The organism is Blastococcus sp. DSM 46786 (assembly GCF_900109665.1).
In the GTDB taxonomy this organism is placed as follows: Bacteria; Actinomycetota; Actinomycetes; order Mycobacteriales; family Geodermatophilaceae; genus Blastococcus; species Blastococcus carthaginiensis.
This window is the reverse complement of record NZ_FOAO01000004.1, coordinates 111,560-169,230: the sequence shown is the minus strand read 5'-3', so window position 1 is coordinate 169,230 and position 57,671 is coordinate 111,560. Positions and strand designations below refer to the sequence as shown.

General features: G+C 72.7%; 50 protein-coding genes and 1 pseudogene (2 of these 51 running past the window's edge). 27 read left to right on the top strand and 24 right to left on the bottom strand.

All coding sequences use genetic code 11. The annotated features are described in order from the left end of the window. Positions 1–615 carry the 3' portion of an SDR family NAD(P)-dependent oxidoreductase gene (locus BMW62_RS05475; RefSeq protein WP_091929828.1) on the top strand. Its footprint begins 186 nt before the window's first position, so only the last 615 of its 801 coding nucleotides appear in the window; its start codon lies off the left edge, out of view; its stop codon occupies positions 613–615. A gap of 43 nt (positions 616–658) precedes the next feature. Here the strand turns inward: BMW62_RS05475 and BMW62_RS05470 are convergent, their stop codons facing one another. Both BMW62_RS05470 and BMW62_RS05465 read right to left on the bottom strand, forming a co-directional pair. Further along, positions 659–1,645 (bottom strand): phosphotriesterase family protein, encoded by a 987-nt coding sequence (locus BMW62_RS05470; protein WP_091929827.1) that lies wholly within the window; start codon positions 1,643–1,645, stop codon positions 659–661. A gap of 85 nt (positions 1,646–1,730) precedes the next feature. Further along, positions 1,731–3,374: a steroid-24-oyl-CoA synthetase gene (locus tag BMW62_RS05465; RefSeq protein WP_091929826.1), complete on the bottom strand. Its 1,644-nt coding sequence runs from the start codon at positions 3,372–3,374 to the stop codon at positions 1,731–1,733. 391 nt (positions 3,375–3,765) lie between these two features. Here BMW62_RS05465 and BMW62_RS05460 point away from each other — a divergent pair, with 391 nt between their 5' ends. Beyond that, positions 3,766–5,343, top strand: coding sequence for an ABC transporter substrate-binding protein (locus tag BMW62_RS05460; RefSeq protein WP_211434991.1), 1,578 nt, complete (start codon positions 3,766–3,768; stop codon positions 5,341–5,343). A gap of 402 nt (positions 5,344–5,745) precedes the next feature. On the opposite strand, the gene surE is transcribed toward BMW62_RS05460, so the two are convergent. After that, positions 5,746–6,678 carry a 5'/3'-nucleotidase SurE gene (surE, locus tag BMW62_RS05455; protein ID WP_170852222.1) on the bottom strand — a complete coding sequence of 311 codons (933 nt, stop codon included), beginning with the start codon at positions 6,676–6,678 and terminating at the stop codon, positions 5,746–5,748. A 374-nt stretch (positions 6,679–7,052) separates the two neighbouring features. On the opposite strand from surE, the gene BMW62_RS05450 reads away from it, so the two are divergent. The 5 genes from BMW62_RS05450 (at position 7,053) to BMW62_RS05430 (ending at position 13,292) form a co-directional block, all read left to right on the top strand. Next, positions 7,053–8,330 (top strand): NADH:flavin oxidoreductase, encoded by a 1,278-nt coding sequence (locus BMW62_RS05450; protein ID WP_091929823.1) that lies wholly within the window; start codon positions 7,053–7,055, stop codon positions 8,328–8,330. Then, a complete protein-coding gene (locus tag BMW62_RS05445; RefSeq protein ID WP_091929822.1) occupies positions 8,327–9,982 on the top strand; it encodes a steroid-22-oyl-CoA synthetase in 1,656 nt (551 codons plus the stop codon). The genes BMW62_RS05450 and BMW62_RS05445 overlap by 4 nt, the downstream gene beginning before the upstream one ends. 44 nt (positions 9,983–10,026) lie before the next feature. After that, a complete protein-coding gene (locus tag BMW62_RS05440; protein WP_091929821.1) occupies positions 10,027–11,193 on the top strand; it encodes an acyl-CoA dehydrogenase family protein in 1,167 nt (388 codons plus the stop codon). A gap of 103 nt (positions 11,194–11,296) precedes the next feature. Continuing rightward, on the top strand, positions 11,297–12,409 hold the full coding sequence (locus tag BMW62_RS05435; RefSeq protein WP_091929820.1) for an acyl-CoA dehydrogenase family protein: 1,113 nt from the start codon (positions 11,297–11,299) through the stop codon (positions 12,407–12,409). Positions 12,410–12,479: 70 nt separating this feature from the next. After that, the gene (locus BMW62_RS05430) at positions 12,480–13,292 is read left to right on the top strand and encodes a MaoC/PaaZ C-terminal domain-containing protein (protein ID WP_091929819.1); all 813 of its coding nucleotides are present in this window, start codon (positions 12,480–12,482) and stop codon (positions 13,290–13,292) included. A gap of 57 nt (positions 13,293–13,349) precedes the next feature. On the opposite strand, the gene BMW62_RS05425 is transcribed toward BMW62_RS05430, so the two are convergent. Next, positions 13,350–14,117 carry an SDR family oxidoreductase gene (locus BMW62_RS05425; protein WP_091929818.1) on the bottom strand — a complete coding sequence of 256 codons (768 nt, stop codon included), beginning with the start codon at positions 14,115–14,117 and terminating at the stop codon, positions 13,350–13,352. A 337-nt stretch (positions 14,118–14,454) separates the two neighbouring features. Between BMW62_RS05425 and BMW62_RS05420 the strand changes: the two genes are divergently transcribed. The 5 genes from BMW62_RS05420 (at position 14,455) to BMW62_RS05400 (ending at position 20,428) form a co-directional block, all read left to right on the top strand. Further along, a complete protein-coding gene (locus BMW62_RS05420) occupies positions 14,455–15,408 on the top strand; it encodes an ABC transporter permease (protein WP_091929817.1) in 954 nt (317 codons plus the stop codon). Next, positions 15,401–16,495 carry an ABC transporter permease gene (locus tag BMW62_RS05415; protein WP_091929816.1) on the top strand — a complete coding sequence of 365 codons (1,095 nt, stop codon included), beginning with the start codon at positions 15,401–15,403 and terminating at the stop codon, positions 16,493–16,495. Before BMW62_RS05420 ends, BMW62_RS05415 begins: the two co-directional genes overlap by 8 nt. An 8-nt stretch (positions 16,496–16,503) precedes the next feature. Then, a complete protein-coding gene (locus tag BMW62_RS05410) occupies positions 16,504–17,553 on the top strand; it encodes an ABC transporter ATP-binding protein (protein ID WP_091929815.1) in 1,050 nt (349 codons plus the stop codon). Beyond that, positions 17,553–18,560, top strand: a complete 1,008-nt coding sequence (locus BMW62_RS05405) for an ABC transporter ATP-binding protein (protein WP_091929814.1) — start codon at positions 17,553–17,555, stop codon at positions 18,558–18,560. The genes BMW62_RS05410 and BMW62_RS05405 overlap by 1 nt, the downstream gene beginning before the upstream one ends. 254 nt (positions 18,561–18,814) lie before the next feature. Then, positions 18,815–20,428, top strand: coding sequence for an ABC transporter substrate-binding protein (locus BMW62_RS05400; RefSeq protein WP_091929813.1), 1,614 nt, complete (start codon positions 18,815–18,817; stop codon positions 20,426–20,428). Positions 20,429–20,954: 526 nt separating this feature from the next. Here the strand turns inward: BMW62_RS05400 and BMW62_RS05395 are convergent. Next, positions 20,955–21,635 (bottom strand): TetR/AcrR family transcriptional regulator, encoded by a 681-nt coding sequence (locus tag BMW62_RS05395; protein WP_091929812.1) that lies wholly within the window; start codon positions 21,633–21,635, stop codon positions 20,955–20,957. Between the two features lie 160 nt (positions 21,636–21,795). On the opposite strand from BMW62_RS05395, the gene BMW62_RS05390 reads away from it, so the two are divergent. Continuing rightward, positions 21,796–23,103: an MBL fold metallo-hydrolase gene (locus tag BMW62_RS05390; protein ID WP_091929811.1), complete on the top strand. Its 1,308-nt coding sequence runs from the start codon at positions 21,796–21,798 to the stop codon at positions 23,101–23,103. Then, entirely contained in the window at positions 23,100–25,268 is a 2,169-nt protein-coding gene (locus tag BMW62_RS05385) for an arylsulfatase (protein WP_091929810.1), read from the top strand. The genes BMW62_RS05390 and BMW62_RS05385 overlap by 4 nt, the downstream gene beginning before the upstream one ends. A 39-nt stretch (positions 25,269–25,307) precedes the next feature. Here BMW62_RS05385 and BMW62_RS05380 read toward each other — a convergent pair whose 3' ends face one another. The 3 genes from BMW62_RS05380 to BMW62_RS05370 all read right to left on the bottom strand — a co-directional run bounded on the left by BMW62_RS05380 (position 25,308) and on the right by BMW62_RS05370 (position 26,991). Next, positions 25,308–26,147: a formylglycine-generating enzyme family protein gene (locus BMW62_RS05380; RefSeq protein WP_211434990.1), complete on the bottom strand. Its 840-nt coding sequence runs from the start codon at positions 26,145–26,147 to the stop codon at positions 25,308–25,310. A gap of 167 nt (positions 26,148–26,314) precedes the next feature. Continuing rightward, entirely contained in the window at positions 26,315–26,635 is a 321-nt protein-coding gene (locus BMW62_RS05375) for a DUF202 domain-containing protein (protein ID WP_170852221.1), read from the bottom strand. Beyond that, positions 26,632–26,991: a YidH family protein gene (locus tag BMW62_RS05370; RefSeq protein ID WP_091929809.1), complete on the bottom strand. Its 360-nt coding sequence runs from the start codon at positions 26,989–26,991 to the stop codon at positions 26,632–26,634. Before BMW62_RS05370 ends, BMW62_RS05375 begins: the two co-directional genes overlap by 4 nt. Positions 26,992–27,167: 176 nt before the next feature. Here BMW62_RS05370 and BMW62_RS05365 point away from each other — a divergent pair, with 176 nt between their 5' ends. Genes BMW62_RS05365 through BMW62_RS05355 form a run of 3 tightly spaced genes read left to right on the top strand, consistent with a single transcriptional unit; the run spans position 27,168 to position 30,614 of the window. After that, complete coding sequence (locus tag BMW62_RS05365; RefSeq protein ID WP_091929808.1) at positions 27,168–28,586, top strand: amidase; 1,419 nt, start codon at positions 27,168–27,170, stop codon at positions 28,584–28,586. Then, on the top strand, positions 28,583–29,311 hold the full coding sequence (locus tag BMW62_RS05360; protein WP_170852220.1) for a sulfite exporter TauE/SafE family protein: 729 nt from the start codon (positions 28,583–28,585) through the stop codon (positions 29,309–29,311). Before BMW62_RS05365 ends, BMW62_RS05360 begins: the two co-directional genes overlap by 4 nt. Before the next feature lie 43 nt (positions 29,312–29,354). Beyond that, on the top strand, positions 29,355–30,614 hold the full coding sequence (locus tag BMW62_RS05355) for an MFS transporter (RefSeq protein ID WP_170852219.1): 1,260 nt from the start codon (positions 29,355–29,357) through the stop codon (positions 30,612–30,614). Positions 30,615–30,623: 9 nt separating this feature from the next. Here the strand turns inward: BMW62_RS05355 and BMW62_RS05350 are convergent, their stop codons facing one another. The 4 genes from BMW62_RS05350 to BMW62_RS05335 all read right to left on the bottom strand — a co-directional run bounded on the left by BMW62_RS05350 (position 30,624) and on the right by BMW62_RS05335 (position 34,555). After that, positions 30,624–31,001, bottom strand: a complete 378-nt coding sequence (locus BMW62_RS05350; RefSeq protein ID WP_139206201.1) for an ester cyclase — start codon at positions 30,999–31,001, stop codon at positions 30,624–30,626. A 64-nt stretch (positions 31,002–31,065) separates the two neighbouring features. Next, on the bottom strand, positions 31,066–31,989 hold the full coding sequence (gene pdxY / locus BMW62_RS05345) for a pyridoxal kinase PdxY (RefSeq protein ID WP_244523857.1): 924 nt from the start codon (positions 31,987–31,989) through the stop codon (positions 31,066–31,068). Between the two features lie 97 nt (positions 31,990–32,086). After that, entirely contained in the window at positions 32,087–32,914 is an 828-nt protein-coding gene (locus BMW62_RS05340; protein WP_091929804.1) for an IclR family transcriptional regulator domain-containing protein, read from the bottom strand. A gap of 120 nt (positions 32,915–33,034) precedes the next feature. Further along, positions 33,035–34,555, bottom strand: a complete 1,521-nt coding sequence (locus BMW62_RS05335; protein ID WP_091929903.1) for an amidohydrolase family protein — start codon at positions 34,553–34,555, stop codon at positions 33,035–33,037. Positions 34,556–34,788: 233 nt separating this feature from the next. Between BMW62_RS05335 and BMW62_RS05330 the strand changes: the two genes are divergently transcribed. From BMW62_RS05330 to BMW62_RS05305, 6 genes are all read left to right on the top strand, one after another. Beyond that, entirely contained in the window at positions 34,789–35,979 is a 1,191-nt protein-coding gene (locus BMW62_RS05330; RefSeq protein WP_091929803.1) for a CaiB/BaiF CoA transferase family protein, read from the top strand. Next, on the top strand, positions 35,976–36,821 hold the full coding sequence (locus BMW62_RS05325; RefSeq protein WP_244523856.1) for a citryl-CoA lyase: 846 nt from the start codon (positions 35,976–35,978) through the stop codon (positions 36,819–36,821). Before BMW62_RS05330 ends, BMW62_RS05325 begins: the two co-directional genes overlap by 4 nt. 10 nt (positions 36,822–36,831) lie before the next feature. Then, entirely contained in the window at positions 36,832–37,803 is a 972-nt protein-coding gene (locus BMW62_RS05320; protein ID WP_091929802.1) for a quinone oxidoreductase family protein, read from the top strand. Between the two features lie 82 nt (positions 37,804–37,885). After that, a complete protein-coding gene (locus BMW62_RS05315) occupies positions 37,886–38,749 on the top strand; it encodes a dioxygenase family protein (RefSeq protein ID WP_091929801.1) in 864 nt (287 codons plus the stop codon). 143 nt (positions 38,750–38,892) lie between these two features. Further along, a complete protein-coding gene (locus BMW62_RS05310) occupies positions 38,893–40,491 on the top strand; it encodes an alpha/beta hydrolase fold domain-containing protein (RefSeq protein ID WP_091929800.1) in 1,599 nt (532 codons plus the stop codon). Further along, the gene (locus tag BMW62_RS05305) at positions 40,488–41,600 is read left to right on the top strand and encodes an L-dopachrome tautomerase-related protein (protein WP_091929799.1); all 1,113 of its coding nucleotides are present in this window, start codon (positions 40,488–40,490) and stop codon (positions 41,598–41,600) included. The genes BMW62_RS05310 and BMW62_RS05305 overlap by 4 nt, the downstream gene beginning before the upstream one ends. A 59-nt stretch (positions 41,601–41,659) precedes the next feature. Here the strand turns inward: BMW62_RS05305 and BMW62_RS05300 are convergent, their stop codons facing one another. Further along, positions 41,660–42,082: a phage holin family protein gene (locus BMW62_RS05300; RefSeq protein ID WP_091929798.1), complete on the bottom strand. Its 423-nt coding sequence runs from the start codon at positions 42,080–42,082 to the stop codon at positions 41,660–41,662. Positions 42,083–42,493: 411 nt separating this feature from the next. On the opposite strand from BMW62_RS05300, the pseudogene fdh reads away from it, so the two are divergent. The 3 genes and pseudogenes from fdh to nrfD all read left to right on the top strand — a co-directional run bounded on the left by fdh (position 42,494) and on the right by nrfD (position 47,939). Further along, positions 42,494–45,787 (top strand): annotated as a pseudogene (fdh, locus tag BMW62_RS05290) (formate dehydrogenase). Then, the gene (locus BMW62_RS05285; RefSeq protein ID WP_091929796.1) at positions 45,784–46,818 is read left to right on the top strand and encodes a 4Fe-4S dicluster domain-containing protein; all 1,035 of its coding nucleotides are present in this window, start codon (positions 45,784–45,786) and stop codon (positions 46,816–46,818) included. Before fdh ends, BMW62_RS05285 begins: the two are co-directional and overlap by 4 nt. Next, positions 46,815–47,939 (top strand): NrfD/PsrC family molybdoenzyme membrane anchor subunit, encoded by a 1,125-nt coding sequence (gene nrfD, locus BMW62_RS05280; protein WP_244523854.1) that lies wholly within the window; start codon positions 46,815–46,817, stop codon positions 47,937–47,939. The genes BMW62_RS05285 and nrfD overlap by 4 nt, the downstream gene beginning before the upstream one ends. A 114-nt stretch (positions 47,940–48,053) precedes the next feature. Here nrfD and BMW62_RS05275 read toward each other — a convergent pair whose 3' ends face one another. The 11 genes from BMW62_RS05275 to coxB are packed head-to-tail and all read right to left on the bottom strand — an operon-like array spanning position 48,054 to position 57,201. Further along, positions 48,054–48,422 carry a hypothetical protein gene (locus tag BMW62_RS05275; RefSeq protein WP_091929795.1) on the bottom strand — a complete coding sequence of 123 codons (369 nt, stop codon included), beginning with the start codon at positions 48,420–48,422 and terminating at the stop codon, positions 48,054–48,056. Continuing rightward, the gene (locus tag BMW62_RS05270; protein ID WP_091929794.1) at positions 48,419–48,784 is read right to left on the bottom strand and encodes a hypothetical protein; all 366 of its coding nucleotides are present in this window, start codon (positions 48,782–48,784) and stop codon (positions 48,419–48,421) included. Before BMW62_RS05270 ends, BMW62_RS05275 begins: the two co-directional genes overlap by 4 nt. Beyond that, positions 48,781–50,274 (bottom strand): cytochrome bc1 complex cytochrome b subunit, encoded by a 1,494-nt coding sequence (locus BMW62_RS05265; RefSeq protein WP_211434989.1) that lies wholly within the window; start codon positions 50,272–50,274, stop codon positions 48,781–48,783. Before BMW62_RS05265 ends, BMW62_RS05270 begins: the two co-directional genes overlap by 4 nt. Beyond that, a complete protein-coding gene (locus BMW62_RS05260; protein WP_091929793.1) occupies positions 50,271–51,119 on the bottom strand; it encodes a QcrA and Rieske domain-containing protein in 849 nt (282 codons plus the stop codon). Before BMW62_RS05260 ends, BMW62_RS05265 begins: the two co-directional genes overlap by 4 nt. Further along, positions 51,116–51,913, bottom strand: coding sequence for a cytochrome bc1 complex diheme cytochrome c subunit (locus BMW62_RS05255; RefSeq protein WP_091929792.1), 798 nt, complete (start codon positions 51,911–51,913; stop codon positions 51,116–51,118). The genes BMW62_RS05260 and BMW62_RS05255 overlap by 4 nt, the downstream gene beginning before the upstream one ends. Beyond that, positions 51,910–52,302, bottom strand: a complete 393-nt coding sequence (locus tag BMW62_RS05250; RefSeq protein WP_211434988.1) for a c-type cytochrome — start codon at positions 52,300–52,302, stop codon at positions 51,910–51,912. Before BMW62_RS05250 ends, BMW62_RS05255 begins: the two co-directional genes overlap by 4 nt. Next, positions 52,299–53,207: a cytochrome c oxidase assembly protein gene (locus BMW62_RS05245; protein ID WP_091929791.1), complete on the bottom strand. Its 909-nt coding sequence runs from the start codon at positions 53,205–53,207 to the stop codon at positions 52,299–52,301. Before BMW62_RS05245 ends, BMW62_RS05250 begins: the two co-directional genes overlap by 4 nt. After that, entirely contained in the window at positions 53,204–53,608 is a 405-nt protein-coding gene (locus BMW62_RS05240; RefSeq protein ID WP_091929790.1) for a hypothetical protein, read from the bottom strand. Before BMW62_RS05240 ends, BMW62_RS05245 begins: the two co-directional genes overlap by 4 nt. After that, complete coding sequence (locus tag BMW62_RS05235; protein ID WP_139206200.1) at positions 53,605–54,228, bottom strand: cytochrome c oxidase subunit 3; 624 nt, start codon at positions 54,226–54,228, stop codon at positions 53,605–53,607. Before BMW62_RS05235 ends, BMW62_RS05240 begins: the two co-directional genes overlap by 4 nt. Next, entirely contained in the window at positions 54,225–56,183 is a 1,959-nt protein-coding gene (gene ctaD / locus BMW62_RS05230) for a cytochrome c oxidase subunit I (RefSeq protein WP_091929788.1), read from the bottom strand. Before ctaD ends, BMW62_RS05235 begins: the two co-directional genes overlap by 4 nt. Positions 56,184–56,187: 4 nt before the next feature. Beyond that, the gene (coxB, locus tag BMW62_RS05225) at positions 56,188–57,201 is read right to left on the bottom strand and encodes a cytochrome c oxidase subunit II (RefSeq protein ID WP_211434987.1); all 1,014 of its coding nucleotides are present in this window, start codon (positions 57,199–57,201) and stop codon (positions 56,188–56,190) included. Between the two features lie 132 nt (positions 57,202–57,333). Here coxB and BMW62_RS05220 point away from each other — a divergent pair, with 132 nt between their 5' ends. Then, positions 57,334–57,671: the 5' portion of a TlpA family protein disulfide reductase gene (locus tag BMW62_RS05220; RefSeq protein ID WP_170852218.1), read on the top strand. The gene runs 244 nt beyond the window's last position; only the first 338 of its 582 coding nucleotides appear in the window; its start codon is at positions 57,334–57,336; its stop codon lies off the right edge, out of view.

Sequence of the window (57,671 nt, the reverse complement as noted above, 5' to 3'; positions counted from 1 at the left end):
GAGATCGCCGCGGCCGGTGGCCGGGCGAGCGCCGTGCCGTTCGACGTCACCGACGCCGAGGGCCTGGCGGTCGCGCTCGAGCGCATCCGCGAGACGTTCGGTGGGGTCGACATCCTTGTCCACAACGCCGGCATCCCGGACGGCGGTTCGACGATGGTGCGCTTCGGGGATATGCCCTCGGAAGCGTGGCGGCAGCAGATCGAGCTCAACCTGGTGGCAACGATGCGGCTGGTGCAGGCGGTCCTGCCCCACCAGGTGGCGCGTGGCTGGGGCCGGATCATCCACATCTCCTCCGGCGCCTCCTCGCGGGGATTGGCGCTCGGCGTGGGTGCCTACGGCGCGGCCAAGGCCGGATCCGAGGCGCTGATGCGGCACCTCGGTGTGGAGTACGGTCCCGTCGGCATCACCGCCAACTCCCTGGCTCTCGGGATCATGACCGGCCTGGAGGACTCCGGGAGCGGTCTGCTGCAGCGGCTCGTCCAGAGCGTCCCCATCCGCCGGCTGGGAACCGGCGCAGACGTCGGCGCGGCCGCGGTGTGGCTGTCGAGCGCGGCCGGTGGGTTCGTCAATTCCCAGGTCATCCACCTCAACGGCGGCACCGTCTTCGGTCGCTGAGCCGGCTCGGGCTGCCGCGTGTGCCGCAGCCCGAGCCGGCCGCTCAGTAGGCCGCGGTGTTCTCGAAGTACCGGCGGGGGTTGGCGACGAGCATCGTCTCGATCTGCTCGTCGGTCACCCCCTGCTGCCGCAGGTACGGCAGCACCTTCTCGTGGATGTGGGTGTAGTGCCACGCGGGGAACATCGGTGCGAACTCCGGGGGGACCGCGTCGTAGTAGCAGGCGGCGTCGTGGGAGAGCACCATGTGCCCGGCGTAGCCCCGCCGGCACATCTCGACCACGGTGCCGGCGCGGGCCTCGAACGAGGTCTCGAGGTAGATGCCGAACCGGTCCATCCCCAACAGGAAGCCGGCGTCGGCGAGCTCACTCAGGTGGGCGATGTCCGTGGTGTCACCGCTGTGTCCCAGCACCACCCGCCTCGGATCGACACCCTCGTCGGCGAGCACCTCCGCGACCGCCGACCCCTGGCGACTGCCCGGGTGGGTGTGCACGGTGATCGGCGCACCGGTGCGACGGTGCGCCTTCGCGACCGCCCGCAGGACGCGTTCGACGTCGGAGGTCATGCCCTGGTGGTCGATCGCGCACTTGAGCAGCCCGGCCCGCACACCGGTGTCGGCGATCCCGTGCTCGATGTCCCGGACGAACATGTCCACCATGGGATCGGGCACCTCCCTGCCCACGACCGCCGCCAGGGCAGGTCCCCGGTACTGGAAGTAGAACGGCAGGTGGTCATAGGTGTAATACCCGGTCGCCACGATGATGTTGAGGTCGACCTGGGCGGCGATCTCCTGGATCCGCGGGATGTAGCGCCCCATGCCGAGCACCGTCGGATCGACGATCGTCCGCACCCCCGTGCCGGCCAGGGCCCTCAACCGTGCGACCGCGTCTGCCACGCGTTCGCTCTCGCTGCCCCATTCCTCGGGGTGGTTGCTCTGGATCTCCGGGTCGAGCACGAAGAGGTGCTCGTGCATGAGCACCTGCCCGAGCCGAGCCGTGTCGACCGGCCCGGTGACGGTGTGCACCTGAGGCACGCTTTCCTCCAGCAGCAGGGATGGGCGTCCGCCGGACCGCCCGCGAAGGGCCGCGCCGGCGCAGCGCAGTCGGACGTCAGGCGACTCAGGCCTCGACGCGGGTCCGCAGCACCTTGCCGGTGGCATTGCGAGGCAGCGGATCCGTGCGCAGCTGCCAGCGGGTCGGGACCTTGTAGTAGGCCAGTCGATCCCGGAGGAACTCGACGAGCTCGGCTTCCGTCACGGGGCGAGCGGGGTCGGGGACGACCACCGCCGAGACCTCCTGCCCGAGGTCCTCGTGCGGGCGGCCCAGGACGATGCACTCCAGCACGGCCGGGTGCTCGGCCAACGCGCCCTCGATCTCCGCGGGGTACACGTTCTCCCCGCCGCGGATGATGAGGTCCGACCGGCGGGCGTTGAGATGCAACAGGCCCCGCTCGATCGTGCCGATGTCCCCGGTGTGCAGCCAGCGATCCGGATCGATCGCCGTCGCCGTCGCGTCCGGATCGTTCCAGTAGCCCAGCATGTTGAAGGGGCTGCGCACGCAGATTTCACCCTCGACCCCCTCCGGGACCGCCTGGTTGGCCTCGTCGCGGATCTCCAGCTCGACGGTGGCGATCGGCCGGCCCAGCGTGCCGGGCGTAGCGGCGAGGTCCCCGGCGGTCGCCACGGTCAGTGCCGTGCAGGACTCGGTGAGCCCGTAGCTGTCCACCAGGGCGCGCTCGGCCACCGGCAGCGCCCGGCGCAGCCGCTCCTGGAACTCCGGGGACGACGGCGCCGACGCCAGCGAGAAAGCCCGTAGCGAGGAGAGGTCGTAGCCGGAGAGATCTCCGTGCTGGAGCAGACGGTGGGCCATGGTGGGGACCGCGCCCCAGTTGGTGACCCGCTCCCGCTCGATCAGCCGCAGGACCCGGTCGACGTCGAAGGCGCCCTGGTGCACCACTGCGGTGCTGCCCGTCGCCAGCCGGGGAAGGGCCAGGTTGTGCAGGCTGGCGATGTGGAACAGCGGCGAGGTGAGCAGGTAACGGCGGTCGCGCGGATCGGTGGGGTCGCCGAAGGCCTGGGCCAGCGCATCGTTCATCCGGTGGTACTCGATGACCGAGGTCAGGTTCCGGTGCGAGTGCACCGCACCCTTGGGCCGCCCTGAGGTGCCGCTGGTGTAGAGGATCACCGCCGGGTCGTCCTCGGACACCTCGACCGGTGTCAGGTCCTCGCCGGGGTGGGCGGTGACCAGCCGGGGGAGGTCGTCCTCCATCGACAGGACCGTGACGTCGCTGCCGCCGATGAGGGCGGCACGCTTGCTGTCGGCGACGACGACCTTCGGCGTGCTGTGCTCCAGCGCGTAGCCGACCTCGCTCCGCGACCACAACGAGTTGAAGCCGACCGCGATCGCGCCCGTTGCCACGGCCGCCCAGAACGAGACGATCCACTCAGGACAGTTGGCCGCCAGGATGGCGACCCGGTCTCCCTTGCCGACGCCGTGCTCCTCGCGCAGCACCCGGGCCAGGGAGGCCACCCGCTGGGCGTGCTCGGCGAAGCTCAGCCGGGACTGGGCCGTGACGACGTAGTCCCGGTCGCCGTGCCGCCGCGAGTCCACCAGCACCTCACCCAGCGAGCGCGGCCGGTTGCGGAACACCGTCATCTCCACCCCGAGCACCTGCTCGCGGGCCAACTCGAAGGGCCCGCCGGGGCCGGTCAGACCGGTCACCACCGCGAGGGCGGCAGCCTGGGGATCGGTCGAGGTCGTCATCGGAGCTCCGTGGGTCTAGATGGCGGAACAGCGCACACGCCCGACCATGCTGGCGCGTCCGTGGTCCGTCCGGGCACCCGTCCCGATCACCGGGACTCGGCTGTGACCCGGGACACCGCCTTCCCGGCCTGCGTGGGCACGACCGCATCCGATCCGACCACGTCCGGGTCCGGGGCTGCGCGCGGCTCACCCAGATGTCCGCCGGCCCGCCGGACCCCGGTGGGCGTCGTCGCGGCGCCGGCGACCTCCCGGCCATCGGGATCGCGCCCGGCTGCTGCGCCCGCCGCTGCCTACCGTCCGCACACCGGCGGTCGACCACCCGAGCACCGGATGCGCAAAGGGGAACGTCATGGTGATTCATATCGTGCAGCGGGCTCGACCCGTCGTCGGAGTGGCAACGGTTCTGGTACTGGCTGCGGCCTGTTCCTCGTCCGGCGGGCGCGGGGCCGATCGGGCGGAGGTTCGGAGCTCCGGGGACGCCTACGAGGTCGGCGTCATCGGGGCCGAGTCCGGAGGTGACCCGGTCGACGGGGGGACGCTGACGTTCGGGGCCTACTCCGAGCCTCGCAGCCTCGACCCCGCGGTCTCGATCGTCGCCGGCTCCACGGGGGGCCTGGAGATGGCGGCGATCTACGACGTCCTGATGCGCTGGGACAGCGAGACGAACACGGTCGAACCCCAGCTGGCCGAGTCGCTCGAGGCGAACGACGACTCCACCGTCTGGACGCTGACGCTGCGCGACGGCGTCACGTTCAGCGATGGCACGCCCCTGAATGCTGAGGCCGTCAGGTGGAGCCTGGAGCGCTACGTCGCCAAGGGCGCCGACGAGGCCGGTCTGTTCACCAACAACGTCACGGGCATCGACACCCCCGACGACCGGATCGTCGTCTTCACCCTGGCCACCGAGTGGCCGAGCTTCGACTACCTGCTCACCACCGGGCCGGGCATGGTCGTCGCGCAGTCCGCGGACGCCGGCGGCAGCTTCACGCCCGTCGGTGCCGGTGCCTTCACTCTGGGCAGCTACGCGCCGCAGGAGGAGATGGTCCTCGAGCCGCGCGAGGACTACTGGGACGGCCCGCCCCATCTGGACAGCATCCGGATCGTGTACCTGAGCGACCCGCAGGCTCGCTTCGAATCCTTCCGGGCCGGCGAGATCGGCTCCGCGTTCATCCGGGAGCCGGACCTGGTCGACCAGGCGCTGGACGAGGGGACGTCGGGCTTCCTGAACCTCGTGGCGTTGGGCAGCGTCGCGGTGATCAACGCCGACGAGGGGCGACCCGGCGCGGACCCCCGGGTGCGGCAGGCCATGTTCCAGGCCATCGACCCCGAACTCGTCGTGCAACGGGCCTACGGCGGCGCCGGCATCGCCAGCACCGCCGTCTTCCCCGAGTACTCCCGCTGGCACACCGACGTCGAGCCGCTGCCCCACGACCCCGAGGCGGCGCGGGCACTGGTGGAGGAAGCGAAGGCCGACGGCTTCGACGGCAGGATCACCTACCTCGACGCGCAGGACCCGGCATCCCGCGCGACCGCGCTGGCGGTCAAGGCCTCGCTCGAGGCGGTGGGCTTCGAGGTCGAGACCGACCTGGTGCCCACGGTCGCTGATCAGGTCAACCGGGTCGCGGTGAACCGGAACTACGACGTGGCCGGATGGGGGATCAGCTGGCGTGAGGCCGGACCGTACGGGCGGATGTACGCGACGTTGCACGAGGAGGGCAACCTCACCGTCGGCATGCCCACCAGCCCGGAGATGAGCGCGCTCATCAACGAGTTCCAGGGAGCGGGGACCGAGGACGAGCAGAGCGAGATCATGGGACGCATCCAGGAGCAGTGGAACATCGACGTGCCCGCCCTGGTCTACGGGCCGACGCCGGAGTTCCTCATGTGGTCCGACGATCTCCACGGCGTCGAGGACACGGTCAACAGCATGGTCCTGCTGGACGACGCATGGCTGGACGCGGGTAGCTGATCGCGGGCACGCCGGCGCCCCCGGAGGCGCCGGCGCCCCCCGTTGGGCAGCGGATGCCGGGCGTGACCAGGGTGCTGGATCGGCCGATCAACCAGGCGATCGCGCAGGCGTCGACGTCGATCTCCGATCCGGCGGTCTCGCCGTCCACGTCCGGGTTCCGGCCCAGTTGCAGCGCCCATCAGGCGGTGCAACGGCGGGGGGCCTCGACGGGGGCTACCGCTGGAGGTGGACGTCGATCCGGACCCGTTGTTCGACCGCGTGCAGTACGCCGTGTTGATGGCCCGGGTGGCCCGCAAGGTCAGCGGCTGCAGAGTGCTGAAGTCGGTCCGACGCCGTACGTCCGGTCGTGTGGGAGGGGGGCCGGGCGACCCCGGCCCCCCTCCCCGTTCCTGGCCGCAGCTCCTACCGGCGCCCCAGCTCCCGGACCACGCCACGGACCCAGCGGAGTTCGCCGGCGCCGGCGTCGTAGTCGGCTTCGATCGGGCTGATCGACACGAGGTCTGCCTCGAGCGCCGCGAGGTCGGAGTTGCGGACGTCCGCTGACAGGCCCAGCCCGTACTCGAACGTGAACGAGGACGACTGGCCAGGCTCGGGCAGGGCTCCTGCGTAGTCGAGATCGAACAGCCCGCGGCCGGTTTCGGTGGCGGCCACCCCTTCGGGCTGGCCGCCGTCCTCGACCAGCGGGTAGTTGACGTTCAGGCCGATGCCGTCGGGCAACAGGTCGCCGCGGTGCGCCCGGTCCTGCAACCGGTCGACCAGGCGGACGACGAACTGCGCGGTCTCCGCGAACGGTCCCACGTCGTCGCCATCGACCTCCGTGCTGACGGCGATGGCGGGCACCCCGTCGGCCAGTGCGTTGACCGCCGCCCCGACGGTGCCGGAGTGGATGATGCCCTCCGCGACGTTCTCCCCGACGTTGGTCCCGGAGATCACGAGGTCCGGCGGGTCGTTCTCGTCGAAGACCGCCGACAGGCCGAACTCGGCGGCGTCGACGGGGGTGCCGGTGACCGCGTACTTGCCATCTGCGGGCTGGGCCACGGTCAGCGAGCCGCCGAACGTCAGGGCAGCGCCCTTGCCGCTCTGGTTGGTCGCCGGCGCAACGAGCACCACATGGTGACCAGCTCCGACCAGTTCGTCGTACACGGCGGTGATGCCCGGCGCGTCCCAGCCGTCGTCGTTGGTCAGCAAGATGTGCAGCCGCTCGGGTCCGTCCCCCGATGCGGTGGCTGATGTGGCACTCACCCCCAGGACCACACACGTGCTCGCGGCGAGCGCACCGACGATCCTCGTTCTTCTCACATGCACTTCCTCTGGTGATCGGAGACCGACGGTCACCGAGCGGCGGGCGCACCGGGCGGTGCGCCCGCTCGTCCTAGCTGTGTGGAACGTCACCGGTCGAGGCCGTCCCGCTGAGTGGGCGCGTCCGTGTGCCGGGAGACATCGGTGCCGATCAGGGCTCGGAAAAGCCGGATCAGCACGGTCGAGGCCGGGGGCGTGGGCAGCCCCCGCGATCGAGCCGGCGTCGGCCGACCGGCTGGGCCGGGCGCCCACCGCCCGCGCGGCGGCTCGGCGGCTCCCGGTCAGCGGGATCGTCCCCGGGCCTCCGATCGCCGGTGGTTAGCGTCCGCAGGCCAGGGGGCCGTGTGTTCACCCAGGGCTTCCGAGGCCTTCCGGATCGGGGAGGCGCACCAGGTGTGGAGGAGACGACCATGACCCAGAAGCCCGTGGCGCAGCACGAGGCGCCGGACGTGTTCGCTCCGGCCGAGCTCGGCCCGGTCACGCTGCGCAACCGCACGATCAAGGCGGCCACCTACGAAGGCATGAGCCACAAGAGCCTGGTGACCGACCGGCTCATCGACTTCCACGTCCAGCACGCCGCCGGCGGGGTGGGCATGACCACGGTGGCCTACTGCGCCGTGGCGCCGGAGGGCCGCACCGACCGGCACCAGATCCTGTGGCGGCCCGAGGCGCTGCCCGGGCTGCGCAAGCTGACCGACGCCGTCCACGCCGAGGGCGCGGCGATCTCCGCGCAGATCGGGCACGCCGGCCCGGTGGGCAATCCCAAGGCCAACGGCGCGCCCGCCCTGTCGCCCAGCCGGCACTTCCACAAGACCACGCTGAGCTTCACCAAGGTCGCCACCCGCGACGACCTGGCCCGCATCGTCGCCGCCCACGGCGACGCGGCCACCATGGCCGCGGAGGCCGGCTTCGACGCGGTCGAGGTCCACCTCGGCCACAACTACCTCGCGAGCTCGTTCCTCAGCCCGAAGCTCAACCACCGCACGGACGAGTACGGCGGGAGCCTGGAGAACCGCGCCCGGCTGGCGCTGGAGATGGTCCAGGCCGTCCGCCGGGCGGTCGGCGACCGGATCGCGATCATCGCGAAGCTGAACATGGACGACGGCTACCCCGGCGGCTTCTGGCTGGACGAGGCCATCGTCGTCGCTCAGTGGCTCGAGCAGTCCGGGGCGGTCGACGCGCTGGAGATGACCGCCGGCAGTTCACTGCTCAACCCCATGTACCTGTTCAAGGGCGACGCCCCGCTGCACGAGTTCGCCGGCGTGATGCCCGAACCGCTCAAGACCGGCATCAAGCTGGTCGGGTCGCGCTTCCTGCACTCCTACCCCTACCGGGACGGCTACCTGCTCGAGGACGCCAAGCAGATCCGCTCGCACGTGAAGCTCCCGATGATCCTGCTCGGCGGCATCACCGACCGGCAGATCATGGACACGGCCATGGCCGAGGGCTTCGAGTTCGTCGCCCTCGGGCGGGCGCTGCTCCGTGAGCCCGATCTGATCAACCGCATCCAGGCCGACGCAAGCACCCGGTCGCTGTGCAACCACAACAACAAGTGCATGACCAAGATCTACGGCGGGACGCGCTGCGTGCTCGTCCCCCAGTCCGACGGGAGTCCGGCGGCGCAGGCCCCGGCCGCCGACGTGAGCCAGGTGGTGGAGGCGGCCGAGAGGCTGGAGGCGCGGGCGTGACGCAGGAGACCATCGCGGGCCTGCTGCTCGACCGGGTCGGGGACTCCCGCACCGGTCTGCGCACCCGTGAGCGGACGTGGACCTGGGACGAGGTGGTGCGGGAGGGCGCCGCTCGCGCGGACCTGCTGCGCTCACTGCGGACCGACGGCCCCTTCCACATCGGTGTCCTCCTGGACAACGTGCCGGAGTACGTCTTCTGGCTGGGCGGTGCGGCGCTGGCCGGCGCCACCGTCGTGGGGATCAACTCCACCCGCCGGGGGGAGTACCTCGAGGCCGAGGTCCGTCACACCGACTGCCAACTGGTGATCACCGACCGCGCGGGCCTGGCGCTGCTCGACGGCCTGGACATCGGTGTCGACCGCAGCCGGTTCCTGCTGGTGGACGACCCGGCGTACGCCGAGCAGGTGGCCGCCGCCGACCGCGAGCCCCGGGCCGACCCGTCCGTCACCCCGCAGACGCAGATGCTGCTGCTGTTCACCTCCGGCACCACCGGGGCCTCCAAGGCGGTCCGCTGCTCGCAGGGCCGGTTGGCCGGCCTCGGCGCGGCCAACGCGGCGAAGTTCGACATCGACCGCGACGACGTCAGCTACTGCTGCATGCCGCTGTTCCACGGCAACGCCCTGATGGCGCTGTGGGCACCGTCGCTGCTGGCCGGGGCCTGCGTCGCCCTGACCCCCAAGTTCTCCGCGTCGGGTTTCCTCCCGGACGTCCGTCTCCACGGAGCCACGTACTTCACCTACGTCGGCAAGGCGATCAGCTACGTCCTGGCCCTCCCGGAACGGCCCGATGACGGCGACAACCCCCTCACCCACGGGTTCGGCACCGAGGCCTCCCCGGAGGACCAGGCCGAGTTCAAGCGGCGCTTCGGGGCGAAGCTGTACGAGGGCTACGGCTCCAGCGAGGGCGCGGGCATGGTCCGGCTCGCCCCCGAGGGCCCGGTGACCGCGCTCGGCCGCCCGGCGCACGACGACGTCTGCATCGTCGATCCCGAGACGCGCCGGGTGTGCCCGCCGGCGCGGCAGGACCGGCACGGCCGGGTGCTCAACGCCGAGGAGGCGATCGGTGAGCTGGTCAACAAGGCCGGCGCAGCGACCTTCGAGGGCTACTACAAGAACCCGGCCGCCGACGCCGAACGGGTCCGGCACGGGTGGTACTGGACCGGCGACCTCGGCTACGTCGACGAGGACGGCTACATCTACTTCGCCGGGCGGTCCGGGGACTGGATCCGGGTGGACGGCGAGAACGTCTCGGCGTTGCACGCCGAGCGGGTGCTCCGGCGCCATCCGGCGATCCTGGCAGCCGGTGTCTTCGCCGTCCCCGACCCGCGCTCCGGCGACCAGGTGATGGCCGCGGTCGAGGTGCCCGACGGCACGTCCTTCTCCGGCCTGGACCTGCCGGCCTTCCTGGCCGCGCAGGAGGACCTCGGCACCAAGGGTGCGCCGCGGTTCGTGCGGATCTCTGCGAGCCTGCCGACCACGGGATCGGGCAAGCTCCGCAAGAAGGAGATGCAGGCCGAGGGCTGGCGGACCGGCGACCCGGTGTACCGGTGGGCGGGCCGTGGCGGGCCGTCCTACGAGCTCATGACCGACGACGACAAGATCGCGCTGCGCGAGTCTTTCGCCGCCGCGGGCCGGCTGCGCTTCCTGCCCTGACGGGCTGGTAGTCCAGACCCACCCGACCCCGAGGAGAGGAATCGATGGATCTGCGCGAGACGCCTGCCCAGCGCGAGTTGCGGGCGGAGCTCCGGGCGTACTTCTCCGGCTTGCTGCCCGAGGACGAGCGCCGCCGGGTGGGGGAGCAGGGCGTGGGCGGCCCGCGGTTCCGCGAGGTGGTCAAGCGGCTGGGTGAGGACGGCTGGCTGGGCATCGGCTGGCCGGTGGAGTACGGCGGCCAGGGTCGCTCGGTCGAGGAGCAGTACGTGTTCTTCGACGAGGTGCAGCGGGCCGGCCTGCCGTTCCCGTTCGTCACCGTGAACACCGTCGGCCCGACGTTGATGAGCCACGGCTCGCAGGAACAGAAGCAGCGCTACCTGCCGGGCATCCTCGCCGGTGACGTCGTCTTCGCGATCGGTTACACCGAACCCGGCGCCGGCACCGACCTGGCGTCGCTGACCACCCGTGCCGTCCGGGACGGCGACGAGTTCGTCGTCGACGGCAGCAAGATCTTCACCAGCGGTGCCAACACCGCCGACCACGTGTGGCTGGCCTGCCGCACCGATCCGGACGCGCCGAAGCACAAGGGCATCTCGATCGTCATCGTCCCGACCGACGACCCGGGCTTCTCCTGGAGCCCGATCGAGACGGTCGGGGGACTGCAGGTCACCGCGACCTACTACAGCGGCATCCGGGTGCCCGCGGGCAACGTGGTCGGCGAGGTCAACGGCGGCTGGAGCCTGCTGACCACCCAGCTCAACCACGAGCGGATCGGGCTGGCCGCCCTGGGCGGTCGGATGATCGCGCTGTGGGAGCAGGTGCGGGAGTGGGCCCGTGACAACGGCACCGTCGAGCTGCCCTGGGTGCAGGCCGACCTCGCCCGCACCTACGCCAAGCTCGAGGCGATGCGGCTGATGAACTGGAAGATGGCCAGCGCAGTCGCCCGTGGTGAGCTCACCGGCGCCGACGCCGGCGCGGCCAAGGCGTACGGCACCGAGACGCACATCGACGTCCAGCGCACGCTGACCGGCATCCTCGGCGCCGCCGGCCGGATCCGGCCGGAATCACCTGGCGCGGTGCTCGCCGGGCAGGTGGAGCAGCTGTCCCGGCAGGGGATCGTCAACACCTTCGGTGGCGGCGTGAACGAGATCCTCCGCGACATGGTCGCCACCCAGGGGCTGGGGCTGCCCCGGCCCCGACGGACGGCATGAGCAGCGTACGGACGCCGGCCGGGCCGGGGACGTGGCGGTGCGCGCGCGCCGGCTCGGCACCGACCCTGCCGGCGCGTGAGCCGACGACGACGGAGGGACACTGATGGACTTCATCCTGGGCGAGGAGCTGCAGGCGGTCCGCGATCTGGCGCGCGAGATCTTCGCCGATCGGGCCACTCCGGAGCGCGCTCGCGTCGTCGAGGCCGGGGAGGACCGGATCGACGAGCAGCTCTGGGCGGAGCTGGCCAAGGCCGGGCTCGTGGGCGTCGCCGTGCCCGACACCGACGGTGGCGCCGGCCTCGGGCTCGGCGGGCTCTGCGTCCTGCTCGAGGAGCAGGGCCGGGTGGTCGCCCCGGTACCGCTGTGGCCGGCCGTCGTCGGCGCGCTCGCCGTCGCCGCGCACGGCAGCCCCGAGCAGCGGGGCGCGATCCTGCCGGGCGCGGTCGAGGGCTCCCTGCGGTTGACGCTGGCGCTGGAGGAGTTCGCCGGTACCGAGCCGGCGCGGCCCGGGTGCACCGCCGAACCCGACGGCGAGCGCTGGCGGCTGACCGGCACGAAGGCCGTCGTTCCTTCGCCGTTCGGCGCCACCGCGGTGCTGGTCGCGGCCGGTACCGAGCAGGGGCCGGGGCTGTTCTTTGTGGCGCCCGACGCCGATGGTGTGCAGTGGCAGGCGGCGGAGACGACGACCCATGACCGGAGCGGTCACCTGCACCTCGACGGCGTGGTCGGCGAGGCGCTGGGCACGCCCGGCACCGGCGTCCTCGATGCGGTGCTGGAGCGGGCCTCGGTCGCGCTGGCTGCACTGCAGCTCGGAGTCGCCCAGGGCGCGCTGGCCTACGCGGCGGCCTACGTCCGCGAGCGCGAGCAGTTCGGCCGCCCGCTGGGCACCTTCCAGGCCGTGCAGCACCAGCTCGCCGACTGCTACATCGACATCGACGCGCTCCGGGTCACCCTCTGGCAGGCCGTCGCCGACCTCGAGGACGGTGTGCCCGACGCCGGGGCCGCCGCGCTCGTGGCGGCCTGGTGGGCCGGCGAGGGTGGGCTCGACGTGGTGCACCGGGTCCAGCACGTGCACGGCGGGATCGGGGTGGACACCGATTACCCGGTGCACCGGCACTTCCTGTGGGGCAAGCAGCTGGCCGGCACGCTCGGCGGGCCGAGCGCCGTCCTGGCCCGGCTCGGCACCGTGCTCGCCGCCGGCACGGTCTCGCGGTGAGCGCGGCCGGAACTCCGCCTGCGACGTCCACAGGGGCGCTCGACAGCGATCCGATCCCGGGAGGGGCCCAGTGACGGGGACATGCGCGCGCACGGCAGGGGAGTGGCGGGGAGCGGACCTCGGCACCCGCACGGTGTCCTACGACGAGCGGGACGCGATCCTCTACGCCCTCGCCGTGGGGGCGGCCCCCGACGAGCTGGACCTGGTGTTCGAGGAGCGGCTGCGCGTGCTGCCGACCTTCGCGCTGACCCTGGCCCAGTGGGCACCGGACGCCCTCGGCAGCCAGGGGGCCTTCGACGTCCGCACCGCGGTGCACGGCAGCCAGCGGCTGCAGTCGCTGGCGCCACTGCCCCGTGCGGGTCGGCTGGAGCTGGCCGCCCGGGTCGGCGAGGTGTGGGACAAGGGATCGGCCGCCGTGTTCGAGGTCGTCGTGGAGAGCGACGCCTTCGTCGCGACCTGGTCGCTGTTCGCTCCCGGCTGCGGCGGTTTCGGCGGTGAGCGGGGTCCGTCCAGCCCGAAGCGGCCCGAGGCGCAACCGGGCCTCCGAGCCGAGGTGCGCACCGCGCAGAACCAGGCCGCCCTCTACCGGTTGCTCGGTGATCGGCACCACATGCACATCGATCCGGCCGCCGCGCAGGCCGCAGGGCAGCCGCGGCCCTTCCTGCACGGGCTGTGCACGTTGGCGGCGACCACGCTGGAGCTGGCCCGCTCGGTGGGTGCACACCCGGCCGAGCTCGCCGAGCTGGACGGCCGCTTCAGCGCACCGGTGTTCCCCGGGGACCGCCTGGGGGTGACCGCCTGGCCGGACGGTCGGACCGCGTCGTTCGAGGTCGCCGACGGCGAGCGCCCGGTGATCTCCGGCGGCCGCATCCGGTTCGGCTGATCACCCGGTCGCCGTCCCGGCCGCCTGACGGCCGGGACGGCGGCCGGGCGGTCCCGGTCAGGAGCGCGTGGCGAGGTACCGGGCCGGCAGCTCGCCGCCACCGTGCACGGCGAGATCCGACCCGGTCACGTAGCCGGCCAGATCACTGGCGAGGTACAGGCAGCTCCGCGCGATGTCGGCCGGCACGGCCATGCGCTGCATCGGGATCACCGCGGCCACCGCGGCGCCGCCGTCCTCGCCGTAGACCGACGCCGCGGCCTCGGTGCGGATCAGGCCGGTGGTGATGTGGTTGACGCGGACCTTCGGCGCCCATTCCAGGGCGAGCGCCCGGGTGAGCGCGAGCAGCCCGGCCTTCGCTGCGGTGTAGGCCGCCGTCCCGGGCTGGGGATCGTGCGCCGAGACGCTACCGATGTTGACGATCGCGCCACCGGACTCCTGCTCCTGCATGATCGCGTTGGCCGCCTGTGCGACGTAGAAGGGCGCGAGCAGGTTGAGCGCGACGATCTTCTCGACGAACCTGGGGGAGACGGTCGCGGCGTCCGCGTCGGGCGAGCCGCCGGCGTTGTTGACCAGGACGTCGATGCGGCCGAACCGCTCGACGGTGGTCCGCACGAGCGCGGTGGCCTGGGCTGCCTCGCGGACGTCGGTGGGGACGAAGACGGCCTCGTGCCCCCCGCCCTGTGGTGGTCGTTCGGGCTCGGTACGCCCGCACACCACCACGTCGGCGCCTGCCGCCAGGAAGGTCTCGGCGATCTCGCGGCCGATTCCCTTCGTGCCGCCGGTGACCAGCACCGTCCGTCCCGAGAAGTCCAGTCCAGTGCTCATGCCCGTCCTCGTCGTCGATGGCCCGTCGAAGGCTAGGCAGTGCCCCGGGGAGCGGGCGCCGGCTTCTCGCTCAGCGGAACGCCCGCCACGGCCCGGGCTCACGCCGACGCCGATCTCGATCGGCGCACCCACCGCACATGGCAGGCGTCGTACCGATCAGTGGGATGGATCACGCCGACGGTCGCGGAGGTGCTTTTCTTTGCCCCCGGGCGCAGAGCCTGGTGCTCGTCTGCGGGCTCGGTGGAGGCTCGTGTCGGAGCAATCGGGACGTCGTACGTGCCCGGGGACCGTCGCGGTTCCCCGTCCGCACCCGGCGAGGTGGAAGAGAGGAGGCGCGATGGGCCGCACCCTGCTGAAGCGAGTGGGCGAGCTCGCGGCGGTGCTGCTGATCGTCAGCTTCGGCACGTTCATGCTCGTGTCGCTGCTGCCCAACGATCCGGCAGTGGTGATCCTCGGGGAGGGGCGCGAGCCGGCGGAGTACGAAGCGGTCCGGGAGGAGCTGGGGCTGAACGACCCGCTGCCGGTGCGCTACCTCGACTGGCTCGGCTCGGCGGTCACCGGTGACCTCGGCGAGACGGTCGTGCCGCCGGTCACGGACGTGCTGGACAGGGTCGCCGCAGCCCTGCCGGTGAGCGTAGAGCTCGCCGTGCTCGGTATGGGGATGGCGCTGCTCTTCTCGATCCCGCTGGCGATGTGGTCGGCCTACCGCGCCGGTGGACGGGTCGACCGGGTGATCAGCGCCGGTGCGTTCGGCGTGCTCTCGGTGCCCAGCTTCCTGGCCGGCCTGCTGATCATCATGGTGTTCGCCAACCAGCTGGGCTGGTTCCCGCGGGCGCAGTGGGTGCGGCTCAGCGAGAGCATCGGGGACAACCTGTACCACGCCTTCCTGCCGGCACTGGTGATCGCGCTGGCGGAGACGGCGCTGTTCACCCGCATCCTCCGCAACGACCTGATCACCACGCTGCAGGAGGACTTCATCCTCGCCGCCAAGGCCAAGGGCATGTCGGCGCGGCACATCATGTTCAGCGATGCCCTGCGCCCGTCGTCCTTCTCCATGATCACGCTGCTGGGGATCAGCCTGGGGCGGCTGATCGGTAGCACCGTCATCGTCGAGTACCTGTTCGCCCTCCCGGGCATGGGGTCGCTCGTCATCGGTGCCGCCAACACCGGCGACTTCACCATGGTCCAGGGAGCGGTCCTGGTGATCGCGGTGATCTACGTGCTCACCAATCTGCTGATCGACCTCTCCTACGGCGTTCTCGACCCACGGATCAGGCGGGCCCATGTCTGAGATGACCCAGGTGTCCACTCCTCCCGCCTACGGCCAGGCGGTGGATGCGGCTGTCGCCCCGGCGCCGATGCAGGACCCCCGCCGCTCCCGGTCGTTGTGGGCAGGCGTTGTTCTCACCGCGCTCGGCATCGTGACGGTCGCGATCGGCGTGGCCGGGCTGAGAGGTGCCAACGGCTGGCTGCAGCTGGCCGTCGTGGTCGCCGGTCTGGCTCTCACGCACGTCGGGGCCGGCCGGTTGCTCCGGCACCGCTTCGGTGCCGGTTTCGACCTCACCTCCTGGCTCTCCGCCATCTGGCTGGTGCTCCTGGTCCTGGCCGCGCTGCTCGCACCGGTGCTGCCGCTGGGAGAGCACGAGGACATCGCGAGCACCCTGAGTGCGCCGGTCTTCGCGCGGCCGGATCTGTTGTCGGAGTACCCCCTCGGCACCAACAACTTCGGCCTCGACCTGCTCGCCCGGGTCCTCTACGGGGCTCGCGCCTCCCTGGTCGTGGCGCTGGGGGCCGTCGCGATGGGGCTGGTGATCGGCGCGGCGCTGGGGATCGTCTCGGGCTTCTTCCGCAAGACCACCGATGCAGTGATCGGCATCTTCACCAACTCGCTGCTCGCGGTGCCACCGCTGATCCTGCTGATCGCGCTGGCCACCGTTCTGGAGCCGAGCCTGCGCAACCTGGCGTTCGCGCTGTCGTTGCTGGCCCTGCCAAGCATCGTCCGCATGGCGCGGGCGAGCACGCTGACGTTCGTGCAACGCGAGTTCGTCCTCGCGGCCCGGGCGATGGGGGCGAGCCGGCTGCGGATCATGACCCGCGAGCTGCTGCCCAACGTGATGCTCCCGCTGCTCTCCTACGCGATGGTCATGATCTCGGTGCTGATCGTCGCCGAGGCGTCGCTGAGCTTCCTGGGCCTGGGTATCCAGCCTCCGGATCCGTCCTGGGGCAACATGATCGCCGAGGGCGAGGGCAACGCCTTCGAGGAGCATCCGCACATCGTCCTCGTGCCGGGCGTCGTGTTGTTCCTGACCGTCTTCTCGTTGAACCTGCTGGGGGAGAAGGCGCGCAAGCGCTTCGACCCGCGCCAGGCGAAGCTCTAGGGAGTGCCATGAGCTCCAGTTCCGCTGCGCTCCAGGAGAGGTCCGGCGCCGCACGGGAAACGCCGGTGCTCGTCGTGGACGACCTCCGGACGCAGATCCACACGCCGCACGGCGACGTGCAGGCCGTCGACGGCATCTCCTTCACCCTCGGTCGCGGCGAGACCCTGGGGGTCGTCGGCGAGTCCGGCTCCGGGAAGTCGGTGCTCGGCCGCACGATCATGGGGCTGTACACCACCGGCCCCACCATGACGGTGACGGGACGGGTGCTGATCGCCGGCAAGGACGTGCACGCGCTGAGCGCGTCCGAGCTGCGCGAACTCTGGGGCGGTGACGTCGGCATGGTGTTCCAGGACCCGATGACCGCGCTCAACCCGGTCAAGAAGGTCGGCGTGCACCTGACCGAGAGCCTGCGCAAGCGCCGCGGGATGAACCGGCCGCAGGCGAAGGCGCGCGCCGCGGAGCTGCTGGCCCTCGTCGGCATCCCCGAGCCGCGGCGCCGGCTCGACCAGTATCCTCATGAGCTCTCCGGTGGCATGCGGCAGCGGGTGGTGATCGCGATGGCGCTGGCCAACGAGCCGGCGCTGCTGATCGCCGACGAGCCGACCACGGCACTCGACGTCACCGTGCAGAGGCAGATCCTGGATCTGCTCGCGCGGCTGCAGGACGAACTGGGCATGGCGATCATGCTGATCAGCCACAACCTCGGGGTCGTCGCCGGCCGGGCCGACAGGGTGGCGGTGATGTACGCCGGCCGGGTGGTGGAGACGGCGGACGCGGCGGCGTTGTTCGATGCGCCGCACCACCCCTACACCGAGGCGCTGCTCGAAGCCATCCCGCGGCTGCATCAGCCACCGCACGTGCGTCTGGCGGCGATCGACGGGGCGCCACCGAACATGGTGGCTCCACCGGTCGGCTGCCGCTTCGCTCCTCGGTGTCGCTACGCACAGCCCGACTGCACCGAGGCGCCGCCGTCGCTGGACCCCGCCATGGCGAACGGCGTGGTCACCCCCGGACACTCTTTCGCCTGTTACCACCCCGTCAACGCAGGAGGGCAGTGATGGCCGGGAGCGGAGTCGCGCACCTGCGACCGGAGGCCGAGCAGGTTCTCGCGGTCGAAGAACTCGTCGTGCAGTTCCCGGCCAAGGGCGGGCACACGGTGCATGCGGTCTCCGGCATCAGCTTCGACGTGCTCGACGGTGAGACGCTGGGGATCCTGGGCGAATCCGGCTGCGGCAAGTCCAGTGCCGGCCGCGCCCTGATGCAGTTGCCGCCGCCGACCTCCGGGTCGGTGCGTCTCGGGGACGACGAGCTGACCGGCCTCACGGCGCAGACGGTCCGGGAGCGTCGTGCACGGATGCAGATGATCTTCCAGGACCCGGTCTCCTCGCTCAACCCCCGCCGCAAGGTCAAGGACCTCGTGGCCGAGGGGCCCAGGATCTGGGGCAAGGAGGCCACCCGGGAGCAGATCGAGGCCGTGCTGCGCGCGGTGGGTCTGGATCCGGCGGTGGTGTGGGAGCGCCGGCCGCACGAGCTCTCCGGCGGGCAGTGCCAGCGACTCTGCATCGCCCGGGCGCTGATGCTCGATCCGCAGGTGCTGATCTGCGACGAGCCGGTGTCGAGCCTCGACGTCTCGGTGCAGGCCCAGATCCTCAACCTGCTCGAGGACACCAAGAAGCGCTACGGCCTGAGCATGGTGTTCATCGCGCACGACCTCGCCGTCGTCAAGAACATCAGCGACCGCATCATGATCATGTACCTGGGCAAGGTGTGCGAGGTGCTGCCCGCCGCCAGCCTGGCCGAGCACGCGATGCACCCCTACACGAGGCTGCTCCTGGAGTCGGTGCCGGAGGTCACCGCCTCGGAGGCTGCGACCGGCGGGGAGCAGCAGCGGGCCGGCGGCGAGCTGCCCTCGCCGCTGAACCCGCCCAGCGGCTGCCGGTTCCGCACCCGCTGCCCGCTGGTCACCGAGGAGTGCGCGGCGGTCGAGCCACAGCTGCGCGAGGTCGGCGAAGGGCACTACCTCGCCTGCCACAACTCCGGCCCCGGCGCCTCCCCGGCGGCCTGATCCGCCGCAGGTCGCAGCTCCTCCCTCCTCGCTCGCGGTGCCCCGGCCGACCCGGCCGGGGCACCGCTGTGCGTGGAGCGTCCCGAGCGGGAGCACCTGGCGGCGGTCTCCTCGGCATCCGCCGCCCGATGCTCTTCTGTGATTCCACTCACCGAGACCGACTCCGGGTCGTGCGCTCCGCATTGCTTCGCTGCTGCAACCAGCCACCCGGGCATCCGATCGGTGGCGCGTGACCGTGTTCATGGAGGACCAACGTGAAAAGAACCACGCTGACCGCCCGTCTGGTTGCCACCTTCGGCGCCGGTGCTCTTGTGCTGTCCGCCTGCGGTGGCGGCGGAGGCGCACCGTCCGGCTCCGCGAGCGGGGAGACGCCCGAGCCCACCACCGGGATCATCGGCGGGCAGGAGGACTGTGACAATCCCGTCGAGGGAGGCACGCTGACCCTGGCTGATTTCTCCGAGGCCCGCAGCCTCAACCCCACCCAGACGATCGCAAGCGCCTTCGCGGGTGGTACCGCGCTGGCGGCCGTCTACGACGTCCTGGTGCGGTACAACCCGGAGACCCAGGAGTTCGAGCCGCACCTGGCCGAGGACGTGACCTCCAACGAGGACTTCACCGAGTGGACGGTCACCCTGCGCGACGGAGTCACCTTCAGCGATGGCACCCCGCTGAACGCCCAGGCCGTCGTCGACAGCGCGAACTGGTACCTGACCAACCGCGGGTTCGAGGCCGCGGTCATCGGCCCTCACCTGGCCGGTATCCGGGCGGAGGGCGACAACACGGTCGTCTTCGACCTCACGACGCCGTGGGCCACGTTCCCGGCGTTGCTCGGCCAAGGGATCGGCATGATCGTCGCGCCGGCGGCCATCTCGGGGCCGGAGTTCCAGCCCATCGGTGCCGGACCGTTCACGCTGGACCGCTACGCCCCGCAGGAAGAGCTCGTGCTCAACGCCCGGGACGGCTACTGGGACGATGACCCGTACCTCGACCAGCTGCGGTTCGTCTGGCTCGGCAACGACGACGCCCGGTTCGAGACGCTCGAGTCCGAGGGCGCCGACGTCACGGTGCTGCGGGATCCCGGCGTGGTCCAGGAGGCGCGGGATGCGGGGTACTCGGGCTACTCGACGGTGCAGAGCCTCGGCAACATCATCATGGTCAACAACGCCGAGGGCCGGCCGGGCGCCGACCCCAGGGTGCGGCAGGCCCTCGCCCTCGCCGTCGACCCCAGCGTCCTCAACGAGCGGGTGTTCGGCGGCGTGGACATCGCGAGCAAGGCGCTGTTCTCCGACCTCTCGCGCTGGCACGCCGAGGACGTCGAGATCACGCCCCTCGACGTCGAGCAGGCGCGCGCACTCGTCGAGGAGGCCAAGGCCGACGGGTTCGACGGCACCATCCGGTACCTCGGTAACGCCTCTCCGGGGGGTCGGGATCAGGCGCTGGCGCTGCAGGCGATGCTGGAGAATGCCGGCTTCACGGTGGAGACCGAGCTGCTGCAGTCGACCGCGGACATCATCCAGCGGGTCTTCGTCTCCCGGGACTACGACCTGTCCCAGGCGGGTCTGTCGATCACGGAGGAGGACCCGTTCCAGCGGCTGTACAGCAGCTTCCACAGCGAGTCCCTGTCCAGCGCCAGCGGGTACGCCAACCCGGAGATGGACGCGCTGATCACCGAGCTCCAGGGGACCGAGGGGGACGAGCGCCAGGACGTCCTCACCCGCATCGAGGAGCTCTTCCAGGAGACCATGCCGGTGGTGTCGCTGTCCCCGGTCACCCCCTTCTTCCCCTGGCAGGACGACGTGCACGGCGTCAAGCCGACGGTCGACGGCATGCTCCTGTTCGGGGACGCCTGGATCGGTGAGTGCTCCTGACGTCGGCCCGAGCCGGGGCGCGGCACCGGGCCGGAGAGCCGGAGCTGAGGGCTCTGCCTGAAACCCGGCGCTAGGGCCTCCTTCAGCACAGGCGGTTGTCCACTGATGTGGGCAACCGCCTGTGCCGTGAGGCCACGGGAACTCACTGCCCTGACTTCCACGTCGATGACGAGCGCACCCGGCTGTGGTGGGTGAGGGGCGCGGGACCACGCCCTGCTCCCGCACCGAGACATCGGAATCGGTCTCAGGAGCACGGCGACCGCCGAGCAGGGGCAGGCCCGCGTGCGCGGGCAACCGGCAGCGAGCGACCCGGCCAGCCGCAACCGGGCGCTGGCGGTGCAGCCTGCTCAGCGCCTCGGCCGCGAATGCGCTCGGCTGATGGATCGGGGAGTGCTGACGCCTGTCTGACCGGATCGGTGCTCGGCGGCGCGGGCCGGTCGCAGGCGTCTGCCTGCGGCCGGCCCGCGGCGTGCCCGCCGAGCCGCCCGGCCCGTCCGGTGCACGTAGTCGCGTGCCCCGGGCCAGGTCAGCGTGGTGGGAGCGTGCCGTTCCCGACCGGCGCGGTCATGAGCGCCACGAGGGTGGCCACGAGCTCTCCGACCACCTGCTCGGTCGGCTCGGCTCCGTCGTCTCCGGCGGCCAGCTGCCGCTCCTGCTCCGCCAGGATGCGGAAGGCGATGAGCGCCGCCCACTGGCTGCGTCGCCGGAACGTCGCGGCCGACTGGCCCGGGAGGAGTGCGCGTAGCTCGCGACGCATCCAGCGCAGCGCCGGCTGGTCGGTGCCGGTGGACTCCGCGTCGCGGACGAAGGTGGGGTGGTCCATGACGTTGGCCAGGAAGCGCAGGTAGCAGGTGCCGGTGCCCGAGGCGCCGATCGTCTCCGCCAGCGGCACGACCAGCAGCCGGATCAGGTCCTCGGGGAGGAGTGGGCGATCGGCCCGCCGCAGCTCGTCGGCCAGTTCCTGGCGGCGGGCGTCCACCGTCGGCGATCGTGCGGCGATGATCGCAGCGATCAGCCCCTCCTTGGAGCCGAAGTGGTACTGGGCGACGGAGTTGTTCCGCTGACCCGCGGCGGCCCCCACCATGCGCAGCGAGACGGCCTCGACGCCGTACTCGGCGAACAGCCGCTCGGCCGCCTCGATCATGCGCGCGCGCGTCGTCGCCCGTGCTCCACCAGCGGGGACGTCGGCCAGGGGGTCGACGGTCACCGCTCCAGGCTAGCCCGCCACCGGCTCGGGCCCGGTCGGGCGGAGAGCGGCGAGCCGCCCGGGAAAGCCGGCGCGCTGCCGGCGAGGTGGGGCGTTGACGGATTAAGGCGTTTGTCTTAAATTTCCGAGCACACGGTCGGACGACGGAGGAGAGCACGCTGTGACGGTCACGTTCCCGGAGAACCAGAGGGCGTCGGCGCGCGCCGCGTTCGGCCTCTTCAATCCCGAGCAGGCGCGGCGGATCTTCTCCCGCGAGCACGGCTCGGGCTTCCAGCCGATCGTGCTGGAGGCCGCACCCCGCACCTGGTATATCCAGCCCGGCATGGTCAACGTGGCGCTGTTCGAGACCGACGAAGGTCTCCTGCTGGTCGACGCCGGCTGCGCGGGGGACGGGCCGGCCCTGCTGGAGGCGGTGCGCTCGGTCAGCGACAAGCCGCTGCACACGGTGGTCTACACCCACGGGCACAGCGACCACGCCTTCGGGCTGTGGGCCTTCCTGGAGGCCGGCGAGACCCCGCGGGTCGTCGCCCACGAGAACGTGGTCGGCCACTTCGAGCGCTACATCAAGACCGCTGGCCTCAACGCCCGCATCAACGGCCAGTTGGCCGGGCCCGACGGGAAGCGGTGGGCCAGCGAGCGCGAGGACTTCGTCTGGCCGACCGAGGTCTTCTCCGACACCCTCGAGCTCGTGCTCGGCGGCGAGCGGTTCGTCCTGCGGCACGGCAAGGGCGAGACCGACGACGCCACGTGGGTGTGGGCTCCCGAGCGGAAGGTGCTCGCGGCCGGAGACCTGGTCACCGGCTACCTGCCCAACGCGGGCAACCCCAAGAAGGTGCAGCGATTCGCCGAGGAGTGGGCCGACGCCGCCGACGAGATGGCGGCGTTGCGTCCGGAGGTGATCATCCCCGGTCACGGGGTGCTGGTCAGCGGCACCGACGCCATCGTCGACGAGCTGCAGGCCATGGCCCGCTACCTGCGGCACATCGTCGACCACGCCCTGCGCGGCCTGAACGCCGGACTGCTGGCCGACGAGATCGTGGAAACCCTCACCATCCCCGGGGAGCTCGCCGCGCACCCGCGGCTGCCGGCGGTCTACGACCAGCCCGAATTCATCTGCCGCAACGTGATCCGCCGGTACGCGGGCTGGTGGGACGGGTACCCGTCGTCCCTGCTGCCCGCCCCCCGGACCCAGCAGGCGGCGGAGATCGCCGAACTCGCCGGCGGCGTCGGCGCCCTGGTCGACCGGGCCCGGAGCCTCGCCGACGAGGACCTGCGGCTGGCCTGCCACGTCGCCGAGTGGGCCTTCCTCGCCGACCGGGACGACCCGCAAGCACAGGACTGCTACGAGCAGATCCTTGAGCGGCGCGCGGCCGGCGAGACCGGCCTCATGGCGCAGCACAACTTGCGCGTCAGCCGGTACTGGGTGCAGGAGGCGCGCAACCGCGCTGCGGCCGGGCAGCGGGCATGAGCCGGCAGCCCAACGTCGTCGTCGTCCTCCTCGACGACGTCGGTTTCGGCGCTCCCTCGACGTTCGGTGGACCGATCGACACCCCGGTCCTGGATGCCCTGGCCGGAGAGGGACTCCGCTACAACCGCTTCCACACCACCGCGATCTGCTCGCCCACGCGGGCCGCGCTGCTCACCGGTCGTGACGCGCACGCCGCCGGGGTGGGCACCGTGCTCAACAGCGCGAACACCAACCCCGGCTACGAAGGAGTCCTGCGACCGGAGACCGCGACCGTGGCGACCGTGCTCAAGCAGGCCGGCTACAGCACGGCCGCGTTCGGCAAGTGGCACCTCGGCCCGCCGTGGGAGTCGTCCCAGGTGGGGCCGTTCGACCGCTGGCCGACCGGGCAGGGGTTCGAACGGTTCTACGGGTTCCTCGGCGGGGAGACCGACCAGTACGCTCCCACGCTCTACGAGGGCACCACGCCGATCCCACCCCCGGACCAGGAGGACTACCACCTCACCGAGGACCTGGCCGAGCAGGCGGTGTCGTGGATGCAGATGCAGCACGCGATGGCTCCCGACCGCCCCTTCTTCCTCTACTTCGCCCCCGGCGCCACGCACGCGCCGCTGCAGGTGCCGGGTCCCTGGAGCGAGAAGTACCGGGGCCGCTTCGCCGCCGGGTGGGACACCGTCCGCGAGCAGACGCTGGCCCGTCAGAAGGAGCTCGGGGTGGTGCCGCCGGACACCGAGCTCACCCCGCGCCCGGAGGCGCTCCCGGCCTGGGACTCCCTCGGCCCGGACCAGCGAGCCGTGGCCGAGCGGCTGATGGAGGTCTACGCCGGCTTCCTCGAGCACACCGACGTGCAGATCGGGAAGCTGGTCGACGCGCTGAAGGAGGACGGCCGGTTCGACGACACCCTGTTCGTCTACGTCGTCGGTGACAACGGCAGCAGCGCCGAGGGCGGGCCGCCGGGAAGCGTCAACTACATGGGCGCGCTGCAGGGCATACCCGAACCGGCCGCCCACCTGGTGCAGCGTCTGGACGAGATCGGCGGCCCGGACAGCTACCCGCAGTACCCCGCCGGCTGGGCGTGGGCCATGACCGCGCCCTTCCAGTGGGTCAAGCAGGTCGCCTCGCATCTGGGGGGCACCCGCAACCCCATGGTGCTGAGCTGTCCCGCGCGGATCGCCGACCGGGGCGGGCTGCGCACCCAGTTCGCGCACGTCAACGACATCGCCCCCACGATCCTGGACATCGCCGGGGTGCCGCTGCCCGAGGAGGTGGGCGGGTTCGCCCAGCTGCCCATGGACGGCACGAGTCTCACCTACGCCTGGGACGACGCGGACGCGGCGGAGCAGCACCGCATCCAGTACTTCGAGGTGTACGGGCACCGCTCCATCTACTCGGACGGGTGGATGGCCTCGGCTTACCACGGTGGGTTGCCATGGGGCGTAGGGCGGCCGGGCGAGGAGCGTTCCTTCGACGAGGACGTGTGGGAGCTCTACCACCTCGACACGGACTTCAGCCAGGCCCGCGATCTCGCCGCCGCCGAATCGGAGAAGCTCGCCGAGCTGCAGCAGCTGTTCCTCCGCGAGGCCGGGCGGGTCGGCATCCTGCCGCTGTCGGACGCGCGGGTCCGGACGGCGAGGTCGCGGATGCCGAACCTCGCCGCCGGCCGCACGTCGTTCACGTTCCGGCCCGGGGCGGTGGGCATCCCGGAGTCCAACGCGCCCCGCCTGATCGGTCGCTCCTGGACCATGCGGGCCCGGTTCGACCGGATCGGGGCGGAACCGGTGCGCGGGGTCATCGCTTCGATGGGGGGTCGGGCGGCCGGCCTGGCCCTGCACCTCGACGACGTCGGCCGGCCGGCCTTCCACCTGCGCACCTTCGACGTCGCCTCGCTGGCGTTGCAGGGTGCGGCACCGGTGGCGCCGGGGGAGCACGAGCTGGAGGTCGACTTCCGGTACGACGGCAGCGGGTGGGCGCGCGGGGCCGAGGTGGTGCTCTGCCTGGACGGGGCAGAGATCGCGCGTGGCCGGATCGCGGTGACCCCGCCCGTGCTCTTCTCCATCGACGAGACCTTCGACATCGGGCTGAGCACCGGATCCCCGGCGGGCCCCTACCGGTCGCCCAACGCCTTCACCGGCGGACGGCTGGAGCGGGTCGACGTGGAGCTGGCCTGAGTGACGCCTGACTGCGCCCGGCTACGCGCCCGGGCGCGGTCAGGCGTCGTTGGCGCAGCGGAACCCGATGTTGGATGCCGACGAGTCGGGGGTGTTGCTGGATCGGGCCGCCACCCGGTAGCGGTTGCAGTAGGAGTCGTGGCACAGGAACGACCCGCCGCGCAGCACCCGCGCGGTACCCCTCTCCGGGCCCCGCGGGTCCTGCACGGGGGAATGCTGGTAGTAGCCGGGGTCGAACCAGTCCGCGCACCACTCCCACACGTTGCCCGACATGTTCCACAACCCGAATGCGTTGGGGCGGAAGGTCTTCGCCGGCGCGGTGGCGAGGTGGCCGTCCTCGGCGGTGTTGCGCGTCGGGAACGTGCCCTGCCAGATGTTGCACATCCACCGGCCACGGGGCCGTAGCTCGTTCCCCCACACGAAGCGGTGGCCATCGGCGCCGCCCCGGGCGGCGTACTCCCACTCGGCCTCCGTGGGCAGCCGCTTGCCGGCCCAGCGGCAGTAGGCCTGCGCGTCCTCGTGGGAGACGTGGACGACGGGGTGGTGGGGCATCCGGTCGATGCCGGAGAGCGGCCCGAACGGGTGACGCCAGTCGGCTCCCCGCACGGCCAGCCACCAGGGTGCGCCGGTGGCACGACCGAGCACGTCGTGCGGTGCGGCCTGGAGGGTGCCGTGGAAAACGGCAGAGGAACCGAAACGCTCGGCGTCGGTGACGTGCCCGGTGGCCCTGACGAAGGCGGCGAACGCGGCGTTGGTGACCGTGGTCGCGTCCACGAGGAACGGTCGCACGTCGACCGGGTGCACCGGCGTCTCCCCGTCGGCGGGATACCCCTCGTCGAACGCATCGCCCATCGCGAAGCGGCCACCGGGCAGCCGCACCTGCCCGTTCGTGCGACGTTCACCGGCGGCCGGCCGGAAGGGTTCCGGGACGACCGACTCGGCGGCGGCAGGCTGTTCGAGCCGCGGACCGCCGCTGCAGCAGGGATTGCCCCGATCGGCCGCCGCCGGGCCGGTGCCTGGCGGGTTCGGCTCCCCGGGCCCACCGGTCACCGGGACCACACCGCTGTCGTCTCGGTCAGCGCGAGCACCGCGGTGGCGAGGGTGAGAGCCAGGGGAGCCAGACCGTCGCGCGAGCGGGACCGGCGGCGCATCCCGGCATCATGGGCATAGCGGGCACGGCTCTCCAGGAAGACCCATGCCGCGAGCGGCATCGCGGCGCCCATGCTGGCCAGCGACACCAGGCCCAGCGCGTCGGCCGTGAACCGGGTCAGCAGTGCGGAGGCCGCGATCAGCGCCAGCGCGGTCCGCTGCCAGGCCAGGGCCGTTCGTTCGTTCGCTCGTCCCGGATCGGGGACGACGCCCGTCACCGGGCGGCCACGAGCAGGAGTGCGCCGCAGACCACGATGCCGGCGACGAGGACGGCTCCCATGAGGGAAGAGGGCAACGGTGTGCCGTGCCGCATGGCCCGCTCCGCCCGCGCCCAGCGGAACCAGGAGGCCACCGCGGACACCAGGGCCAGCAGCACCAGCAGCAGGGCCAGTGGTCGCTGGAGCGCGTCGGACATGGGGAGATCGAGTGCGTCCAGCGCCACGCCACCGGCGATCAGCGCCAGTGCCGTCCGCAGCCAGGCGAGCAGGGTCCGCTCGTTGGCGAAGCTGACCCGGGGGTCTGGTTCCTCGCCGATCCCGTACACCCACCCGGGCCAGCGTCGATCGCCGCTCATACCGTCCTCACCAGCGTCGCCGGACGCGAGGCTCGGCCCGGCTCTGCGACCAGCCTGGCAGGACCTCCAGGACCTTTTCGGGCCGGTCCCGGAGACCGGGATCGGCCGGAACGGCCGGGCGCGACCCTCCTACGCTCCGCCTCCAGCGGGCCGACGAGTGCAGAAGAGGTGGCGGAGTGGTCGAACAGCCATGGGATGCGGTCGAGACGGCGAGCCGGATCGACAGCGGTGAAGTATCCGCCCGCGAGGTGGTGGAGGAGTCGATCCGCCGGATCGAGAAGCACGACCCCGCTCTCAACGTGATGGTGGCCACCCGCTTCGAGGAAGCCCTCGCGGAGGTCGACCGCGGCCTGCCCGACGGCCCGCTACGGGGTGTCCCCATCGTGATCAAGGACCTGGGGGCCGATGTCGCCGGGCTGCCCAGCACCAAGGGCAGTCGCCTCTTCGCCGAAGGCGTGGCGGCCCAGGACAGCACGGTGGTGGCGCGCTATCGCGCCGCGGGCATGGTCGTGCTGGGCACCACCAACAGCCCGGAACTGGGCAAGAACGCGAGCACCGAGCCGGTGCTGCACGGCCCGACGCGCAACCCGTGGTCCCTGGACCGCTCGCCGGGCGGTTCCAGCGGAGGCTCCGCGGCCGCGGTGTCGGCCGGCCTGGTCCCGGTCGCGCACGGCAACGACGGCGGCGGATCGATCCGGATCCCGGCCGCCATGTGCGGGCTGTTCGGCCTCAAGCCCAGCCGCGGCCGTGTGCCGTCGTGGCCCTACCCCAGCGCGCTCTCCGCGCCGGTGTCGGTGCACCATGCGCTCACGACCACGGTGCGGGACAGTGCAGTGCTCCTGGACGTCGTCGCCGGCCACGTGCCGGGTGATGCGTACGGTGCCCCGACTCCTCCCCGGTCGTTCGCCGAGCACCTCGAGGTCAAGGCTCCCCGGCTGCGGATCGGCTGGTCGACCGCGGTTCTGGGCGGCGTCCCGGTCCACCCGGACTGCGCCGCGGCCGTTCAGCGGGCTGCGGAACTCTGTGCGGAACTCGGGCACGACGTCGCCGAGGTGACGCTGAACCATGATCCTGCCCTGGTCATGGCGGCCTCCGGCACGATCATGGCCGTCGAGTTGGTGGCCGCCGTGGAGCGGCGGCTGCGTGAACTGGGCCGGGAGCTGCGGGACGACGACCTCGAGCCGTTCACCCACGGGCTCCTCCAGCACGGGAGGACGATCACCGGGGCGCAGACCGCCGAGGCGTTGCGGGCGGCGCAGGAGGTCGGCTGGCAGGTGGGGCGCCTGTTTGCCGACCACGACGTGCTGCTGCTCCCCACGCTCGCGCAGCCCGTGCCGCCCCTGGGCCTGCTGGACACGACGCGTCCCGAGACGCTGTACGAGCACGGGACCACCTACTCGATCTTCACCAGCCTCTTCAACGTCACCGGGCAGCCGGCGATGTCGGTGCCGTTCGGAACGGACACGGCGGGTCTTCCCGTCGGCGTGCAGTTCGCCGCGGACCTGGGGGAAGAGGGGCGGCTCCTGCAGCTCGCGGCCCAGTTGGAGCAGGCCGCTCCCTGGCCCCGGAACGCGCCAGGCTACGCGCAGGAGTGACGCTCGCGGCCCTCGCCGCGGCGGCGGTCGCGGTCTTCCTGCTGGCCGCGACCGCGCAGGCGGTCACCGGATTCGGTTTCGCGCTGGTCGCGGTACCGCTCCTGCTGCTGGTCACCGACTCGGTCACGGCGGTCGTGGCGACCACCGCGGTGAGCCTGGTGCTCACCGGTCTCATCGGCTATCGGGAGCGCGGGCACGTCCAGCGGCCGACGGCGGTCCGTTTCATCGTCGCGGGACTGATCGGCATGCCGCTGGGGCTCGTGGCTCTCGCGCAACTGGACGAACGGCCCCTGACGATCCTGATCGCGGTGGCCGTGCTGCTGTGCGCCGGCCTTCTCTGGTCGGGAGTGCGCGTACCGGCCGGTTCCGGGCCGCAGTGGGGTGCCGGTCTGCTCAGCGGGGCGCTGCTCACCTCCACCGGCATGAACGGCCCTCCCGTCGTGCTGATGTTGCAGGCGCGCGCGCTTGCGCCGCGTCCCTTCCGCGCGACGTTGCAGGTCGTCTTCTTCGGCCAGGACGTCGCAGCCGTGGCCGCCTTCGCCGTCCTCGGGTACCTCGATCCGGTCGTGGCGACGGTCGTGGCTGCGGCGGCGATTGGGGTGCCGGCCGGCTGGTGGCTGGGCGACCGGCTGTTCGGCCTGTTCCCCCCGGCGGGGTTCCGGGTCCTGGTCCTGACGACGGTGACGGCGACCGCCGCCGTGTCCCTCGCCACGGCGGCGACCTGAGATGCTCCGCATGCGGCCCCGCCGGGGCAGGAGACCGTCCGACGTGGCCGGGCCGTCGCGGGCCGGGGAAGCGGCACCCGGCGCATTCGACATCCTGCGCATCCGTCCGTTCCTGGTGCTGTGGCTCAGCGCGGCGGTGGTGTTCCTGGGCGTGATGGCGCAGAACATCGCCCGCACCTGGCTGGCGTTCGAGCTCACCGGTTCCAACGCTGCGCTGGGTGGCGTCCTGCTTTCCTTCGGCGTCGCGATGCTCGTGGCGACGCCGTGGGGCGGCGTCGCGGCCGACCGGCTCCCCAAGCGGCTGGTGATGCAGGTGGCCACCCTGCTGCTCGTGTCGTCCAGCGCCTGGATCGGCGTCGCGACGGCCACCGCCGTCGTCACGTACTGGATGCTGATCGTGGCCGGTGTCGTGCAGGCGATCGGGTTCGCTCTCTTCAGCCCGGCCCGCATGGCCCTGCTCGCCGAACTGGTGCCGCGGGACGCGGTGCCCGGCGCGGTGTCGCTCATCCTGGTCAACTCCGAGGTCAGCCGGGTCGTGGGGCCGGCGCTGGCCGGCTTGGTCATCGGCAGCTTCACGTTCGGCACCGAAGCGGTCTTCCTGGTCAGCGCCGTCCTGCTGGCCCTGGGAATGGGAATCAACCTCGCCCTTCCGCCGGGCCGCCGCCGGGTCGATCCGTCGGGCCGGTCACCGCTGGGTGAGTTGATGGACGGGCTGTCCTACGTGCGCCGTCGGCCGGACCTCGCGGCCCTGCTGTGGTGCGGCATCGGGGTCACGATGGCCGGCCTGCCCTACCTCGCCTTCCTCCCGGCGGTGGCCAGCGATCTCTTCGATCTCGGTTCGCTCGGCTACGGCCTGCTGTCGGCGAGTTCCGCGGTAGGCGCGGTGCTGACCGGGCTCGCGCTCGGTCGGAGGTCGCACCGCGGCGACCAGCGCCGGCTGCTCATCGTGGCGGGGGCGGTCTTCGGACTCGCGCTGGCCGCGATGGCGGCGGCGCCCAGCTTCGTCCTGGCGGTCGTCGCACTCGTCGTGGTGGGTGGGGCACTGCTGGCCTTCCAGACGACGAGTCAGGCGCTGCTGCTCGCGCTGTCGGACATCGAGTTCCACGGCCGCGTCCAGGGGCTGGTCATGCTCAGCTTCGGTGCCTTCGGCGTCGCGGCACTCCCGCTGGGAATCCTGGCGGATGCGATCGGGACACGGTGGACCCTCGCCGGGATGGGCGTGGTGGTCGTAGGGATCGTCCTCGTCTTCGCCGTCGTCAGCAGACGGACGAGGGCGGCGTCGCGGCTGCTCGACCTCGGCTGATCCCGCCCTTCAGCTTCGCCAGTCGACCCCGGGCAGGGTGGCGTTCCACGATTCGACGATCCGCCCGCCGGCCAGGCGCTGCACCACGAGCCAGGTCAGCAGCGACGGCTCACCCGTGTCGAGGTTGAGCCCCTCGGTGGTGGCACGGGTCCAGACCCGGTCACCGTCGACCACTTGGTCGTCCACGGTGCTGACGGCGTCGTGCAGAAAATGCCAGGCGGTCCGGAACTCCCTCTTGAGCTCTTCGCGCCCGAGGACCTTCGTACCCGCGGAGGAATGGCGGACGTACTCCTCGGCGAAGAGTTCGTCGACCACGTCCACGTTCCGCCGGGTCCACAGCTCGTCCCAGTAGCGCGCGACCGTCGCAGCCATCTCCTGTTCGTCCACGACCGGCGAGTCTAGATGCCGGCACCGGCCGCAGCCCCTGCTTCGCTCGGGTGCGGCCGGACGCTCAGACCTCCTCGACGGCGAAGGCGCGGGTCGGCGCGACGAACTCCTCCTGCGCGGCGACCAGCAGAATCTCGCGGGAACCGGCGTCCTCGGTGCGCTGCAGCAGGCCGAACACCGAGGCCGCGGCGCGCCCGAGGGACTCGGCCGCCGAGCGGGTCTCCAGCCAGTGGGCGAGGAACAGCGCGGCGATCGCGTCGCCGGCCCCGTTGACCGACACGCCCAGCCGCGGGGTGCGCACGCGCCAGTGCCGGCCGCCCTCGGAGGCGAGCAGGTCGACGGCGTCGTCGGGGGTGCCCTCGGCGACCAGCGACGTGGTGAGGACGACCCGCGGCCCGAGCGCCTGCACCGCGGCGACCGCGTCCTTCACCGAGGCCGGCGAGCGGGTGGTGGTGCCCGCGAGCAGGTCCAGCTCGTAGTGGTTGGGCGTCACGAGGTCGGCGGCCGGGACGGCGACCTCGCGCATGAACTCCTCGATGCCGGGGCGCACGAACACACCGCGGCCGACGTCGCCGATGACCGGGTCGCAGCAGTAGACGGCGGCCGGGTTGGCCGCGCGCACCCGCGCCACCGTGCCGACGACGGCGTGCCCGATGTCGGCCGAGCCGAGGTAGCCCGACAGCACCGCGTCGCAGCTGCCGAGCACGCCGCGGTCGGCGACGCCCTGCACGATCTCCTCGATCGACTGGCCGTCGTAGACGCGGCCGGTCCACTGGCCGTAGCCGGTGTGGTTGGAGAACTGGACGGTGTGCACCGGCCACACCTCGATGCCGAGGCGCTGCAGCGGGAAGACGGCGGAGCTGTTCCCGACGTGGCCGTAGGTGACGTGCGACTGGACGGAGAGGACGGCGGTCACGTCGGCCACCCTGGCACACGCGCCCACCGCCGCCACCAGCTCACCGGGTCCTCGGCCTCCTCGCCGGGTCATCGGCCTCGTCCTCCCTCACCGGGAGGCGTCCTCCCTCACCTCCTGCGCCGAGGGAGGACACGCCACGATCAGGGAACTCGGGCTCAGGGGGTGGTCGTCAGGCGGTGGCGTCCGTCGTCCGCCCGGGGGAGAGCTCCACGTGCGGGCGGGACTGCCACAGCGCCCACTCGGCGCTGATGTCTCCGGCCGTGCGCAGCAGGTGGGGGAGGTGCTCGCCGACCAGCCGCTCGGTGGACGTCTCGGCGGCGTGCACGGTGACGTTCATGGCCGCGCGGACGACGCCGTCGCCGTCCCGGACGGGCACCGCCACCGAGCGCACACCCGGCGCGAGCTCCTCGTCGGCGAACGCCCAGCCGCGGGCGCGCACCTCGGTGAGCTCGGCGCGCAACTGCTCGGGGGAACGGCCGATCATGGGCGGCAGCCCGGCGCGGCTGGGCTGGGCGAGCGTGGCGGCGAGCTGGTCCGGCGCCAGCGCGGCGAGCAGGACCTTCCCCTGCGAGGTCTGGGCCGCCGGGAAGCGGGTGCCGATGTCGACCCGGAGCGCGATCAGCTTGGGCACCGCCACGCGGGCGACGTAGACGATGTCGGACCCGTCGAGCTGGGCCATCGAGGAGGACTCGCCGGTGCGGGCGACCAGCGCCTCCAGGTGCGGACGGGCGATGTCCCAGAGCCCGAGGGCGCCGACGTAGGCCATGCCGAGGGTGAGCACCTTCGGGGTGAGGGCGAACGCGCCGGCCGACGACCGCACGAAGCCCAGCTCCTCCAGCGTGAGCAGCAGCCGCCGCGCGGTCGGGCGCGCGAGCCCCGCCGCCGCGGCCACCTCCGAGAGCGTCATCGTCGGGTGGTCGCGGTCGAAGGAGGCGAGGACGTCGAGGCCCCGTGCCAGCGCCTCGACGAAGTCGGGCCCGCTGCCGCGCCCTGCCATGTCCGTCGTCCTCTCTCGGTGCCGCGGTGCCGCGGTGCCGCGGTGCCGCGGTGCCGCGGTGGCCCGGCGGTCCCGCAGACTCCGCTGCCGGGAGTGTGCGGGACCGCCGGGCCGGTGCGCTCAGTGGTGCCGGGTCGACTGCTCGCCGGCCGGCCGCTCGGTGGCCAGGTGCGCCTCGAACACCTGCTCGCGGGCGGCGTGCGTGCCGTGCGACTTGTACTCGGTGTACTGGTACGGGTTGTCGAGCACCTCGGTGCCGGGCAGGTCGGGGTACATGCCACCGGCCCACGCCTCCTCGCCCATCGCGCCGCGCAGGTGGTCCACGGTCGCGTCGACCTCCCGGCGGACGGCGGCCAGGTCGACGTCGACCAGACGGTGCGCGTGCTTCACGACCCGGCCGTCGACCAGCACCGTGTGCACGTCGCCGCGCTGCGCCTGGAAGGCGACGTGGCCGAACGGGTTGAGCAGCGGGAAGGAGACCGGCGAGGCATCGTTCTTGATCAGGACGACGTCGGCCTTCTTGCCCGGCTGCAGGGTGCCCAGGTCGTCGCGGCCGAGCGCCAGCGCCCCGCCGCGGGTGGCCCACTGGACGACGTCCTGCGCGCGCAGCTGCAGGTGGGTGACCGTGTCACCCGTGAGGTGGGCCTCGAAGTGCTCGCGGGAGCGGTCGGCGCCCAGCGTGGTGCGCATCGCGGAGAACAGGTCACCGCTCCACCACACGCTGGTGTCCATCGACAGCGACACCGGGATGCCGTGCGAGCGCACCTGCCAGGTGGGCGGGTAGCCCTGCCCGGCGCTCTGCTCGGACTCCGTCGACACCGAGATCGACCCGCCGGTGGCGGCGATGCGGTGGTAGGAGTCAGGGGTGAGGGTGGCGGCGTGGACGTAGACCGTCTCGGGGGTCATGAAGCCGTGCTCGTGCATGAGCCGGATGCCGTCGTCGTTCGTGGCGCCCCAGACGCCGGCGTGCGTGGTGACCGGCAGGCCCAGCTCGCGGGCCACCTCGAAGGCGGCCTTCTCGGGGAAGGCGGGGTCGCCGGTGACGTCGAAGGCCAGCTGCAGGCCCAGCATGCCGTCGGCGGCGTCGCGGTGCCGCTCGAGGAACGAGCGGACGGCCGGGTCGGCGGTCCACGCCCACGGCGCGGCCTGGATGTTGCCGTAGGCCAGGACGAAGCGGCCTGGCACCGAGCGCAGCGCCTCGACGGCGGCCTCGGCGTGGTCGACCGACTGCAGCCCGTGCGACCAGTCGACGGTGGTGGTGACGCCGGCCTCCAGCGCCTCCAGGGCCGAGAGCCGGTTGCCCGCCGCGACGTCCTCGGGCCGGAACTTCCGCCCGTGCTCGAGGTAGTACCAGACGAAGTACTGCGTGAGCGTCCAGTCGGCGCCGTAGCCGCGCATCGCGGTCTGCCACATGTGCCGGTGGGTGTCGATCATCCCGGGCATCACGATGCCGCCGCGGGCGTCGATCTCCTGCGTGCCCTCGGGCACCTCCAGCGCCGGCCCCACGGCGGCGATGCGGTCGTCCACGACCAGCACGTCCGCGTCGGGCAGGACGGTGCAGGTCTCGTCCATGGTCAGCACGGTCCCGCCGCGCAGGGCCACCGGACGACCGGCCGCCGGAGCGGGCTCGGAGTGGGTCATCGTCTCCTCCTGGACGTCGTCGTCGCGTCGCCGGACCAGTGTCCGCGCTGCGGACACCCAGTGCGACCTGCGTCACGATGGCGGCTGCGGCCGGCGCTGTCAACCGGCGTACCGGCGGCCCGTCCGGCGTGGTGGGCAGCGGTTGACAGCAGTTCCGCACGCGCCGGAGACTGCGGACGCCGATTTGCGGACGATTGTCCGCCCGCGTCGACGACGAGGAGAGTGCATCCCGGATGAGCGCTGACGCCGAGGACTCCGGAGGACCGGCGACCGGCCCTCTCTCCGGCCTGCTGGTGGCGGACTTCTCCCGCATCCTGGCCGGGCCCTACGCCACGATGCTGCTCGCCGACCTCGGGGCGGAGGTGGTCAAGGTCGAGGGGCCGCACGGCGACGACACCCGCACCTGGCAGCCGCCCGTCCGCGACGGCGTCTCGACGTACTACATGGGCGCCAACCGCAACAAGCGCTCGGTCGCCCTCGACCTCAAGGACCCGGCCGACCAGGCGGTCGCGCAGGAGCTGGCGCGGCGGGCCGACGTCTTCATGGAGAACTTCAAGCCCGGCGGGCTGGCCCGCTTCGGGCTGGACTACGACGCCGTCGCGCGCACCAACCCCGGCGTCGTCTACGCCTCCGTCAGCGGTTTCGGCAGCGCGCCCGAGGGCGCGTCGCTGCCGGGCTACGACCTCATCGTGCAGGCGATCTCGGGGTTCATGAGCCTGACCGGTGACCCCGACGGTTCGCCCTACCGCGGCGGGGTCGCGCTCTTCGACGTGATGGCCGGCCTGCACGCCACGATCGGGGTGCTCTCGGCACTGAACCACCGGCACGCCACCGGGCGGGGGCAGCACATCGAGGTCAACCTGCTCTCCTCGGCGCTCTCGGGGCTGGTCAACCAGACCAGCGCCTACGTCGCCGGCGGCGTGGTGCCCTTCCGCATGGGCAACAGCCACCCCAGCCTGTTCCCGTACGAACCGCTGCCCTGCGCCGACGGCGACCTGATCGTCACCGCCGGCAACAACGGCCAGTTCCGCAAGCTGGTGGAGGTGCTGGGCGTACCGGAGCTCGCCGACGACCCGCGGTTCAGCCGCAACGAGGACCGCACCGCCAACCGCGACGAGCTGCGCCCGCTGCTGGTGGAGCGGCTGCGCACCCGTACCAAGCAGGAGTGGTTCCGCGACATCATCGGCGCCGGCGTGCCCTGCGGGCCGATCAACACGATCGACCAGGGCGTGGCCTTCGCGCAGGAGGTGGGCCTGGACCCCGTCGTCGAGGTGGGGGAGGGTGCGGCCGCGGTGCCGACCGTGCGCAACCCGATCACCTTCTCCGAGACGCCGCCGGCCTACCGGCTGCCGCCGCCGGGTCTGGACGAGCACGGCGCGGAGATCCGGCGCTGGCTGAGCGCACCCGAGGAGGAGGCCCGGTGACCGCCGAGCAGCCGCAGCACCTGCAGTACCGGACGGCGCTCGGCGCCTCGAGCCTGGAGTCGATCACCCTCCTCGGCACGGACCTCGCCCGCGACGTCATGGGCACCGTGGGCTTCGGGGAGCTGGCCTTCTGGCTGGCCACCCAGCGGCGGCCGACGCCGGGCGAGACCCGCGTGTTCGAGGCGGTGCTCGCCGCGCTCGCCGACCACGGCTTCACGCCGACCGCGATCGTCACCCGGCTCACCTACCTGTCGGCACCCGACTCGATCCAGGGCGCCCTGGCCGCCGGTCTGCTGGGTGGCGGGTCCCGCTTCCTGGGCGTCACCGAGGACTGCGGCCGCTTCCTGCACGACGTCCTCACCTCGGTGGACGGCGACCTGCCCGACGACGACGCCGGGTGGGACGCGCTCGCCCTGGAGACGGTGACGGCGCAGCGGGCCGCCGGCCGGTTCGTCCCCGGGCTCGGTCACCACGTGCACAAGCAGGGCGACCCCCGCACCCCGCGGCTGTTCGAGATCGCCGCCGAGGAGCGCCTGGTCGGGCCGCACCTGCAGCTGTTCGCCGCCATCGGCCGCACCCACGAGCAGGTGCTCGGCAAGCGGCTCCCGCTCAACGGCGCCGGTGTCTGCGGCGCGGCCCTGGCCGACCTGGGGCTGCCGATGGAGCTGCTGCGCGGGTTCGCGCTGCTCGCCCGCACCGCCGGGCTGATCGGCCAGCTCGCCGAGGAGCTGCGGCACCCGGTGGCCAACGACGTCTTCCTCTCGGTCGACCTGAACAACCGGCCGGTCGACCCCGACCCCTTCGTCCCCGCGCCGCTGCGCGGCGCCGGACCGCAGGGCTGAGGGGCCGGCCGTGCGCGCCGCCGTCCTGCACACGCCGGGGGAGACCCCGGAGCCGCGCGAGCACCCCGACCCGGGAGCCGGCAGCGACCGCACCGTCGTCCGGGTGACCGCGGCGCCGCTGGTCCCGCTGGACCTGCTGTGCGCCTCGGGCACCTCCTACTTCGGGCGGCCCGCGGTGCCCTACGTGCCCGGGGTGCAGGGGGTGGGCGTGGTCGAGAGCGGGCCGGGCGCGGCCCCGGGCACGCGGGTCTGGTTCAGCACGACCGCCGGGATGGCCCCCGGCGACGGCAGCCTCGCGGAGCGCTGCGCGGTGGCGGCCGACGACGTCGTCCCCGTGGACGCGGACGTCCCCGACCCCGCCCTGGCCGCCCTCGGGCTCTCCGCCGTCGCCGCCTGGATGTCGCTGACCTGGCGCGGCGGGCTGCGGCCGGGCGAGCACGTGCTCGTGCTCGGCGCGGGCGGGGCGGTCGGCCAGGCGGCGGTCGGCGCGGCGCGGCTGCTGGGCGCCGGCCGGGTGGTGGCGGCGGCGCGCTCGGCCGGGGCCCGCGACCGGGCGCTGGCCGCCGGCGCCGACGCGGTGGTGGCGCTGGACGCCGGCGCCGACGCGCTCGCGGAGCGGTTCGCCGACGCGGCCGGCGGGCGGCTGGACCTCGTCGTCGACCCCGTCTTCGGTGCGGCGGCCACGGCCGCCGCCCGGGCGCTCTCGGCGGGCGGGCGGCTGGTGAACCTGGGCGGCGCGTCCGGGGACACCGCGGAGCTCTCCTCCGCGGTGCTGCGGGGGAAGGCGGCGTCGGTGCTCGGCTACACGAACAACGCGCTGACCGCGGCGCAGCGGGCCGAGGCCGTCGGCGCGATCGCACGCGAGGCGGCGGCCGGCCGGCTGGCCGTCGCGCACGAGCAGGTGCCGCTCGCCGACGTCGCCACCGCGTGGCGGCGGCAGGCGACCGGTGACCCCGGCGTCCGGCTGGTCCTGACGCCCTGAACGAGCAGGCCCCGCGCGGGAACCGCGGGGGGAGGAACCGCGCGGCCGGCACCCGGCCGCGCCGGACGGCAGGAGGACCGTCGTGCACCTGGTGACCGAGGAGAACATCACCGAGCTCGCGGTGGAGCGCTGGGCCACCGCCCGCGATCCGCGGCTGGCGGAGGTCATGACCGCGCTCGTGCGGCACCTGCACGACTTCGCCCGCGAGGTGCGGCTGACCGAGGACGAGTGGATGTCCGCCGTCCAGTGGCTGACCGCCACGGGGCAGATCAGCACCGAGAAGCGCGAGGAGTTCATCCTCGCCTCCGACGTGCTCGGCCTGTCGATGCTCGTCGTCCAGATGAACCACCGGCTGGACCCGCGGGCGACCCCGGCCACGGTGCTGGGCCCCTTCCACATCGAGGGCTCGCCCGAGCTCGGCCACGGCGAGGACATGTCCGAGGGGCCGCCCGGCACCCCGCTGTACCTGCACGGCCGGGTCACCGACCTCGACGGCGCCCCGGTGGCCGGCGCGGTCCTCGACGTCTGGCAGGCCGACACCGAGGGCGCGTACGAGTCCCAGGTCCCCGACATCGACGAGGCCCGGCTGCGCGCCAAGTACACGACCGACGACGACGGCCGCTACTGCCTGCGCACGATCGCGCCGCTGGGCTACACGATCCCGATGGACGGCCCGGTCGGCGACCTGGTGTCGCGCACGGAGATCAGCCACTTCCGGCCGGCGCACATCCACTTCCTGATCAACGTGCCCGGCTTCGAGCCGTTGATCACCCACCTGTTCCAGGAGGGCGCGCAGTACCTGGACAGCGACGTCGTCTTCGGCACCAAGCAGGAGCTCGTGACCTCCTTCGAGGAGCGGGAGCCGGGCGCCACGCCCGACGGCGGCTCGATCGACGTGCCGTGGCTGGAGTCGCGCTACGACTTCGTGCTCCAGCGGCGGGCCTGATCGCCCGCGCGGCGGTGCGGTCGGCCGCGCCGCCGCGCGGTGCCCCGGGCGGGTGCATCGCGATCGCCGTGCGTGCCCGACGAGGTCGTGGGTAGGAGCCACCCCGACCGGTTGCGCACGACGGAGAGAAGAGGAGGCCACCCGTGGCCCTGGACTACCCGACCCTGCCCGGCGACATCGACCACCTGATCGCCGATGACCACGCGATCGTCGAGCGACAGTTCCAGCACCTGGAGGCCGGCCGCGGCAACCGCCGCGTCCTCGTCGACCAGATCTCCTTCGAGCTGGCGCTGCACGCGTTCGCCGAGGAGACGGTGCTCTACCCGATCTGGACCGAGATCGGGATGACCGACGAGCACGACGACGCCGAGCACGAGCACCAGGAGATCAAGGAGACCCTCGTCGTCCTCGGCCGCACCGAGCCGGGGGAGCAGGAGTTCGAGCAGGCGCTCACCAAGCTGATGCAGGTCGTCCGGCACCACGTGGACGACGAGGAGAAGGAGGAGCTGCCCGAGTTCCGCCAGAAGGCCGGCCCCGAGCGCATGGCGCAGCTGGGCAAGGAGTTCCTGGCGGCCAAGCGGATGGCGCCCACCCGGCCGCACCCGAACGCCCCGAGCGAGGGCGTCGCCGAGAAGATCGCCGGGATGCTGGCCAAGCCCCTCGACCAGGTCCGCGACATGCTGGAAGGCAAGAAGAAGGAGATGGCCACCGACGCCTCGGGGCTGCTCGACCCCCAGGCGCAGGCGATCGTCGACGCGCACTCCTCCCTCGGCCCGCTGCCGTTCGAGATCCTCGAGCCCGACCAGGCGCGCAAGCAGCCGGGCCCGAAGGAAGCCGTCCAGAAGGTCATGGCCGACAAGGGCCTCGAAGGGCCCGAGCCGGTGGGGTCGGTCGAGGACATCGTGATCCCCGACGCCGCCGGCGGGCAGATGCGCATGCGCGTCTACAAGCCCAAGGACGCCGGGGCCGAGGCCCTGCCTGTCATCATGTGGATCCACGGCGGCGGCTGGGTGCTGTTCGACATCGACGACCACTACGACGACTCCTGCCGCGGCCTGACCAACAAGACCGGCGCCATCGTGGTCAGCCCCGACTACCGGCGGGCGCCCGAGGCGGTCTTCCCCGCCTCGCACGACGACGTCCTGGCCGCCTACCGGTGGACCGTGCAGCACATCGCCGAGCTCGGTGGCGACCCGACGCGCATCGGCATCGGCGGTGAGTCGGTCGGCGGCAACATGGCACCGGCCACGGTGCTCCAGCTCGCGCAGGCCGGTGAGCCCGTCCCGTCGGCGATCGTGAGCGTCTACCCGGTGACCACCGGCGAGCAGTTCGGCGAGTCGATGGAGGACGCCGCCGACGGCCGGCCGCTGAACCGGGCGCTGCTGTCCTGGATGGCGATGCACGCCTTCGAGGGGCAGCCGGACGCGGCGAAGGACCCGCGCATCGACCTGCTCGGCTGGAGCCGCGAGCAGCTGGCGCTCATGCCGCCGACGCTGGTCATCACCGACGAGCGCGACGTGCTGCGCAGCCAGGGGCAGCAGTTCGCGGAGAACCTGGAGGCCGCCGGCGTCGCCACGACGCACCGCTACTACGCGGGCGTCATGCACGAGTTCTTCGGTGCCGCCGCGGTGCTGGACAAGGCCGAGCAGGCGCAGCAGGAAGCGGCGCAGCACTTCGTCCGCGCCCTCGGTGCCGCCCGGCCGGCGGTCGGCGCCACGCCGTCCGGCAGCACCGCCCGGTGACGACGGCCGAGCTGCGGCTCGCGACCGACGAGCGGGTGGGCGACCTCGTGGTCGTCCACCTGTTCGACGGCGCGATGCCCACCGGGGTCACGGTCTCCCACGGCGGGCGGGTCTTCGTCTGCTACCCCAAGTGGGGCGACGACGTCGGGTTCACCGTCGCCGAGCTGCGGGACGGGCAGGCGGTCGCCTACCCGTCGCAGGAGCTCAACGACAACCGCTCCGACGCAGACCCCGAGCGGCTGGTCTCCGTGCAGAGCGTGGTCGTCGACCCGGCCGACCGGCTGTGGTTGCTCGACACCGGCAGCCCGATGTTCCAGCCGACGGAGCGCGGCGGGCCGAAGCTGGTCTGCGTCGATCTGGCGACCGACACCGTCGAGCGGGTGGTCCTCTTCCCGGCCGACGTGGCGCTGCCCACGACGTACCTCAACGACGTGCGCTTCGACCTGCGGCGGGGCGAGGGCGGCTGCGCCTTCATCACCGACTCCTCCGACCAGGGGCCGAACGGGATCATCGTGGTGGACCTGGCGTCGGGGGAGTCGTGGCGCCGCCTGCACGAGCACCCGAGCACCAAGGCCGCGGTCCCGCCGGACCTGCGGATGGTGGTCGAGGGCGTGGAGTTCGCCGAGCGGTCGCCCGACGGCGAGGTGCAGCCGGTGACCATGGGCGCCGACGGCATCGCGATCGCCGCCGACGGCGACCGGCTGTACTACTGCCCGCTGGCCGGGCGCCGCTGGTACAGCGTGTCGGTGGACGCGCTGGTCGACCGCTCGCAGGACGACGACGCCGTCGCCGCCACCGTGCGCGACGAGGGCGACAAGGGGTGCGTCAGCGACGGCCTGGAGACCGACGACGCAGGCCGGCTCTACGTCACCGACGGGGAGCACGACGCCATCCACCGGCGGCTGCCCGACGGCTCCTGGGAGACCGTGGTGCACGACCCGCGGCTGCTGTGGCCCGACACCATGAGCGTGGCCGCCGACGGGCACCTCTACGTGACGGCCAACCAGCTGTACCGGCAGGAGAAGTACCGCGGGGGAGAGGACCAGCGGCGGCGGCCCTACGTGCTCTTCCGCACGCCGATCGACGCGGGGCCGGTCCGGCTCCGCTGAGGACGATGGTGCGGCCGAGGGCGCTCCAGCCCTCGGCCTGCCCGCCCCGCTGCAGCGGCTCAACCGGTCGGTGGGTGTGGCGGCGAGGTATCGGCCGCGGTCGTGGCCGCCCGCACGTCCTCCCGGACGCCGGCCACCGTGCTCTCCGGAACCAGCGGCCCGGCCCGGCGCAGCTGCTCCAGCGCGCCGATCCCCAGGGCGGCGGCCCCGCCGGCGTAGAGACCGGTGGCGAGGGCGGTGGCGGTGGTCGGTGAGAGGCGGCGCTCCAGCAGGCGCACGAGCAAGCCGGCCGAGGTCCCGACCGCCAGCGTGCCCAGGACGGCCGCGCCGCCCAGCAGCGCACCGGCCCGCCCGGCCTGCTTCGCCTTGCCGGCCAGCTCCTGCTGGGCCTGCTGCAGCTCCTGCCGGACGAGGGCGGACACGTCGGCGCTCAGCGACTGCAGCAGGTCGGCGGTGGAACTGCCCGGGTTGCTCGCGGTCATCGGACATCTCTCCCGTGCTGGCTCCAGCGGTGCGGACAGGTGACTCGGCTACCCGGGGGCGCCGCGGTCAACCGGAGCCGGCGGCAGGAGCCGGGGCTTTCCACGGATGCCGAAGACCTCGCGGAGGTCACGCGGGGGTCCGCCCGGACCCCGTCTCCACCGGATCGGCGGCGATCCGCTCGAACCGGCCGGCGCTCGACGCGCACTATCCGCCGATCCGCGAGAGGCTGCCCGAGGAGGCGTACGCGACCGCACCGGGCAGGAGGCGGCAGCAATCGCTGGTGGGCAAGGTGCCGGGGCCCACGCAGTCCCGGCACGACACGGATTCGACGTGAGGAAGGACTTGTCCCGGCCCCTCCCTCGCGGGCCCGGGGCGGCGCCAGGGAGGGGAGCCATCGTGGAGGTAGGAACGTGAAGACCTGGCTCGGCGCATGGCCGGTCGTCCGGCAGTTCACCGACGGCGACCCGTTCGGGCGCGGGGAGGCGGTCCGCAGCAGGCAGACCGACGCGCTCGTGCCGCGGACGGCGTCCGCAGACCGCGTGGTCCGCAGCATCTGCCCCTACTGCGCGGTCGGCTGCGGCCAGCAGGTGTTCGTGGAGGACGAGCAGGTCGTCCAGATCGAGGGCGACCCCGACTCGCCGATCAGCCGGGGGCGGCTGTGCCCCAAGGGTGCGGCGAGCAAGCAGCTGGTCACCAGCCCCAGCCGCGTGACGACGGTGCGCTACCGCCGTCCGCACGGGACGGAATGGGAGGACCTCGACCTCGACACGGCGATGGACATGGTCGCCGACCGCGTGCTGGAGACCCGCCGGAAGACCTGGCAGGACGAGGTCGACGGCAAGCGCGTCAACCGGACCATGGGGATAGCGAGCCTCGGAGGGGCGACCCTCGACAACGAGGAGAACTACCTCATGAAGAAGCTGTACACGGCGATGGGCGCCGTGCAGGTCGAGAACCAGGCCCGCATATAGCACTCCTCCACGGTGCCCGGTCTGGGCACCACGTTCGGTCGTGGCGGCGCCACGATGTTCCAGCAGGACCTGGCCAACGCCGACTGCATCGTCATCGAGGGCTCCAACATGGCGGAGGCCCACCCGGTGGGGTTCCAGTGGGTGATGGAGGCCAAGGCGCGGGGGGCGACGGTCGTCCACGTCGACCCGCGGTTCACCCGCACCAGCGCGCTGGCCGACCTGCACGTGCCGATCCGCGCGGGCACCGACATCGCGTTCCTCGGCGGCCTGATCAACTTCGTGCTGACCCACGAGTTGGACTTCCGGGAGTACGTCGTCGCGTACACGAACGCGGCGGCGATCCTGCGCGAGGACTTCCGCGACACCGAGGACCTCGACGGGCTCTTCTCGGGCTACGACCCTGAGGACCGGGCGTACGACGAGACGTCGTGGCAGTACGAGGGCACGTCGGTGACCGCGGCCGCCGGCCAGCGGCAGTCGCCGCAGCCGGGGGCGTCGGGCTCGGCGACACGACCGGTCGGGCAGGGGGCCGGGGACGAGGAGTCGCACGAGGCCAGCCAGTCCGAGCAGGCCGGCAGCGGGGGCATCACCGTCGGCGGCAAGCCGAAGCGCGACGAGACGCTGCAGCACCCGCGGTGCGTCTACCAGGTGCTCAAGCGGCACTACGCCCGCTACACCCCGGAGATGGTGCAGGAGGTCTGCGGGATCGAGCCGGCGGTGTTCCTGCAGGTCGCCGAGGCGCTGACCGCGAACTCCGGGCGCGAGCGCACCAGCTCGTTCGTGTACTCGGTCGGCTGGACGCACCACACGGTGGGCGTGCAGTACATCCGCACCGCGGCGGTGCTGCAGGCGTTGCTGGGGAACATGGGCCGGCCCGGCGGCGGCATCCTGGCGCTGCGCGGGCACGCCAGCATCCAGGGCTCGACCGACATCCCGACCCTGTACAACATCCTGCCCGGGTACATCCCGATGCCCCACGCGAGCAAGGACCGCGACCTCGACGACTTCGTCGGCGAGGCCTCGGGGTCGGTCGGCTACTGGGGCAACATGCGGGCGTACACGGTCAGCCTGCTCAAGGCGTGGTGGGGTGCGGCCGCGAGTGCGGAGAACGACTTCTGCTTCGGCCACCTGCCCCGGCTCACGGGTGACCACAGCTCGTACCAGACGATCGCCCAGCAGATCCAGGGCAACGTCCCCGGCTACTTCCTGGTCGGGGAGAACCCGGCGGTCGGGCACGCCAACGCGAAGATGGCGCGCCTGGGCCTGGCCAACCTGGAGTGGCTGGTCGTCCGCGACCTGCAGATGATCGAGTCGGCCACGTTCTGGCAGAACGGCCAGGAGCTGGAGACCGGAGAGCTCCGGACCGAGGACATCGGCACCGAGGTCTTCTTCTTCCCGGCGGCGACGCACGTGGAGAAGGACGGGTCGTTCACCAACACGCAGCGGCTGCTGCAGTGGCACCACCAGGCCGTCGAGCCACCGGGCGACGCGCGCAGCGACCTGTGGTTCTACTACCACCTGGGGCGGATCATCCGGCAGAAGCTGGCCGACTCGACGGACCCGCGCGACCGCCCCCTGCTCGACCTGACGTGGGACTACCCGGTGCACGGCCCGTTCGACGAACCCAGCGCCGACGCGGTGCTGCGGGAGATCAGCGGCACCGGGCCCGACGGCGCCGCCGTCTCCGGCTACACCGCGCTGGAGGACGACGGGAGCACCAGCTGCGGCTGCTGGATCTACAGCGGCTGCTACGCCGACGAGGTCAACCAACCGGCCCGGCGCAAGCCCGGGCGGGAGCAGGACTGGGTCGCCCCGGAGTGGGGCTGGGCGTGGCCGATGAACCGGCGGACGCTCTACAACCGCGCCTCGGCCGACCCCGACGGGCGGCCGTGGAGCGAACGGAAGAAGTACGTCCACTGGGACGAGGACGCCGGGAAGTGGGTCGGCCCGGACGTGCCCGACTTCCAGGCCGAGAAGCGCCCTGACTACGTGCCCCCGGAGGACGCGCGGGCCGAGGACGGCATCGGCGGCGCCGATCCGTTCATCATGCAGAACGACGGGAAGGCCTGGTTGTTCGTGCCCTCGGGGCTGGCCGACGGGCCGATGCCGACGCACTACGAGCCGGCTGAGTCGCCGGTGCCGAACGCGCTCTACCCGCAGCAGGCCAATCCCTCGCGCATCGAGGTGCGCGGCGCGTGGAACCGGGCGAACCCGGCGCAGAGCGAGGCGTTCCCGTACGTCGTCACGACCTACCGGCTGACCGAGCACCACACGGCCGGCGGAATGAGCCGCACGCTGCCCTACCTCTCGGAGCTCCAGCCGGAGGCGTTCTGCGAGGTGAGCCCCCAGCTGGCCGCCGAGCGCGGGCTCGAGCACCTCGGCTGGGCGACGCTGGTCAGCGCGCGCAGCGCCATCGAGGTGAAGGTGCTGGTGACCGAGCGCGTGCGGCCGCTCCGGGTGGCCGGGCGCGAGGTGCACCAGGTCGGCCTGCCCTACCACTGGGGGCCGAACGGGCTGGTCAGCGGCGATCCGGCGAACGACCTGCTGGGTGCGGTGCTCGACCCCAACGTGCACATCCAGGAGTCCAAGGTGGCCACCTGCGACATCCGCCCGGGCCGGCGTCCACGCGGCCCCGCCCTGGTCGAGTTCGTGGAGAGCTACCGGCAGCGGGCCGGCTCGGGTAGCGGTCTGCTGCCCGAGGGCGGCCGCGCCCCGATCGAGGTGCAGACATGACGTCCATCAGCTCGCTGAGCGCCGCGTTCACCGGCCGGGACCCCGACCACCAGCTGTTCGGGCCGGTGCCGGACCGGACCGGGCAGAGCTACGAGGCGGTCCACCCCAAGCGGGTGGGGTTCTTCACCGACACGTCGGTCTGCATCGGCTGCAAGGCCTGCGAGGTGGCGTGCAAGGAGTGGAACACGCTGCCGATGGACGACGCGCACGGGCAGATCGACGCGCTGGGCCTGTCCGGGGAGTCCTACGACAACACGGGCATGCTGGGCGCGAACTCCTGGCGGCACGTGGCCTTCGTCGAGCAGAGCCGGGCGGTCGACCTGCCGATGCCGACGGTCGGGCTCCCCGGTGCCGACGCCGGCACCCGCCCGCTGCAGGACCCACCCGTGGTGCACGAGGGCGTGCCGGCCTCGGCGACGACGGCCGAGCAGACCGATCCGCAGCAGACCTCCTCGGGGGACCGGGAGATCCGCTGGCTGATGTCGTCGGACGTCTGCAAGCACTGCACGCACGCGGCCTGCCTCGACGTCTGCCCGACCGGATCGCTGTTCCGCACCGAGTTCGGCACCGTGGTCGTGCAGGAGGACATCTGCAACGGGTGCGGCTACTGCGTCCCGGCCTGCCCGTACGGGGTCATCGACCAGCGCGAGAGCGACGGGCGGGTGTTCAAGTGCACCCTGTGCTACGACCGCCTGACCGACGGGCGCGAACCCGCCTGCGCCAGCGCCTGCCCGACCCAGTCCATCCAGTTCGGCGATCTCGACGAGCTGCAGGCCCGCGCCGACGAGCGGCTGCGGGCGCTGCAGGACAAGGGGGTCGAGGGGGCGCGGCTCTACGGCCGCGACGAGGGCGACGGCGTCGGCGGGGCGGGGGCGTTCTTCCTGCTGCTCGACGAGCCGGAGGTCTACGGCCTGCCACCGGACCCGGTCGTCACCACCCGCGACCTGCCCTCGATGTGGCGGCACGCGGCGGCCGGCGCAGCGATGGTCCTGGGCCTGGTGGCCGGCGCGTTCGCGGGACGGCGGCGGTGAGCGGGGCAGCGGGCACCCCCGGCGCCGGCGGGGCACCGGCCGCCCCCGACACCGGCGGGGGGCCAGGCACCCCCGGCGCCGGCGGGGCAGCGGGCATCCCCGGTGCCGGCTGGCGCCGGGCGGACGGCGCACCCGCGCAGGGCCGGGAACGCCGGCGGCGCGGCGGCCGGCGGGGCGGGGCCCGCGACGGCGACCCGGTGGTGGAGGAGGCCGCGTTCACCTCCTACTACGGCCGGCCGGTGATCAAGCCTCCGGTGTGGAAGCAGCCCGACGTCCCGCTCTACCTCTTCCTCGGCGGTGCCGCGGGGACCTCCGCCGCGATCGGCGCGCTGGCCGACGCGACCGGCCGGCCGGCGCTCGCGCGGGCCGGGCACTCCGTCGCCGCCGCCGGGGCGCTCACCTCGGTGGGCTACCTCATCCACGACCTCGGCCGCCCGGAGCGGTTCCTGAACATGCTGCGGGTGCTCAAGGTGACCTCGCCGCTGTCGGTCGGCTCCTACGTCCTGGCCCCGTTCTCCGCGCTCACCACCGCGACGGCGCTGGCTGGGCAGCTCGGCTGGTTCCCGCGGTTGCGGCGGGTGTCCGGAGCCGTCGCGGGCGTGCTCGGGGGGCCGATGACCACGTACACCGCCGTGCTGCTCGCGAACACGGCGGTGCCCTCGTGGCACACCCCGTACCGGGAGCTGCCCTACGTCTTCGCGGGCTCGGCGATGGCGGCGGGTGGCGGACTCACCGCCGCGCTGACCCCCGTGGGCGAGGCCGGCCCCGCGCGCCGGATCGCGGTGGCGGGCGCGGCGATCGAGTTGGGCACGATGCACCGCGTCGAACAGGGGCACGGCCTGGTGAGCGAGCCCTACCGGATCGGCCGCGCCGGCGTCCTGCTGCGCGCTGCGCGGGCGTGCACCGCGGCGGGCGTGGGGCTGACCCTCCTGGGCGGCCGCAGCCGGGCCGCAGCAGTGGTCGGTGGCTCCTTGCTGGCCGCCGGCTCGGCGCTCACCCGGTTCGGGGTCTTCGACGCCGGCCTGACCAGCGCGAAGGACCCGAAGTACACGGTGGCACCGCAACGCGAACGCGCCCGCACCCGCGATGCGGCGGGAGAGGTGACCACCCCGCTGTCCTGACGACCGGCCGCACGACTGCCTGGCCCGCGTACCCGGCCCGGCGCGCGGGGGCGTCGTCGATGCTGGACGTGCCGGTGGCGGCCGGCGACGGGGCTCTCCGGTCGAGCGTGCGGATCAGTCGCGGGAGAGCCCCAGCCGGCGGCGCAGCCGCACCCAGGTGAGCTCCTCCAGCTCCTGCCCCGGCTGCAGCGGAGGCCCCACGAGCGGCCCGCCCGTGCCCGGCTCGGGCGGGGCGTCCTGCTCGGCGACGCTGCGGCCCTCCCGCCACAGCCGGACCACACCGACCACCGTCAGGACGGCGAAGGCCAGCCACTCGATCGCGTAGCTGTAGTTGAGCAGCGATCCGCGGGCCCGCCCGCGGTCCCACTGCCACACCGACAGCCGGACCATGACGGCGACGACCGCGACCACGGCGAGCACCACCAGCGCGATCCGGAGCGCACGGCCGAGCGCACCGGTGGACGTCCGGACCGGGGGGGTCACGCCGCGCTCCCGCCGGTGCGTGCCCCGCGGAGACCGCGTGCGGTGACCGCCACCGCGGCGACCACCACGACGGCCGCCGTCCACACGCCGTGCCTCCGGGCGGCGACGAGGAACACCACGAGGGCGGCCCCCAGCCACCGTGCGCGCCGGTCCGCGCCGCCGGTGGCGGCATCCGCCGACGACCGGTCGACGACCACGGCGAACCCCGGGTACGCGGTCCGCGCCGCGTCGACGGCGGCCTCGCAGGTGGCCTCCGACGAGTTGCTGGGCAGCTCGACCGTCCCGCCGCCGTCCGCCACCCCGACGTAGCGCCACCGCCAGCGCCCACCCGGCTGCCGCCACACCTCCACGTGCTCGTTCACGGGACCGGTCCCGCCTCGACCCGCACCGGTTCGGACTCCTCCTCGTCCCGGCCCACCGGCCCGGTGGCGGCGTGCTCGGTCTCCGTCGCCGGACGCCGCTCGGTGTCCTCCGCGTCCGAGGGCTCCCCGGGGACCTCCCGGTGACGGCGCAGCGATCGGCGCAGGTCGGATCCGGTCAGCGCCAGCAGTCCCTCGGCGTCGCTGTCCCGCAGCGCCCGCGCCAGCACGAAGGCGATCGCGCCGGTCAGCAGCGGGAGCACCAGGACCGTCACCCGGAAGAAGTAGACCAGGGCGAACACCGCGATGCCGGTGTACTGGCTCACGATGTCGAGGCTGAAGGCGGTCAGCAGGAGTCCGTAGAAGGTGAGCGCGGCGACGCCGACGGCGACGCGTCCCGGGCGCTCCCGTGGGCGCTGCAGCACCTGGTGGGCACGGCGGTCCCCGGTCACCAGCCGCTCCAGCACCGGCCACAGGTACAGCACCAGGAAGGTCAGCCCCGGTAGGACGACCGCGGGCAGGAACACGCTCGAGAGCCGGTACCCGAAGGCGACCGGCTCCCACGGTGGCATCAGCCGCAGGGCCCCGTCGAGCCACCCGACGTACCAGTCCGGCTGCGCCGGTGCGGTCGCCGATCCCGGCTCGAAGGGCCCCCAGTACCAGATGGGGTTGATCTGGACGAGCCCGCCGAGGGTCAGGGCCGCGGCGACGACGAAGAACAGCAGACCCACGCTGCGCACCGCGTACGACGGCCACAACCGGGAGCCGACGACGTTGGTGTCGGTGCGGCCGGGGCCGGGGAAGTGGGTGTGCTTCTGGCGGATCAGGATCACCATGTGCGCGGTGATCAACGCCGCGATGAGCGCCGGGACGATCAATATGTGCACGACGTACAGCCGCGGGATCATCGCCTCGGCCGGGAACTCGCCGCCGAAGACCAGGAACGACAGCCAGCCGCCCACGACCGGGATGGAGAGCAGCACGGCGTTGGCCACCCGGAGGCCGGTGCCCGAGAGCAGGTCGTCGGGCAGGGAGTAGCCGGCGAACCCGTTGACGATGGCGAGCAGCAGCAGGGTGACCCCGACGGCCCAGTTGATCCCGCGCGGGCGGCGGAAGGCGCCGGTGAAGAAGATGCGGCACAGGTGCACGAGGATCGCGCCGACGAACAGCAGTGCGGCCCAGTGGTGGGACTGGCGGACGACCAGGCCCATCCGGACGTCGTAGCTCAGCTCCAACGTCGAGGCGAAGGCGGCCGACACCTCCGAGCCGCGGACCGCGTCGTAGCTGCCCTCGTACACGGTGCGAGCGGTGGAGGCGTCGAAGAACAGGCTCAGGAAGACGCCGGAGAGCACGAGGTACAGGAAGCTGTACAGCGCGATCTCCCCGATCATGAACGACCAGTGGTCGGGGAAGACCTTGTTCAGCCCCGACCGGGCGGTCCGGGAGAACCCCAGCCGGTCGTCGGTCCGCTTCACCGCCCACCGGGTGATCACGCCGGCCTCCAGAAGCTCGGGCCCACCTGGCCGCGGAACTCGCCCCGAGCGACGAGGTAGCCGGCGTCGTCGACGCCCAGCGGCAGCTGGGGCAGCGGGCGCACCGCGGGCCCGGCGGTGGGTTCGGCGCCCCGGAGCACGTCGAACACCGACTGGTGGCACGGGCAGAACAGCTGCCGCGTCGTCTGCTCGTAGAGCCCTACCGGGCAGCCGGCGTGGGTGCACAGCTTGGAGAAGGCCACGATCCCGCCGACCGCGAGGGCGGCGGTGGCCTCGTCGAGCAGCCGGACGTCCTCGTCCGGCAGCCGGATCACCACGGCGGTGGCGTCGTCGGCGCGCAGCTCGCCCTCGGGGAACACGGTCAGCTCGGTGCCGGGGACGACCTCCTCGGACCGGACCAGGTCGCCGGCCCGGGTCATCAGGCGGGCGCCGGGCTGCCACGGGCTGTGCCGCAGGGCCTCGCCCGGCGGCTCGCTGGAGGGCAGCAGCAGGCTGCGCAGCGGCACCACGAGGGCGGCGCCGAGCCCGAGGCCGGCCAGGACCAGGGTGCGGCGGACCAGTGCCGGCGTGCCGCCGCTGCCGCGCGCCATCGTGTCGACGAGTGCGTCCTGCGTCTCCTCGGGCGGCTGCACCGGGGATCGTTCCTCGACGTAGGTGCCGTGCGGCAGCAGGGTGTGCGACCAGATCACCAGGCCCAGCGCCAGGAGCGCGCAGGTCGCGCCGAGCAGGCCGCCCAGGGCCTGCGGCGAGGCATCGACGACGTAGGCGGCGATGAAGCCGACGGCGGTGGCGGTGGCGCCCAGGAAGGCGGCGGCGACCCAGGCCTCCGCGGATCGGCGGGTCACGGTGCCCGCTTCCCCAGCAGCCGGACGACGACCACCAGCAGGGCCAACCCGGCGAACCCCACCAGGGTCTCGGCCACCGGGCCGATCCGGCCGAGGTCGGCCCCGCCCCGTCCGTCCAGCCGCTGCAGCTCCTGCACGTAGCTGACCACGGAGTCCAGCTGCTGCTGGTCCAGCACCTCCTCGGGCCACACGGGCATGAGGTTGGGCCCCACCCGGATCGCCTCGGCCACCTGCACCGGGTCGGTCTCCATGAGCGACGGCGCCTGCCGGCCACCGACCTGGGTGTAACCGGTGCCGCTCGCGGAGTGGCAGGCGGCGCAGTTCTGCAGGTACAGCTCGCGGCCCTCGGTGAGGTCGCCCGGGCCGACGGTGGGGATCTCCGGCCCGCCGGCCGCGAAGATCCCCACGTACGCCACGAGCGCGTCGATGTCCTCCTCGCTGAACGCGGGCTCCCCGCGCTCGGCGCTGGCCTCCTCCTCGACCAGGGGCATGCGGCCGGTCTCGAGCTGGAAGTCCACCGACGCCTCGCCCACCCCTTCCAGGGACGGTCCCCGCTGGCTGCCGCCGCCCTCCTGGCCGTGACAGCTGGCGCAGCTGGCCCGGTAGAGCTCCGCGCCGCGCTCGAGCGGGTCCTCGGGGGCCGCGTCCGGCGGTGGGGCCGTCGGCGTGCCCGGCACCGGTACGGGCATCGGATCCGCGGCGGCCTGACCGCCCAGGAGACCCGACGTGAGCAGGATGCCGAGCACCACGGCCAGGGCCGGCCATCCTCGTGCGGTGGAGCGGGTGGTGGTCATTCGAGCGTCAGGAGGTAGGCGGCGATGTCGCGGGCGTCGACGCGCGAGACCCCGAGGTCGGGCATGGCGGTGCCCGGTTCCACGTCCTGCGGTTCGCGGATCCAGTACTGCAGGTTCTCCGCGTTGTTCGGCAGGTTGCCGGCGATGTACATGCGCCGGCCGAAGCTGGTCAGCGGGGGGCCGACCAGGCCGTCGGCCTGCTCCAGGCCGGGGATGACGTGGCAGGAGCCGCAGCCGTAGTCGGTGATCAGCGCGGCGCCCCGGTCGGGATCGCCCAGCTGCGCCTCGGCGGGCGGCAGCTGCTCGCCGGGCGTGGAGCAGGCGCCGACCGCGACCAGGGCCGCCAGCGTGGCCAGCCAGGGCAGCGGACCGCCCGGGGTGCGTCTCACGGTGCCGGCCTCCCGTCCGCCGTCGCGAGCCTGCCGGCGTCGGCCGGCTCCCGCACACCGGGCACGTCGGGCGCCGGGAGGACGGTGCCGCCCGGGGAGTCGCGCTCCAACCTGCGCAGCCACAGCAGCAGGACGACCGCGCACAGCCCCACGTAGACCACCCCCGCGGGGACCCACATCAGGAGGCCGGCGAGCTGCTGTTCGGTCAGCGCGCCGGGGCCGGTCCCGGTCTGGGCGGGGTAGAGGGGGACGGGCGCGAAGGTCAGGACGGCGCCCAGCAGGTTCATCGGCAGCCCGCTGGCGGCGATGTAGAGCACCGTGCGGCCGTCCAGTTCGGCGGCCGGCGTCGTCACCAGTGACCAGAACCACCAGCCCACCGCCAGGAAGGCGGCGTGCTCGGTGACGTGCACGGCCGTCGAGGCCAGCGCCGCCGAGTACAGCCCCGGGAGGTGCCAGGCGCTCACGACGGCCGCGTGCCCGGCCACGACGACCGCCGGCAGCGCGGCGACGGCCCGGGCCCGCCGGACCGGTGACGACGAGCGGACCGCGGCCACCTGCCGCCGCCGGCGGTGCGGCAGGACGAGCAGCAGGGGGAGCCCGGACGCGCCGAGCGCCAGCAGCGGGGCGGCCACCATCAGCAGCGCGACGTGCTGGGTCATGTGCAGCGGGAAGCTCGCCTCGACGACCGGCTCCAGCGGCGGCAGCAGCGCGACGACGAGCACGGCCAGCCCGGCGGGGAAGGCCCAGCGACGCCAGGTCCACGACGAGGTCGGGTGGGTCGCGAGCAGCCGTCGCGCCCCCACGTCGTAGGCCACCGCCAGGGCACCGGCCGCGCCGACGAGCACGGCGGTCTGCCAGACCACGCCGCCGTGCGCGCCGCCGTGCGCGAGGAGCTCGCCGCTCATGACACGCACACCGGGATCACGAGGACGGCGACGCTGCTCATCAGCACCATGAGGGTGAACAGGACGTCGGCGACCAGGCCGACCAGGGCCATGAACGAGGCCCGCCCGCGCCGCAGCTCCGCCAGATCGTCGCCGGCCGGGGCGCCGGACAGCCGTCGCCACAGCACGTAGGCGACGACGGTCGAGGCGACCGCCAGGGCGAGGAACAGCAGCGACAGCACGCCGAGGACCGGACGCAGCGGCAGGCCCAGCAGCTCGTCGTTGCCCGAGCGGCAGACGGTCTCCTCCAGGCCCCAGTCGACGACGGTGTGCAGGGTCCAGGCGATGCCACCGCCCAGGACGCCGAACCACAGCAACCAGGGCGCGGCCCGCAGCCCGGCCCGCTCGGCGGCCGCCCTCACAGCTGCGCCGCCAGGTAGAGGGAGCCGAAGATGAAGACCCAGACCGCCCCCACCGTGTGCCAGTACAGCCCGGTGATGCGGACGATCGCGTGGTGGCGGTGGGTGATCCGGCCGGCGAGACCGGCGACGAGGATCACCAGCAGGGCCAGCACACCGACGATCACGTGCAGCCCGTGGAAGCCGGTGATGGCGAAGAACAGCGAGCCGTAGGCGTTGGTCTGCGGGGTGAACTCCACGGTCAGCTTCTCGCGGTACTCCAGACCCTGCACGACCAGGAACGCCACGCCCAGCAGGACCGTGACACCGACGCCGGCCAGCATCCGACCGCGCCGGCCGTTCTTGATCCCGTGGTCCGCGAAGACGAGCGGTGCGCTGCTGGCGAGCAGCAGGGCCGTCATGATCCAGGCCTTCAGGAGCTTCGGCTCCGCGATGTCGCCCGGTGGCCAGTTGTCCCCGGCGGTCACGAACCGGATGTAGAAGTAGGCGGCCAGCAGCGCGGCGAACGCGGCGACGTCGGTCACCAGCGCGAGCACCATGCCCCACCAGCCGGGGCGACGACCGGCGGGGACCTCGCGGGCCGCCGCGGCCGGGTCGGTGGCGGCGGCCGGGAGGGCGGTCACGCGTCCGCCCCCGCCGGCGCGGCGTCCCGCGACCGCGCCGCCTCCGCCTCCTGGCGGGCGGCCCGCGGCCAGTGCCACACGAACAGCCCGGCGGGCAGGAGCAGCGCGGACACCGCGGCGACGAGCGGAGCGCCGAGGACCAGGGCGAACGTGGGCGCGGCGAGGCCGAGGGCCACGACGAGCGGGAGCACCGACTCCCGGGGGAGTGCGACGGGGTGCTCCGGGACGCCGTCGAGGTCGCTGGTGCGCAGCGCCTGCTTGCCGTCGGTGAGGGTCCGCTCGTCGTCGTCGCGGTCCCGCGCCATGGAGGCCAGCGACTTCTCGTCCCACATGGGGTGCAGGCTGTGCACCGTCGGGACGACCGGGAAGTTGTACTCCTTCGGCGGCGAGGTGGTGGCCCACTCCAGCGTCTCCCCGCCCCACGGGTTGTCCGGTGCGGCCGGCCCGCGGCGCAGCGCGCGCACGATGTCGTAGAGGATGAGGCTCAGGCCGACCAGGAGGACGTAGGCGCCGATCGTCTCGACGAGGTTCCAGCCCGCCCAGCCGAGTTCCGGCTCGTAGGTGTAGACCCGCCGCGGCATCCCCAGCAGGCCGAGCACGTGCATCGGGAAGAACGTGACGTTGAAGCCGGCGAACACCACCCAGAAGCTCCACCGGCCCAGCCGCTCGCTGAGCATGCGGCCGGTGAACTTGCCGAACCAGTAGTAGATGCCGGCGATGATCGGGAAGACCGCGCCGCCGAAGAGGACGTAGTGGAAGTGCGCCACGACGAAGTAGGAGTCGGTGGTCTGCTGGTCGAAGGGCACGACGGCGAACATCACGCCGGTGACACCACCGGCGACGAAGACGACGAGGAAGCCGAGCACCCACAGCATCGGCGTCCGGACCACCAGCCGGCCGAGCATGATCGTGATCAGCCACGAGAAGACCTGGATGCCCGACGGCACCGTGACGATCAGGCTGGCGGCGCTGAAGAAGGACAGGGACAGCTGCGGCAGCCCGGTGGCGAACATGTGGTGCACCCAGACCCCGAAGCTGATGACCCCCGTCGTCACGGTGGCCAGCACGACCAGCGGGTAGGCCGCGAGCGGCCGGCGGGAGAACGTCGGCACGATCGCCGAGACGATGCCGAGCGCCGGCAGCACGATGATGTAGACGTCCGGGTGCCCGAACAGCCAGAACAGGTGCTGCCAGAGGATCGGGTCGCCGCCCTCGGACGGGTCGAAGAAGTGGAACCCGTACCGGCGGTCCAGGAACAGGAACAGGTTGGCGACGTTCAGCGGCGGCAATGCAAACACGATCATGAACGACTGGACGACGACCGCCCACACGAACAGCGGCACGCGGTTCAGCGACATCCCCGGCGCCCGCATCGTCAGCGCGGTGACGATGAAGTTGATCGCGCCGCCGGTCGTGGAGATGCCCAGCAGCAGCAGGCCGAGGCAGTAGACGTCCATGCCGACGCCCGGCAGGTACTGCTCCTCGTTGAGCGGCACGTAGGCGAACCAGCCTCCGTTGGGCGCCGCGCCGAACAGCAGGCTGCCGGTCATCAGCAGGCCGGCGGCGGCGAACACCCAGTACCCGAAGGCGTTCAGCCGTGGGAAGGCCATGTCCCGGGCGCCGATCATCAACGGCATCAGGTAGTTCCCGAAGCCGAAGAGCATCGGCGTCGAGAAGAAGAAGATCATCGTCGTGCCGTGCAGCGTGAACAGCTGGTTGTAGAGCTCGGGGGAGACCACGTCGAGGCGGGCCCCGGCCAGCTGGGTCCGCATGACCATCGCCTCGAGGCCCGCGGCGACGAAGAAGAACGCGGCGGTGACCATGTACCGCCGGCCGATCTTCTTGTGGTCCACGGTGGTGAACCAGCCGCGGATGCCGCCGCTCTCCTCCCAGGCCGGCGCCAGCCGCTCCTCGACGGCCTCGTCCGCGGCTCTCCGCTCCTCGACGGTCGTCACCGCGTCACTCCAGGGTTTCGAGGTAGGCGATGAGGGCGTTGAGGTCCACGGGGTCCAGCGGTTGCGGCGGCATGAGGTTGCCGGGCTTGATCGTCTGCGAGTTGGAGATCCAGCCGCCCAGCCAACCCGGCTCGTTCGGCGCGACGCCCGCGCCCAGGGTGCGCCGGCTGCCGAAGTGCGTGAGGTCGGGGCCGATGTCCCCGTCCGCGTCGGTGCCCCTGACGGTGTGGCAGGCAGCGCAGGACTGGCTCTCCATGACCTCCCGGCCGCGCACCGCGAGCGGATCGGTCGGGGTCTCGGCGGGCCGCGCCTGGTCGGCCAGCCAGTCGTCGAACTCGTCGGCCGGTTCGGCGATGACGAGGAAGGACATGCCCGCGTGCTGGGCGCCGCAGAACTCCGCGCACTGCCCGCGGTACTCGCCGGCCTCGTCGGCGTGCAGCCAGAGCTCGTTGTCCTGGTTCGGGATCAGGTCGACCTTGCTGGTCAGCGAGGGGACCCAGAAGCTGTGGATGACGTCGGCGGTCCGCAGCTCCACCTGCACCGAGCGCCCGACGGGGATGTGGAGCTCGTTGGCGGTGACGAAGTCCGGGTAGCGCACCTCCCACCACCAGAGGTGACCGATCACCTCGACGGTGAGCGCCGGCTCCGTGGGCGGTTCGGCCTCCGCGCGCATGACCGAGACCGTGCCGACGAACGTCCCGACGAGCACGAGCGTCGGGACCACGATGCCCGCCACCACGACGGTCCGCGTTCCGCCGCTGCGCGGCTCCACCTCGCCCCCGCGGCGCCGCACCACGGCCCACACGACGCAGAGGACGACGACCAGCCAGACGACCGCCGACACGGCGAACAGCGCCCACCACAGGGTGGCGAGACGGCGGGCGCTGGGACCGCCGGAGTCCAGCGCCGACTGCGGCCCGCTGCAGCTGGTCAGCGCCGTGACGGCGAGCAGGAGGAGGGCTCCCGCGCGACCGCCGCGCCCGCCCCGGGAGGTCCGGGACGAGGGGAAGCGGTGCACCTCGGCGACGCTAGAGGCCTGCCCGGCTCGCGACAACCTGGCACGGACCAACTGCTGCTCCAGACGAGTTCCCGCACGGCGCGCGCGGGTTCCGGGCGGCCGAGGCTGACCGTGCATGGGATCCTCCCGCAGGTGGAGACGCGGCGTCGACCCGGATCGCGCCGCCCGTCCGGGTGGCGGTGGGCGCTGCTCGCCGCCCTGCCGGTGGCGGTGGTCGTGCTCGTGGCCGGCGCCCTCCTGCTCGCCCCACCCGGCTCGAGCGGGGGTCGATCCGCGGGGCCGTCGGTCGCGGTCGGCTCCCTCGCCCCGCCGCTGCGGGGGCCCACCCTCGACGGCGGTGAGCTGGATCTGGCGGATCTCCGGGGGCACGTCGTCGTGGTGAACTTCTGGGCGGCCTGGTGCGCACCGTGCCGGCAGGAGCTCCCCGTGCTGGTGGCGGAGGGGCGCCGGCTGCACGACCGGGGGGTCCG

What these genes read in the sequence shown, in the direction of transcription:
- BMW62_RS05410 (WP_091929815.1), top strand. Translation starts at nt 16,504, where the DNA reads ATGAGCTCCAGTTCCGCTGCGCTCCAGGAGAGGTCCGGCGCCGCACGG.
- BMW62_RS05285 (WP_091929796.1), top strand. Translation starts at nt 45,784, where the DNA reads ATGACGTCCATCAGCTCGCTGAGCGCCGCGTTCACCGGCCGGGACCCC.
- BMW62_RS05340 (WP_091929804.1), bottom strand. Translation starts at nt 32,914, where the DNA reads ATGGCAGGGCGCGGCAGCGGGCCCGACTTCGTCGAGGCGCTGGCACGG.
- BMW62_RS05255 (WP_091929792.1), bottom strand. Translation starts at nt 51,913, where the DNA reads ATGACCACCACCCGCTCCACCGCACGAGGATGGCCGGCCCTGGCCGTG.
- BMW62_RS05415 (WP_091929816.1), top strand. Translation starts at nt 15,401, where the DNA reads ATGTCTGAGATGACCCAGGTGTCCACTCCTCCCGCCTACGGCCAGGCG.
- BMW62_RS05450 (WP_091929823.1), top strand. Translation starts at nt 7,053, where the DNA reads ATGACCCAGAAGCCCGTGGCGCAGCACGAGGCGCCGGACGTGTTCGCT.
- BMW62_RS05300 (WP_091929798.1), bottom strand. Translation starts at nt 42,082, where the DNA reads ATGACCGCGAGCAACCCGGGCAGTTCCACCGCCGACCTGCTGCAGTCG.
- BMW62_RS05405 (WP_091929814.1), top strand. Translation starts at nt 17,553, where the DNA reads ATGGCCGGGAGCGGAGTCGCGCACCTGCGACCGGAGGCCGAGCAGGTT.
- BMW62_RS05440 (WP_091929821.1), top strand. Translation starts at nt 10,027, where the DNA reads ATGGATCTGCGCGAGACGCCTGCCCAGCGCGAGTTGCGGGCGGAGCTC.
- BMW62_RS05245 (WP_091929791.1), bottom strand. Translation starts at nt 53,207, where the DNA reads ATGAGCGGCGAGCTCCTCGCGCACGGCGGCGCGCACGGCGGCGTGGTC.
- pdxY (WP_244523857.1), bottom strand. Translation starts at nt 31,989, where the DNA reads ATGACCCGGCGAGGAGGCCGAGGACCCGGTGAGCTGGTGGCGGCGGTG.
- BMW62_RS05420 (WP_091929817.1), top strand. Translation starts at nt 14,455, where the DNA reads ATGGGCCGCACCCTGCTGAAGCGAGTGGGCGAGCTCGCGGCGGTGCTG.
- BMW62_RS05385 (WP_091929810.1), top strand. Translation starts at nt 23,100, where the DNA reads ATGAGCCGGCAGCCCAACGTCGTCGTCGTCCTCCTCGACGACGTCGGT.
- BMW62_RS05435 (WP_091929820.1), top strand. Translation starts at nt 11,297, where the DNA reads ATGGACTTCATCCTGGGCGAGGAGCTGCAGGCGGTCCGCGATCTGGCG.
- BMW62_RS05465 (WP_091929826.1), bottom strand. Translation starts at nt 3,374, where the DNA reads ATGACGACCTCGACCGATCCCCAGGCTGCCGCCCTCGCGGTGGTGACC.
- BMW62_RS05425 (WP_091929818.1), bottom strand. Translation starts at nt 14,117, where the DNA reads ATGAGCACTGGACTGGACTTCTCGGGACGGACGGTGCTGGTCACCGGC.
- BMW62_RS05330 (WP_091929803.1), top strand. Translation starts at nt 34,789, where the DNA reads ATGAGCGCTGACGCCGAGGACTCCGGAGGACCGGCGACCGGCCCTCTC.
- BMW62_RS05335 (WP_091929903.1), bottom strand. Translation starts at nt 34,555, where the DNA reads ATGACCCACTCCGAGCCCGCTCCGGCGGCCGGTCGTCCGGTGGCCCTG.
- BMW62_RS05370 (WP_091929809.1), bottom strand. Translation starts at nt 26,991, where the DNA reads ATGAGCGGCGATCGACGCTGGCCCGGGTGGGTGTACGGGATCGGCGAG.